56 protein-coding genes (1 of these 56 only partly in view) are annotated in these 56,175 nt (G+C 62.2%); 53 read left to right on the top strand and 3 right to left on the bottom strand.

Annotated features, from left to right (window positions below; genetic code table 11):
- From flgK to ACF8GB_RS01325, 43 genes are all read left to right on the top strand, one after another.
- A protein-coding gene (flgK, locus tag ACF8GB_RS01535) for a flagellar hook-associated protein FlgK (protein WP_392475224.1) crosses the window boundary here: on the top strand, positions 1-1,562 show its 3' portion. The gene continues 481 nt to the left of window position 1, outside the view; only the last 1,562 of its 2,043 coding nucleotides appear in the window; its start codon lies off the left edge, out of view; it ends in the stop codon at positions 1,560-1,562.
- 11 nt (positions 1,563-1,573) lie between these two features.
- Positions 1,574-3,139: a flagellar hook-associated protein 3 gene (locus ACF8GB_RS01530; protein ID WP_392515587.1), complete on the top strand. Its 1,566-nt coding sequence runs from the start codon at positions 1,574-1,576 to the stop codon at positions 3,137-3,139.
- A 424-nt stretch (positions 3,140-3,563) separates the two neighbouring features.
- A complete protein-coding gene (locus ACF8GB_RS01525) occupies positions 3,564-4,493 on the top strand; it encodes a ketoacyl-ACP synthase III (protein WP_058606129.1) in 930 nt (309 codons plus the stop codon).
- A gap of 521 nt (positions 4,494-5,014) precedes the next feature.
- Positions 5,015-6,724, top strand: a complete 1,710-nt coding sequence (locus tag ACF8GB_RS01520) for a flagellin (protein ID WP_392515095.1) — start codon at positions 5,015-5,017, stop codon at positions 6,722-6,724.
- A gap of 77 nt (positions 6,725-6,801) precedes the next feature.
- Positions 6,802-7,152, top strand: a complete 351-nt coding sequence (locus tag ACF8GB_RS01515; RefSeq protein WP_144964637.1) for a flagellar protein FlaG — start codon at positions 6,802-6,804, stop codon at positions 7,150-7,152.
- A gap of 78 nt (positions 7,153-7,230) precedes the next feature.
- Positions 7,231-8,586 carry a flagellar filament capping protein FliD gene (fliD, locus tag ACF8GB_RS01510; RefSeq protein WP_392515092.1) on the top strand — a complete coding sequence of 452 codons (1,356 nt, stop codon included), beginning with the start codon at positions 7,231-7,233 and terminating at the stop codon, positions 8,584-8,586.
- A 79-nt stretch (positions 8,587-8,665) separates the two neighbouring features.
- Entirely contained in the window at positions 8,666-9,058 is a 393-nt protein-coding gene (gene fliS / locus ACF8GB_RS01505) for a flagellar export chaperone FliS (protein WP_392515090.1), read from the top strand.
- A 24-nt stretch (positions 9,059-9,082) separates the two neighbouring features.
- Positions 9,083-9,376: a flagellar protein FliT gene (locus ACF8GB_RS01500; protein WP_196126975.1), complete on the top strand. Its 294-nt coding sequence runs from the start codon at positions 9,083-9,085 to the stop codon at positions 9,374-9,376.
- A gap of 179 nt (positions 9,377-9,555) precedes the next feature.
- Positions 9,556-11,031, top strand: a complete 1,476-nt coding sequence (gene fleQ, locus ACF8GB_RS01495) for a transcriptional regulator FleQ (RefSeq protein ID WP_392515088.1) — start codon at positions 9,556-9,558, stop codon at positions 11,029-11,031.
- Positions 11,032-11,172: 141 nt separating this feature from the next.
- Positions 11,173-12,390 carry a PAS domain-containing sensor histidine kinase gene (locus tag ACF8GB_RS01490; protein ID WP_145255425.1) on the top strand — a complete coding sequence of 406 codons (1,218 nt, stop codon included), beginning with the start codon at positions 11,173-11,175 and terminating at the stop codon, positions 12,388-12,390.
- Positions 12,390-13,748 carry a sigma-54-dependent transcriptional regulator gene (locus tag ACF8GB_RS01485; protein WP_392515086.1) on the top strand — a complete coding sequence of 453 codons (1,359 nt, stop codon included), beginning with the start codon at positions 12,390-12,392 and terminating at the stop codon, positions 13,746-13,748. Before ACF8GB_RS01490 ends, ACF8GB_RS01485 begins: the two co-directional genes overlap by 1 nt.
- 227 nt (positions 13,749-13,975) lie before the next feature.
- Positions 13,976-14,308 carry a flagellar hook-basal body complex protein FliE gene (gene fliE / locus ACF8GB_RS01480; protein WP_023533916.1) on the top strand — a complete coding sequence of 111 codons (333 nt, stop codon included), beginning with the start codon at positions 13,976-13,978 and terminating at the stop codon, positions 14,306-14,308.
- A gap of 15 nt (positions 14,309-14,323) precedes the next feature.
- Entirely contained in the window at positions 14,324-16,102 is a 1,779-nt protein-coding gene (fliF, locus tag ACF8GB_RS01475; RefSeq protein ID WP_100851995.1) for a flagellar basal-body MS-ring/collar protein FliF, read from the top strand.
- A complete protein-coding gene (fliG, locus tag ACF8GB_RS01470; RefSeq protein ID WP_023533955.1) occupies positions 16,095-17,114 on the top strand; it encodes a flagellar motor switch protein FliG in 1,020 nt (339 codons plus the stop codon). Before fliF ends, fliG begins: the two co-directional genes overlap by 8 nt.
- Before the next feature lie 116 nt (positions 17,115-17,230).
- Entirely contained in the window at positions 17,231-18,007 is a 777-nt protein-coding gene (gene fliH / locus ACF8GB_RS01465) for a flagellar assembly protein FliH (RefSeq protein ID WP_078478885.1), read from the top strand.
- Positions 17,997-19,352 carry a flagellar protein export ATPase FliI gene (gene fliI, locus ACF8GB_RS01460; protein ID WP_058606068.1) on the top strand — a complete coding sequence of 452 codons (1,356 nt, stop codon included), beginning with the start codon at positions 17,997-17,999 and terminating at the stop codon, positions 19,350-19,352. The genes fliH and fliI overlap by 11 nt, the downstream gene beginning before the upstream one ends.
- A 6-nt stretch (positions 19,353-19,358) precedes the next feature.
- Positions 19,359-19,811 (top strand): flagellar export protein FliJ, encoded by a 453-nt coding sequence (fliJ, locus tag ACF8GB_RS01455; RefSeq protein ID WP_058606069.1) that lies wholly within the window; start codon positions 19,359-19,361, stop codon positions 19,809-19,811.
- A 303-nt stretch (positions 19,812-20,114) separates the two neighbouring features.
- Positions 20,115-20,420 carry an STAS domain-containing protein gene (locus tag ACF8GB_RS01450; protein ID WP_058606070.1) on the top strand — a complete coding sequence of 102 codons (306 nt, stop codon included), beginning with the start codon at positions 20,115-20,117 and terminating at the stop codon, positions 20,418-20,420.
- Between the two features lie 8 nt (positions 20,421-20,428).
- Complete coding sequence (locus ACF8GB_RS01445) at positions 20,429-22,120, top strand: fused response regulator/phosphatase (RefSeq protein ID WP_058639125.1); 1,692 nt, start codon at positions 20,429-20,431, stop codon at positions 22,118-22,120.
- Positions 22,121-22,168: 48 nt separating this feature from the next.
- The gene (locus ACF8GB_RS01440) at positions 22,169-22,516 is read left to right on the top strand and encodes an Hpt domain-containing protein (RefSeq protein WP_058639124.1); all 348 of its coding nucleotides are present in this window, start codon (positions 22,169-22,171) and stop codon (positions 22,514-22,516) included.
- Positions 22,517-22,605: 89 nt separating this feature from the next.
- Positions 22,606-23,847, top strand: coding sequence for a flagellar hook-length control protein FliK (locus ACF8GB_RS01435; protein WP_078478883.1), 1,242 nt, complete (start codon positions 22,606-22,608; stop codon positions 23,845-23,847).
- Positions 23,848-24,007: 160 nt separating this feature from the next.
- Positions 24,008-24,505: a flagellar basal body-associated protein FliL gene (fliL, locus tag ACF8GB_RS01430; RefSeq protein ID WP_058606074.1), complete on the top strand. Its 498-nt coding sequence runs from the start codon at positions 24,008-24,010 to the stop codon at positions 24,503-24,505.
- Between the two features lie 9 nt (positions 24,506-24,514).
- Positions 24,515-25,483 carry a flagellar motor switch protein FliM gene (gene fliM, locus ACF8GB_RS01425; RefSeq protein WP_058639122.1) on the top strand — a complete coding sequence of 323 codons (969 nt, stop codon included), beginning with the start codon at positions 24,515-24,517 and terminating at the stop codon, positions 25,481-25,483.
- A 42-nt stretch (positions 25,484-25,525) separates the two neighbouring features.
- Complete coding sequence (fliN, locus tag ACF8GB_RS01420; RefSeq protein WP_023533974.1) at positions 25,526-25,990, top strand: flagellar motor switch protein FliN; 465 nt, start codon at positions 25,526-25,528, stop codon at positions 25,988-25,990.
- Positions 25,990-26,439, top strand: coding sequence for a flagellar biosynthetic protein FliO (gene fliO / locus ACF8GB_RS01415; RefSeq protein WP_058639121.1), 450 nt, complete (start codon positions 25,990-25,992; stop codon positions 26,437-26,439). Before fliN ends, fliO begins: the two co-directional genes overlap by 1 nt.
- Positions 26,436-27,191 (top strand): flagellar type III secretion system pore protein FliP, encoded by a 756-nt coding sequence (fliP, locus tag ACF8GB_RS01410; RefSeq protein WP_023533994.1) that lies wholly within the window; start codon positions 26,436-26,438, stop codon positions 27,189-27,191. Before fliO ends, fliP begins: the two co-directional genes overlap by 4 nt.
- Before the next feature lie 21 nt (positions 27,192-27,212).
- Entirely contained in the window at positions 27,213-27,482 is a 270-nt protein-coding gene (fliQ, locus tag ACF8GB_RS01405) for a flagellar biosynthesis protein FliQ (RefSeq protein ID WP_023533926.1), read from the top strand.
- Between the two features lie 7 nt (positions 27,483-27,489).
- Positions 27,490-28,266: a flagellar biosynthetic protein FliR gene (fliR, locus tag ACF8GB_RS01400; RefSeq protein ID WP_058606076.1), complete on the top strand. Its 777-nt coding sequence runs from the start codon at positions 27,490-27,492 to the stop codon at positions 28,264-28,266.
- A complete protein-coding gene (gene flhB, locus ACF8GB_RS01395; RefSeq protein ID WP_078478881.1) occupies positions 28,267-29,409 on the top strand; it encodes a flagellar biosynthesis protein FlhB in 1,143 nt (380 codons plus the stop codon).
- A 155-nt stretch (positions 29,410-29,564) separates the two neighbouring features.
- Complete coding sequence (gene flhA / locus ACF8GB_RS01390; protein ID WP_058606080.1) at positions 29,565-31,694, top strand: flagellar biosynthesis protein FlhA; 2,130 nt, start codon at positions 29,565-29,567, stop codon at positions 31,692-31,694.
- Positions 31,695-31,705: 11 nt separating this feature from the next.
- On the top strand, positions 31,706-33,016 hold the full coding sequence (flhF, locus tag ACF8GB_RS01385; protein ID WP_392526458.1) for a flagellar biosynthesis protein FlhF: 1,311 nt from the start codon (positions 31,706-31,708) through the stop codon (positions 33,014-33,016).
- A gap of 93 nt (positions 33,017-33,109) precedes the next feature.
- Entirely contained in the window at positions 33,110-33,943 is an 834-nt protein-coding gene (fleN, locus tag ACF8GB_RS01380; RefSeq protein ID WP_023533996.1) for a flagellar synthesis regulator FleN, read from the top strand.
- Entirely contained in the window at positions 33,940-34,680 is a 741-nt protein-coding gene (gene fliA / locus ACF8GB_RS01375) for an RNA polymerase sigma factor FliA (RefSeq protein ID WP_023533945.1), read from the top strand. The genes fleN and fliA overlap by 4 nt, the downstream gene beginning before the upstream one ends.
- A gap of 105 nt (positions 34,681-34,785) precedes the next feature.
- A complete protein-coding gene (locus ACF8GB_RS01370; RefSeq protein ID WP_167339335.1) occupies positions 34,786-35,160 on the top strand; it encodes a chemotaxis response regulator CheY in 375 nt (124 codons plus the stop codon).
- A 20-nt stretch (positions 35,161-35,180) separates the two neighbouring features.
- Positions 35,181-35,969, top strand: a complete 789-nt coding sequence (locus ACF8GB_RS01365; RefSeq protein WP_392526457.1) for a protein phosphatase CheZ — start codon at positions 35,181-35,183, stop codon at positions 35,967-35,969.
- Positions 35,970-35,981: 12 nt separating this feature from the next.
- Complete coding sequence (locus tag ACF8GB_RS01360) at positions 35,982-38,216, top strand: chemotaxis protein CheA (protein WP_392526456.1); 2,235 nt, start codon at positions 35,982-35,984, stop codon at positions 38,214-38,216.
- Between the two features lie 47 nt (positions 38,217-38,263).
- Positions 38,264-39,382 carry a chemotaxis response regulator protein-glutamate methylesterase gene (locus tag ACF8GB_RS01355; protein WP_058639117.1) on the top strand — a complete coding sequence of 373 codons (1,119 nt, stop codon included), beginning with the start codon at positions 38,264-38,266 and terminating at the stop codon, positions 39,380-39,382.
- Positions 39,382-40,122: a flagellar motor protein gene (locus ACF8GB_RS01350; protein ID WP_027915963.1), complete on the top strand. Its 741-nt coding sequence runs from the start codon at positions 39,382-39,384 to the stop codon at positions 40,120-40,122. The genes ACF8GB_RS01355 and ACF8GB_RS01350 overlap by 1 nt, the downstream gene beginning before the upstream one ends.
- Before the next feature lie 3 nt (positions 40,123-40,125).
- Positions 40,126-40,983, top strand: coding sequence for a flagellar motor protein MotD (gene motD / locus ACF8GB_RS01345; protein WP_196186553.1), 858 nt, complete (start codon positions 40,126-40,128; stop codon positions 40,981-40,983).
- 136 nt (positions 40,984-41,119) lie between these two features.
- Positions 41,120-41,908: a ParA family protein gene (locus tag ACF8GB_RS01340; RefSeq protein ID WP_392526455.1), complete on the top strand. Its 789-nt coding sequence runs from the start codon at positions 41,120-41,122 to the stop codon at positions 41,906-41,908.
- The gene (locus ACF8GB_RS01335) at positions 41,908-42,840 is read left to right on the top strand and encodes a CheW domain-containing protein (RefSeq protein WP_058606086.1); all 933 of its coding nucleotides are present in this window, start codon (positions 41,908-41,910) and stop codon (positions 42,838-42,840) included. The genes ACF8GB_RS01340 and ACF8GB_RS01335 overlap by 1 nt, the downstream gene beginning before the upstream one ends.
- A gap of 4 nt (positions 42,841-42,844) precedes the next feature.
- On the top strand, positions 42,845-43,324 hold the full coding sequence (locus ACF8GB_RS01330) for a chemotaxis protein CheW (RefSeq protein WP_003254393.1): 480 nt from the start codon (positions 42,845-42,847) through the stop codon (positions 43,322-43,324).
- A gap of 1 nt (position 43,325) precedes the next feature.
- The gene (locus ACF8GB_RS01325) at positions 43,326-43,721 is read left to right on the top strand and encodes a DUF2802 domain-containing protein (protein ID WP_058639114.1); all 396 of its coding nucleotides are present in this window, start codon (positions 43,326-43,328) and stop codon (positions 43,719-43,721) included.
- A gap of 32 nt (positions 43,722-43,753) precedes the next feature.
- On the opposite strand, the gene ACF8GB_RS01320 is transcribed toward ACF8GB_RS01325, so the two are convergent.
- The 3 genes from ACF8GB_RS01320 to ACF8GB_RS01310 all read right to left on the bottom strand — a co-directional run bounded on the left by ACF8GB_RS01320 (position 43,754) and on the right by ACF8GB_RS01310 (position 48,415).
- Positions 43,754-46,462 carry a dermonecrotic toxin domain-containing protein gene (locus ACF8GB_RS01320; protein ID WP_392526454.1) on the bottom strand — a complete coding sequence of 903 codons (2,709 nt, stop codon included), beginning with the start codon at positions 46,460-46,462 and terminating at the stop codon, positions 43,754-43,756.
- 73 nt (positions 46,463-46,535) lie between these two features.
- Positions 46,536-46,868: an EscU/YscU/HrcU family type III secretion system export apparatus switch protein gene (locus tag ACF8GB_RS01315; protein ID WP_078478879.1), complete on the bottom strand. Its 333-nt coding sequence runs from the start codon at positions 46,866-46,868 to the stop codon at positions 46,536-46,538.
- A complete protein-coding gene (locus tag ACF8GB_RS01310) occupies positions 46,865-48,415 on the bottom strand; it encodes a flagellar hook-length control protein FliK (protein ID WP_196126061.1) in 1,551 nt (516 codons plus the stop codon). Before ACF8GB_RS01310 ends, ACF8GB_RS01315 begins: the two co-directional genes overlap by 4 nt.
- Positions 48,416-48,576: 161 nt before the next feature.
- Between ACF8GB_RS01310 and ccmA the strand changes: the two genes are divergently transcribed.
- From ccmA to ACF8GB_RS01260, 10 genes are read left to right on the top strand one after another with little or no spacing between them, the layout of a single operon-like run.
- Complete coding sequence (gene ccmA / locus ACF8GB_RS01305; protein ID WP_058639111.1) at positions 48,577-49,209, top strand: cytochrome c biogenesis heme-transporting ATPase CcmA; 633 nt, start codon at positions 48,577-48,579, stop codon at positions 49,207-49,209.
- Positions 49,206-49,874: a heme exporter protein CcmB gene (gene ccmB / locus ACF8GB_RS01300; protein ID WP_058639110.1), complete on the top strand. Its 669-nt coding sequence runs from the start codon at positions 49,206-49,208 to the stop codon at positions 49,872-49,874. The genes ccmA and ccmB overlap by 4 nt, the downstream gene beginning before the upstream one ends.
- Positions 49,875-49,919: 45 nt before the next feature.
- Positions 49,920-50,687: a heme ABC transporter permease gene (locus tag ACF8GB_RS01295; RefSeq protein WP_058639109.1), complete on the top strand. Its 768-nt coding sequence runs from the start codon at positions 49,920-49,922 to the stop codon at positions 50,685-50,687.
- Complete coding sequence (ccmD, locus tag ACF8GB_RS01290) at positions 50,684-50,860, top strand: heme exporter protein CcmD (RefSeq protein WP_023533952.1); 177 nt, start codon at positions 50,684-50,686, stop codon at positions 50,858-50,860. The genes ACF8GB_RS01295 and ccmD overlap by 4 nt, the downstream gene beginning before the upstream one ends.
- Positions 50,857-51,312, top strand: a complete 456-nt coding sequence (gene ccmE / locus ACF8GB_RS01285) for a cytochrome c maturation protein CcmE (protein WP_058606094.1) — start codon at positions 50,857-50,859, stop codon at positions 51,310-51,312. Before ccmD ends, ccmE begins: the two co-directional genes overlap by 4 nt.
- Positions 51,313-51,323: 11 nt before the next feature.
- Positions 51,324-53,297 carry a heme lyase CcmF/NrfE family subunit gene (locus ACF8GB_RS01280; RefSeq protein WP_178091263.1) on the top strand — a complete coding sequence of 658 codons (1,974 nt, stop codon included), beginning with the start codon at positions 51,324-51,326 and terminating at the stop codon, positions 53,295-53,297.
- Positions 53,294-53,830, top strand: a complete 537-nt coding sequence (locus ACF8GB_RS01275) for a DsbE family thiol:disulfide interchange protein (RefSeq protein ID WP_023533963.1) — start codon at positions 53,294-53,296, stop codon at positions 53,828-53,830. Before ACF8GB_RS01280 ends, ACF8GB_RS01275 begins: the two co-directional genes overlap by 4 nt.
- Positions 53,827-54,303, top strand: a complete 477-nt coding sequence (locus ACF8GB_RS01270) for a cytochrome c-type biogenesis protein (protein WP_058606096.1) — start codon at positions 53,827-53,829, stop codon at positions 54,301-54,303. The genes ACF8GB_RS01275 and ACF8GB_RS01270 overlap by 4 nt, the downstream gene beginning before the upstream one ends.
- Complete coding sequence (ccmI, locus tag ACF8GB_RS01265; protein ID WP_392526453.1) at positions 54,296-55,486, top strand: c-type cytochrome biogenesis protein CcmI; 1,191 nt, start codon at positions 54,296-54,298, stop codon at positions 55,484-55,486. The genes ACF8GB_RS01270 and ccmI overlap by 8 nt, the downstream gene beginning before the upstream one ends.
- Before the next feature lie 11 nt (positions 55,487-55,497).
- Positions 55,498-55,920, top strand: a complete 423-nt coding sequence (locus tag ACF8GB_RS01260; RefSeq protein WP_078478874.1) for a hypothetical protein — start codon at positions 55,498-55,500, stop codon at positions 55,918-55,920.
- Positions 55,921-56,175: the final 255 nt, after the last annotated feature.

Here is a 56,175-nt window from a genome sequence, read left to right as displayed (position 1 = left end):
AGCTCGATACCTTGGCGGGGCAGGTCAACAAGCTCACCAGCAGCATCGCCGAATACAACAAGCAGATCGTGGCCGCCAGCGGCACCGGCAGCACGCCCAACAACCTGCTCGATGCCCGCAGCGAAGCCGTGCGCCAGCTGAACGAACTGGTGGGCGTGACCGTTCAGGAGCGTGAAGGCAACTACGATGTGATCCTGGGCAGCGGCCAGTCGCTGGTGACCGGGAGCAGGTCCAACCCGTTGTCGGTTCAGCCGGGGGTGGCCGACAAAAGCCAGGCGACCTTGCGCATCAATTACGAGTCGTTCAGCTCGGACGTGACCTCGGTAGCCACCGGCGGCACCATCGGTGGCCTGTTGCGCTACCGCCAGGACGTGCTGACGCCTTCGATGAACGAGTTGGGCCGCGTGGCGCTGGTCGTCGCCGACAGCATCAACAGCCAGCTGGGCCAGGGCCTGGACGCCAACGGGCAGTTCGGCAGCTCGCTGTTCTCCAGCATCAACAGCGCCAGTGCCATCGCCCAGCGCAGCCTGGCCTCGTCGAACAACAGCGCAGGCTCGGGCAACCTCGATGTCACCATTGCCAACAGCGGCGCCCTGAGCACCTACGACTACGAAGTGAAGTTCACCAGCGGCAATCAGTACAGTGTGCGCCGCTCCGACGGCACCGACATGGGCTCGTTCGACCTCAATGCCGACCCTGCGCCGGTCATCGATGGTTTTAGCCTGTCCCTCAAGGGTGGTGCGCTGGCCGCCGGCGACAGCTTCAAGGTGATTCCTACCCGCTCGGCCGCCACCGGTATTACCACAGTACTCACCGATGCCAACAAGCTGGCGTTCGCCGGCCCTGTGAGCGCTGCCGTTGGCAGCGGCAACAGCGGCACCGGCACTATCACCCAACCTAGCCTTGGACAAGCGCTGGATATCTATGGCGGTGCCGACACGGCCCTGACGCAGCAGGCGATCAAGGACGCCATGCCGGTGCGCGTGGTGTTCGACGCAGCCAGCGGTGGGTCCCAGGGCTACAAGCTGTTTGATGCCAAGGGCGCGCAGATCGGCACTGGGACCGTGGTGCCAGGCCAGGACAATAAGCTCTCGCTGTCGATACCGATGCGTGATGCATCGGGCAACCCGATTCTCGACCCCAGCGGCAATCCGCGCACTTTTGCGCTGGAAACCACCATCGGCGGCAGCCCAGCGACCAACGACAGCTTTACCTTGTCGTTCAATGTCGATGGCAAGGCGGATAACCGCAATGCCAATGCCCTGTTGAGCCTGCAGACCAAATCGACCGTGGGGACCAATTCCGGTGGCGGCACCAGTTTCACTTCCGCCTATGCCGCCTTGGTAGAGCGGGTGGGTGCCAAGGCCAGTCAAGCGTCTATCGATACCACTGCAACGGCCGCGGTGCTCAAGTCGGCAAGTGAAAGTCGCAGCGCCGTCTCTGGGGTGAACCTGGACGACGAAGCCGCCAACCTCGTCAAGTTCCAGCATTACTACACCGCGTCGTCGCAGATCATCAAGGCGGCGCAAGAAACGTTCTCGACCTTGATCAACGCGCTATAAGGAGGCTGATCGTGCGAATTTCAACTGCCCAGTTTTACGAAACCAGCTCCAACACCTACTCCAAGAACTATTCGGATTTGGCCAAGATCACGGCCCAGGTGACCTCCAAGTCGCGCATTCAGACCGCAGGCGACGACCCGGTGGGCGCTGCGCGCTTGCTGTTGTTGCAACAGCAAAGCGCGTTGCTCGATCAGTACAGTGGCAACATGACCACCGTCAAGAACGCCCTGCTGCAGCAAGAGAGCGTGCTGTCTACCATCAACGATGCGCTGCAGCGGGCAAGCGAGCTGTCGATTCAGGCGGGTAACGGTGGTCTGAGCGACGCTGACCGCACCTCCATCGCCAGCGAAATCAAGGAAATCGAGGCCAACGTGTTCGGCCTGCTCAATTCCCGTGACGCCAACGGGGACTACATGTTTGGAGGGTCCAAGAATTCGACCCCGCCCTATGTTCGCAATGCCGACGGCTCCTACAGCTATCAGGGCGATCAGACCCAGATGAGCCTGCAGGTATCCGATACCTTGCATTTGGCCATCAACGACAGTGGCTTCAGCGTTTTCGACCAGGCCACCAACAACAGCCGCACGCAGTCGACCTTGCAGGCGCCGACGCCCAACGATGGCAAGGTGCTGCTTTCGGGTGGGTTGCTGACATCGGCCAACACCTACAGCGACAAGTTCGCAGCGGGCCAGCCTTATACGGTTACCTTCACCAGCGCCACTGAATACAGCATCAAGGACGCCGCCGGTAACGACATCACCCACGAAACCGCTGGCAAGGGCAAGTTCGATGTCAATACCGAAGGCGGCAAGATGATCTCGCTGCGGGGTGTGGATTTCGAGGTCAACCTGAACCTTGCCGAGGGTGACGATCCTGATGCCGTGGTGGCAGGGCATGTCTTCACCCTCGAAGCCAAGCCAGATACCCTGACCGCTACTCGCAGTGCAGGTAACCCCTCGACCTCTCAGGTCGTGGGCTCAAGCGTTACCGACCCCGATGCCTATCGCAGTACCTTCCCCAGCAACGGCGCAGTGCTCAGGTTCACCAGCGACACCGAGTACCAGCTTTTTGCGCAGCCCTACGATGCCCAGAGCAAACCGATTGCCTCGGGCACCATGGGGGCGGGTAATGCCGTGACGGTAGCGGGTGTGACCTATCAGTTCAACGGGGCGCCGGCCCAGGGCGATCAGTTCTCCATCAATGCCAACACCCACCGCACGCAGAACCCGCTGGACACCTTGGGGCAATTGCGAAGCGTGTTGGAGAAACCCCTTGATACGCCTGAAGCGCAGGCTGCTCTGAAGGCCGCAACGGACTCGGCGATTTCCAACCTGGCCAGTGCGCGTGATCGCATCGACATTACCCGAGGCTCGATCGGTGCCCGGGCCAATTCGCTTGAGATACAGGCTCAGGAAAACGAAAGCCTAGGTCTTGCCAACAAGAGCACGCAAAGCGCAATTGGCGACACCGACATGGCGACCGCCACGATCCAGCTGACCCTGCAACAGGCGATGCTCGAAGCCTCTCAGCTGGCATTTGCGCGAATATCGCAGTTGAGCTTGTTCGATAAGCTCTAAGTGAACCAGGGGGCGCGGAGCCAGGCTTCGCGCTCTGCTTCGTTGCAACCGACCATGGCTGTGATTGAGTGGCCTTGCTGGGTTGGCGCGCTCAAATGATGGCGCTGGCAGCGACGGGCGCCTCACAAGCGAGCTTGTTTGAAACCTGCGGCTTTGTCCCTCAATGACGGGATATCCCCATGCACGGCGCGTGATGAATTCAACGTGCCACGCCCTCGATACCTGCCTTTCGTTGCATTTCAATGTGACCAATGAGTCAAAACGGTCATCTTCCCTGTATTCTATGCAGCAGCTGTTGCAGCATTTTGTTACCGGTGCGCAGGCAGGCTCTGCTCTATCCCCTCCCCAGGCGGTGACGCTCCGGTTTTTGGCGCCCTCAATCGATCGAGTGGTGGTCTTTGGCTGTTTTCATTGGGAAGCCAGAATGATTGGCATCAAGAGTATCGCGAGTTACGTGCCCACCGCTGGCCTGGACAACTACGTCCAGGGTGCGAAGTTCGGCAAGGACGAAGAGTTCATGTTCGGCAAGATCGGTGCGTCCTTCTTGCCACGCAAGGCCCCGGAGCAGGAAACCTCCGACCTGTGCGTGGAGGCCGCCCGGGCACTGTTCGCCAACAACCCCGACCTCGATCCGCAGTCGATCGACGCGTTGATCGTGGTGACCCAAAATGGCGATGAAGAAGGCCTGCCGCACACGGCCGCCATCGTCCAGAGCAAGCTCGGGCTGTCTACCCGCGTGGCAGCGTTCGACATCTCCCTGGGCTGCTCGGGGTATGTGTATGGGCTGTATGCGATCAAGGGCTTCATGGAGGCGGCGGGTCTGAAGAACGGGCTGCTGATCACCGCCGACCCGTATTCGAAGATCGTCGACCCGGAAGACCGCAATACCACCATGCTGTTCGGCGACGCGGCCACGGCCACCTGGATGGCCGATGGCGCGGTCTGGAAGCTGGGCGAAGCACGCTTTGGCACTGACGGTTCGGGTGCCGAGCACCTGAAGGTGTCCGATGGTACGTTCTTCATGAATGGCCGGCAGGTGTTCAATTTTGCTCTGGTCAAGGTGCCGGCGCATTTGCACGAGCTGCTTGATGCCAGCGGCCTGCAGTCTTCGGACATCGATGCGTTCTGCATCCACCAGGGCAGTGCGGCGATCGTCGATGCGGTGGCTCGGCGGTTCGAGGAGCATCATCCGGAGAAATTCGTGAAAGACATGCTCGAGACGGGCAATACCGTGTCGTCCAGCGTGCCGTTGCTGCTGCAAAAGCACATGCTCGACGGTAGCTGGAAGCGGGTGGCTGTGAGCGGGTTCGGGGTGGGGTTGTCCTGGGCTTCGGCGATTCTTTATCGGGATTGATGGATTTAGACCAAATTCCAGGATCGCCCTGCGGACCAACGCGGCCGGTGCCAACATAAGCGGCGAAGCTGGAATCTTTGGGGCTGCTGCGCAGCCCATCGCGGCGCAAGGCCGCTCCCACACGACTTGTGTGACGCCTGAGTTGAGACTATCGCAGACCCTGGTGGGAGCGGCCTTGCGCCGCGATGGGCCGCGCAGCGGCCCCAACAATTCCTGACGCGAAGCTGCACGCCTGAAACCTCCGCCCCATTCCCGTTCGGCCTCTCGTTCGCCACGTCATTCATCAACGCCCTCCAAGACAGCCCCATCTCCCCATCACCCACCTGATCCGCTTTTTGACGCCAAAATTTCGCGCTTAACCCCTTGATTTTCCAGGGCTGGCCGCATGCCAGCATTTTTTTTTGCAAAAACCCCTCAAGCAACCGGGCTATCCGACGATAACCATTACGAAGGTTCTCTAGGCCACACCCGGCTGTCGCCAGGGCCGGAAGCCGCAGTATCCATACCACGAGGAATTCGTCATGGCTTTGACCGTCAACACCAACATCACCTCCTTGGGCGTTCAGAAGAACCTGAACCGCGCTTCCGAAGCGCTGGGTACTTCGATGTCCCGCCTGTCCTCTGGCCTGAAAATCAACAGCGCCAAAGACGACGCCGCTGGCCTGCAAATTTCCAATCGCCTAACCAGCCAAATCAAAGGCCTGAGCGTTGCCGTAAAAAACGCCAACGACGGCATCTCCATTGCCCAGACCGCTGAAGGCGCAATGCAGGAATCGACCAGCATTCTTCAGCGTATGCGCGAACTGGCCCTGCAGTCGGCTAACGGCTCGAACAGCGATGACGACCGTACTTCCTTGCAGCAGGAATTCACTGCTCTGTCCGGCGAACTGAATCGTATTGCTAGCACCACCACCTTCGGTGGTCGCAACCTGCTGGATGGCTCCTTCGGTAGTACTGCTTTCCAAGTGGGTGCAAGCGCTAACGAAACTATTTCGTTCAGCATGAAAGACGTAAGTGCGACCGGTTTGAAGGGTAGCTACAGCGAAGCGAATGTTGCCGGTAGTGTTACCAATCTCTCTGCTTCTGTAGTAGGTAAAGTTTTCACTCCGCCTCCTGCTAATTTTACAACTACCGTTGATCTTTCCTCGTTCTCTGCTTTGGGGGACAATGAAGTAGCGACGTTGACTGTCGGCTCAAAAACTATTGATATCAAAGGGGCAGTTCCCGGCAGCCCTGGAGCGCCCGCGGAGAATAACGACAAAGCAACGCTTTCTAACGCATTTGAAGCGGCGCTTGCCGCGGAAAAAATCACCTTCACTAAAGACGGTGATAAATACAGCCTCTCCAGCCCAACAACCTTCACCGCAACTACTGGTGGTACAGATGCTGGAAAGCTCGGTTTCACTGTTCCAGCAGTAGCAGCAGCATCTGATACCAAAATTAGTATCAATGATAAAGAGATCAGCATCCCCGCAGGCAAAACTGCTGCTGAAATAGCAGGTATCATCAATACTGATACCAAGGACACTGGTGTGAAAGCGGCGGTTGATTCCGCAACCGGCCGACTGCTGCTGAGCTCTGAAGGTGGTAAGGCGATCAAGCTGGAGAACGGTACTGCTGGTGCTTTGTCCTCTTTAGGTCTGTCTTCTGGCTCGACTCAAGCTAAACTGGTCGCAGATACTTCCATCACTCTTAACAACGTTGAAGTGAAGTTCAAAAAGGGCGATGACATGGATGCTGTGGTAGCTGCTATCAACAGCGCTAGCACCGGCGTCACTGCCAGCAAAAACGAAGACAATACTCTGAGCCTTTTCTCTGACGGCAACATCTCTATCGCAGATGGTAGCGCTGGCACTGGTTTGAAGGCTTTGGGTCTTGAGGCCAAAGTAGGTACTACCACTGCTACTACTGTGGAAACCACTGTTTCTGACCTGAATATCCTGAATGCAGCCGATTCTCAGGTTGCTATCCAGGCTCTGGACGCGGCCATCGCCCAGGTTGACAGCCAGCGCGCTCAGCTCGGTGCCGTTCAAAACCGCTTCGACAGCACCGTTGCCAATCTGAACAGCATCTCGGAAAACTCCACCGCTGCCCGCAGCCGTGTACAGGACGCCGACTTCGCTTCGGAAACCGCCGAGCTGACCAAGCAGCAAACCCTGCAGCAGGCATCCACCGCGATCCTGTCCCAGGCCAACCAGCTGCCGTCTTCGGTACTGAAACTGCTGGGCTAATTGCCAAAGCAGGCTAAGTTTGACGAAGGGTACGTTCGCGTACCCTTTCGTCTTTTCGTCACTTGAGGGTGTAAGTCGTGGATATAAGCATGAAGCTGGGCCTGTCCCATCCCGCTGCCATCACGCCGGACGCGCCACCCAGCGCACGGCCACCCAGCGAGCCGGTCAAGGCCGAGCCCGCCGACAAGGTTTCCAAGCCCGTAGCCCGGCCTGACCTGGAAAGCGCCGTCAGTGCCATCCAGGATTTCGTCAAGGCTTCGGAGCGACAACTGGATTTTTCGATCGACGACTCCACCGGCCAGGTGGTGGTCAAGGTCATCGCCCGCCAAAGCGGTGAAGTCATCCGCCAGCTGCCTTCTGAAGCTGCGCTTAAGCTTGCGGAAAACCTAAAAGATGCCAACAGCCTGTTGTTCAGCACCCAGGTTTGAGTTGGCACGGCATTTGTTTACCAGCGCACGGATGCTTTTTCGTCGGAATACCGGCGGTTACGATAAAGGAGATGTGATATGGCAAGCTCGACCATAAGTGGGCTTGGCTCTGGCCTGGACATCAGCGGCATTGTGAAGGCCCTGGCGAGTGCCGAGAAGGCGCCCAAGCAGACCCAGATCAACAATCAGACCACCACCGCCACCACCTCGCTTTCGGCCATCGGCTCTGTCAAGAGCGCGCTCGAAACGTTCCGTGCCGCAGTCGCCAAGCTCAACACCGCTTCGAGTTTCTCTGGCCTGGCTTCTTCGTCCTCGGACGAAGCCATCGCCAAGATCAAGCTGGGCGACGGCGCTTCCTCGGGCAACTACGCGCTCGAAGTCACCCAGCTGGCGACCGCGTCGAAAATTTCCACCCAGATTTATGAAAAGACCTCGACAATCGTCAACGACTCGGGTGAAACCCAGACCCTGACCATCAACCAGGGCAATGCGACCCACAGCGTGAACATTGCCGCGGGCGCCACACTTCAGCAGGCGCGTGACACGATCAACGACCAGCTGCAGTCCAAGGGCATCACGGCCAACATCGTCACCGATGCCAGTGGGTCGCGGCTCATCTTCTCGTCGACCAAGATGGGCGAGGGTACCGAGTTGACGCTGGGGGGCGACGCGAGCATGGCGCAGGGTGTGTCTACCATTGCCAAGCCGCAGAACGCCAAGTACACCCTCGATGGGCTGGCGCTGGAGTCTGCGTCCAACACCGTGACCGGCGCGATCAGTGGTGTGGATATCACTCTGGTCAAGGAAGGCAAGTCCAACCTGGCAGTCACCAGCAACAGCGACACGCTCAAGACGTCGGTCAAGTCTTTCGTCACGGCGTACAACGCGCTAATGACCACCATCAATACCCAAACCAAGGTCACCACCGGGGCCGATGGCGCCGCTACAGGTTCGGCCGCATTGACCGGCGATGCCACCATGCGCTCGCTGGTCAATTCCGTGCGCAATGAAATCAGCCACAGCGTGGGTGCGACGGGCCTGCGAACGTTGTCGCAGCTCGGCATCAACACGGTGCAGAAAACCGGCCTGCTGGAGTTCAACGACACCAAGTGGGACGCGGCGGTCAAAACCTATGGTGCCGACATCAACCACCTGTTCACCGGCAAGGATGGGCTGTTGACGCGCATGACCAACGTCACCGAGGAGTACACCAAGGCCGGTGGCATCCTCGCCTCGCGCCAGACCAGCCTTACCAATCAGCTCAAGGAGCTCGAGGAATCGCAGCAGGCGTTGGATCGGCGCATCGAGTCACTCACCGACACCTTGACCAAGAAGTACAACGCGATGGACACCATGGTTGCGCAGCTCAAGGCGACCAGCGACAGCGTCATGACCACGCTCAACGCGTTGAATAAAGCCAAGAGCGACAGCTGACAGCGCTAAAGAAACCCCGCGGGGCGCCGATAAACAGGTTATACGGCCCCCGTCCAGCCTTGTTCACTGAGGATCCACCATGCACCCGATGAGAGCCCTTCGCCAATACCAGAAGGTCAATTCCCACGCCCAGATCTCCGAAGCCACGCCCCATCGCCTGGTGCAGTTGCTCATGGAGGGCGCGCTGGATCGCATGGCTCAAGCCAAGGGCGCTATCTCTCGCGGTGACGTGGCACAAAAAGGTCTCATGTTGGGCAAGGCTGTCGATATCATCGGCGGCCTGCGCGAGGGTCTGGACAAAGACAAGGCCGTCGACCCCGATGAACTTGATCGCCTGGACAGTTTGTATGAGTACATGGCACTTCGGCTGACCCAGGCCAACATACACAGTGATCCCGAAGTGATCGATGAAGTCGCACGGCTCATGATCACCGTCAAGAGCGGCTGGGATGCTATCGCGACTGCCGAGTAACAACCCCTCTGCAAGGAGTCCCCTATGAGCGCATTGCATCAGATTGCCAATACCTGCCACGCCTTGAACGAAGCGCTGGAAGCTCGCGACTGGGTAACCATTGGTCAATTGGACTTGGGTTGCCGGGCGCTCGTCGACGAGGCGCTGCTAGCCGACCAGGAAGATGCGACCGCGCTCAAGGCCAACCTAGAGGCCCTCATGGCCGTTTATCGTCAGCTAATCGACGTTGCAAGTGATGAGCGTCAATCTCTGGTCGCGGAAATGTCGAATATCAACCAAGCCAAACAGGCGACAAAGGTATACCATCTGTTCAGCTGAGTTTGCGTGAGGCCGTATGCAGCCCGCAGTTCTGCGGCGCCATAAATTTGACTGCTCGGTAGTTTTTGACTTTACTAGTGCCTGTTCTCGTATTCCAGACGTCGAAACACTGACCATTCAGTCGGAATGATGTCGAGCACGCCCTCGGGCGCCGATATGACTAGGGAAGTTGCTATTGCATGTGGCGTGAAACCAAGATTCTCCTGATCGATGACGACAGCACCCGCCGCCGCGATCTGGCGGTGGTGCTCAACTTCCTGGGCGAAGAGAACCTGTCCTGTGCCAGCCATGAGTGGCAGCAGGTGGTAGAGCCCCTGTCTTCAAGTCGCGAGGTGCTGTGCGTGCTGGTGGGCGCTGTCAATACGCCCGGCACACTGCTCGGGCTGCTTAAGACAGTGCTTTCATGGGATGAGTTCCTTCCTGTTCTGTTTTTAGGTGATATTTCTTCAAGCGAGCTGCCTGAAGAGCTGCGCCGCCGCGTGCTGTCGAACCTGGAAATGCCACCCAGCTACAGCCAATTACTCGATTCGCTGCACCGCGCACAGGTCTATCGAGAAATGTACGACCAGGCGCGTGAGCGCGGTCGTCAGCGCGAGCCGAACCTGTTCCGCAGCCTGGTAGGCACCAGCCGCGCCATTCAGCACGTACGCCAGATGATGCAACAGGTGGCCGATACCGACGCCAGCGTGCTGATTCTTGGCGAGTCAGGCACCGGCAAGGAGGTGGTGGCGCGCAACCTGCACTATCATTCCAAGCGCCGCGAAGCGCCGTTCGTGCCGGTCAACTGTGGCGCGATCCCGGCCGAGCTGCTGGAAAGTGAACTGTTTGGCCATGAAAAAGGCGCGTTCACCGGCGCCATCACCAGCCGCGCTGGCCGCTTCGAGCTGGCCAATGGCGGCACGCTGTTCCTCGATGAAATCGGCGACATGCCGCTGCCCATGCAGGTCAAATTGTTGCGCGTTCTGCAAGAGCGTACGTTCGAGCGCGTGGGCAGCAACAAGACCCAGAGCATCGATGTGCGCATCATTGCCGCGACCCACAAGAACCTCGAGCACATGATCGAGGCCGGCACTTTCCGCGAAGACCTGTATTACCGGCTTAACGTCTTCCCCATCGAGATGGCGCCGCTGCGCGAGCGCGTCGAAGACATCCCGCTGCTGATGAACGAGCTGATCTCGCGTATGGAGCACGAAAAGCGCGGCTCCATTCGCTTCAACTCGGCGTCGATCATGTCCCTGTGCCGCCATGGCTGGCCGGGCAATGTGCGCGAGCTGGCCAACTTGGTCGAGCGCATGGCCATCATGCACCCCTACGGCGTGATCGGTGTATCGGAGCTGCCGAAGAAATTCCGCTACATCGATGACGAAGACGAGCAGATGGTCGATACCCTGCGCAACGACCTGGAAGAGCGCATCGCCATCAACGGGCACGCGCCCAACTTCAACAACCCAGCCATGTTGCCGCCTGAAGGCCTGGACCTGAAGGATTACCTGGGCAGCCTGGAACAGGGTCTGATCCAGCAAGCCCTGGACGACGCCAACGGCATCGTTGCACGTGCTGCCGAGCGCTTGCGAATTCGCCGCACCACGCTGGTCGAGAAAATGCGCAAGTATGGGATGAGCCGGCAGGGTGGTGAAGACCAGGCAGAGGAGTGATCGTCGTCGGTAGGCGGTAGATTCTCTGCCTGGAGTGCGAAGCCTCCGGCAAATGTTGTAAGCCCTTATCTTCGGCACGGGTATTGCTACGCACTGGCCACCACACCGTTTTTATGACGGTCAGCCACGCGAGAGAGCACGATGCCCCAGGCCGCCCATGTATCCCGAGCCCTTTCCCCCCAGGCGCATTCACTGGTCGAGCAGGAAAGCCGCCAGGGTGTCGAGCAGGCGTTCGCTTTGTTCGACCAGGTCTCCAGCCAGCTTAGCCAGTCCTACAGCCTGCTCGAAGCCCGGGTCAGTGAGCTCAAGGGTGAGCTGGCGGTGGTCAGCGCCCAGCGCATCGAGGAGCTGAACGAGAAAGAGCGTCTGGCCAACCGCTTGCAGCATTTGCTGGATTTGCTGCCCGGCGGGGTGATTGTCATCGACGGGCAGGGTAGCGTTCGCGAGGCCAACCCAGCCGCCTGTGAGCTGCTGGGCGAGCCATTGATCGGGCAGCTGTGGCGTGAAGTCATCGCCCGCAGTTTTGCCCCGCGCCTGGACGACGGCCATGAAGTGTCCCTGCGCGACGGCCGTCGCCTCTCCATCGCCACCCGCTCGCTCGATGCCGAGCCGGGGCAGTTGGTGCTGCTCAACGACTTGACGGAAACCCGTCGCCTTCAAGACCAACTGGCACGCCACGAGCGATTGTCCTCACTCGGGCGCATGGTCGCCTCGCTGGCGCATCAGATCCGCACGCCGCTCTCTGCCGCCATGCTCTACGCCAGCCACCTGGCCGACCCTGAACAGGCGTTGACCACCCAGACCCGGCAGCGTTTCGCTGGCAGCCTCAAGGAGCGCCTGCACGAGCTGGAACAACAGGTCCGCGACATGCTGGTGTTCGCCCGTGGCGAGTTGCCCCTCACGGACCGGATTTCTCCTAAAGCCTTGTTCCAGGCGTTGCAGCAGGCCGCGCAGACGCATGTTCAGGGGCACGCGGTGCGCTGGCAGTGTGACAGTCGCCTGGGTGAGCTGCTGTGCAACCGCGACACGCTGGTGGGTGCACTGCTGAACCTGATTGAAAACGCCACCCAGGCCAGCCAGGGCGCTGCGCGGCTCAAGGTGCACCTATGGCGGCGCCAGCAGACCTTGCACCTGTGCATCAGTGACGCTGGAACTGGCATTGCACCTGATCTGCTCGCCCGTATTGGCGAGCCATTCCTGACGACCAAGTCGACCGGCACGGGGCTCGGGCTGGCGGTGGTCAAGGCGGTGGTCAAGGCCCACCACGGCAGCGTGCAGATGCGCTCGAAGGTAGGGCGCGGCACCTGCGTACGAGTAGAGTTGCCCTTGATCGACGGGTCGTTGGCGGAGAGCCGGTGATGAGTGTGAACGTATTGCTGGTCGAGGATGACCGGGTGCTGCGCGAGGCATTGGCCGATACCCTCGACCTGGGTGGTTTCGCCTTCAGGGCGGTGGACAGCGCCGAACAGGCCTTGAAGGTGGTGCACGAAGAACCCTTCAATTTGGTCATCAGCGACGTGAACATGCCTGGCATGGACGGCCACCAATTGCTGGCCCAGCTGCGCCGCCAGCAGCCGCACTTGCCGGTGTTGCTGATGACCGCTCACGCGGCCGTGGAACGGGCGGTGGAGGCCATTCGCCAAGGCGCGGTGGATTACCTGGTCAAGCCCTTCGAGCCCAAGGCGCTGCTCAACCTTGTGCAGCGGCATGCCGCCGGGCGTGTGACGGACGAGGAGGGCCCGGTTGCGTGCGAGCCCTCCAGCCGGCAGTTGCTGGAGCTGGCCGCACGCGTGGCGCGCAGCAATTCGACGGTGCTGATTTCTGGTGAGTCGGGTACGGGCAAGGAAGTGCTGGCGCGCTACATCCACCAGCAGTCGCCCCGTGCCAGCCAGCCGTTCGTTGCGATCAACTGTGCCGCCATACCGGACAACATGCTCGAAGCCACGCTGTTCGGCCACGAGAAGGGGGCCTTCACCGGGGCGGTCGCTGCGCAGCCTGGCAAGTTCGAGCAGGCCAACGGTGGCACCTTGCTGCTGGACGAGATCTCTGAAATGCCATTGGCCTTGCAGGCCAAGTTGCTGCGGGTGCTGCAGGAGCGTGAGGTCGAGCGGGTAGGGGGGCGCAAGCCCATCGCGCTGGATATCCGCGTGGTGGCCACCACCAACCGGGACCTGGCGGGCGAGGTGGCTGCCGGTCGTTTTCGCGAGGACCTGTTCTACCGGCTGTCCGTGTTTCCGCTGGCCTGGCGACCCCTGCGCGAGCGGCCGGGCGACATCGTTCAATTGGCCGAGCGCTTGCTGGCACGTCACGTTGCCAAGATGCAGCATGCGCCGGTGCGCCTGTCCGCCGACGCGCAGGCCTGCCTGCAAGCCTGGACCTGGCCTGGCAACGTACGTGAGCTGGACAACGCATTGCAGCGCGCTCTGATTCTGCAGCAAGGCGGCGTGATCGAGGCGGCGGATTTTTGTCTTGATGGCGCCATTCCCTTGTCAGGTGGCACTGTGCCATTATCTGGGCAGCGTGAACAGTCCGTCGAGCAGGGCGACGACAAGCGACGTCACGAGTACCAGCAGATCATCGACACCTTGCGGGCCGAGCGGGGCCGGCGCAAGGAAGCGGCCGAGCGTCTGGGCATCAGCCCGCGCACGCTGCGCTATAAGCTTGCCCAGATGCGCGACGCCGGTTTCGACGTCGAAGCCAGCCTGTTTGGCGAGTGAGACGGTCCCGTTTTAGCCTGCGGACGTCCTCTCGAGCCTGTGCAATGCAGCCCGCTTTTAGCCAGTGCTCGCCAGGCGGGACTGATCTTCACGGTGCCTCGTAGCCTGATATCCGCGGTTTTTCCCCGATGCATCCACCCTTTTTCAAGGCTGGCACCTTTGTTGCTTTACGAAGGCTATCCGCCGCATGACTGTCAAAAATATGCGGCCGCCGGAGAGAGAAGCCCATGACCCAAGGTGTTGAATTCAATCGTCTGATGCTGGACATGCGCGCCATGCAGGCCGATGCCATGTCGCTGCCGAAAGTATCAGCCGCCCCTGAGCTGGCCCCAGGGCAAAGTACCTTTGCCGATATGCTGGGCCAGGCCATCGGCAAGGTGAATGACACCCAGCAGGCCTCTTCGCAGCTGGCGAACGCCTTCGAAATCGGCAAGACCGGGGTCGATCTCACCGACGTGATGATTGCTTCGCAGAAAGCCAGCGTTTCGATGCAGGCCTTGACCCAGGTACGCAACAAGCTCGTTCAGGCGTACCAGGACATCATGCAAATGCCGGTTTGAGGGCAGACGTAGACCATGGCTGAAGCAGTCGTCGACAACGCGCCCGCCAAGGGCGGCGCGCCAGCGCCCAAGGCCCCCCTGGTGCGCCTGGCGTTCCTGGAAAACATTGCGCAGATGCCCATGCTGCGTCAGATCGGCCTGATGGTCGGCCTGGCGGCCAGCGTGGCGATCGGCTTTGCCGTGGTGCTGTGGTCGCAGCAGCCGGACTACCGTCCGCTGTACCCGAGCCTGTCGGGCATGGACACCAAGCAGGTCATGGACACCCTGGCGGCGGCCGACATTGCCTACAACGTGGAACCCAATTCCGGGGCCCTGCTGGTCAAGGCTGACGATATCTCCCGCGCGCGCCTGAAGCTGGCGGCAGCGGGCGTGGCGCCTACCGACGGCAACGTCGGTTTCGAGCTGCTCGACAAGGAGCAGGGCCTGGGCACCAGTCAGTTCATGGAAGCCACGCGCTACCGTCGCAGCCTGGAAGGTGAACTGGCGCGCACCGTGTCGAGCCTGAACAACGTCAAGGGTGCCCGCGTGCACCTGGCCATTCCCAAAAGCTCGGTGTTCGTGCGCGACGAGCGTCGGCCCAGCGCGTCGGTATTGGTCGAGCTTTATCCAGGTCGTGCGCTTGAGCCTGGTCAGGTGATGGCCATCGTCAACCTGGTTGCCACCAGTGTGCCGGAGCTGGACAAGTCCCAGGTCACCGTGGTCGACCAGAAAGGCAACCTGCTGTCCGAACAGATCCAGGATTCTGCCCTGACCCAGGCCGGCAAGCAGTTCGACTACAGTCGCCGGATGGAAAGCATGCTGACCCAGCGCGTGCACAACATCCTGCAACCGGTGCTGGGCAACGACCGTTACAAGGCCGAAGTGTCCGCCGACCTGGACTTCAGTGCGGTCGAGTCCACCTCCGAGCAGTTCAACCCGGACCAACCGGCGCTGCGCAGTGAGCAGTCGGTCGACGAGCAGCGCGCCAGCAGCCAGGGCCCGCAAGGTGTGCCGGGCGCGCTGAGCAACCAGCCGCCGGGTGCTGCTTCGGCACCACAGACCACGGGTGGCACCGCGGGTGCAGCAGGCGCCATTCAGCCTGGCCAGCCCTTGGTCGATGCCAATGGCCAGCAGATCATGGACCCGGCCACTGGCCAGCCGATGCTCGCGCCGTATCCGTCGGATAAACGCCAGCAGAGCACCAAGAACTTCGAGCTTGACCGCTCCATCAGCCACACTCGCCAGCAGCAGGGGCGCATGACACGCCTGTCCGTGGCGGTCGTGGTGGACGATCAGGTCAAGGTGGACGCCGCCACCGGGGAGACCACCCATGTGCCGTGGGCTGCCGAAGACCTCACGCGCTTCACCCGGCTGGTCCAGGACGCCGTTGGCTTCGATGCCAGCCGGGGCGACAGCGTGACCGTGATCAACGTGCCGTTTGCGCCAGACCGTGGCGAAGAGATTGCCGATATCGCGTTCTACCAGCAGCCCTGGTTCTGGGATATCGTCAAGCAAGTGCTGGGTGTGCTGTTCATCCTGGTGCTGGTGTTCGGTGTATTGCGTCCTGTGCTCAACAACCTGACAGGGGGTGGCAAGCAGCCTGCCCTGGAAAACGACATGGAGCTGGGCGGCATGATCGGTCTGGATGGCGAACTGGCCAACGACCGCGTCAGCCTGGGTGGCCCGACAAGCATTCTGCTGCCTAGCCCGACCGAGGGTTACGAGGCACAGCTCAACGCAATCAAAGGCCTTGTGGCCGAAGACCCGGGCCGTGTGGCCCAGGTCGTGAAAGACTGGATCAACGCCGATGAGTGATAACCGAGCCGTTACCGCCAAGCTGAGCCGCGTCGACAAGGCAGCCATCCTGCTGCTCTCGCTGGGTGAAACCGATGCCGCGCAGGTACTGCGCCACATGGGGCCCAAGGAAGTGCAGCGCGTGGGCGTGGCCATGGCGCAGATGGGCAACGTGCACCGTGACCAGGTCGAACAGGTGATGAGCGAGTTCGTCGAGGTGGTTGGCGATCAGACCAGCCTGGGCGTGGGCTCCGATGCGTACATTCGCAAGATGCTCAACCAGGCACTGGGCGAGGACAAGGCCAACGGCTTGGTCGACCGCATCCTGCTCGGTGGCAACACCAGTGGCCTGGACAGCCTCAAGTGGATGGAACCACGCGCCGTGGCCGACGTGATCCGCTACGAGCACCCGCAGATCCAGGCCATTGTCGTGGCTTACCTGGACCCTGATCAGGCCGGTGAGGTGCTGAGCAACTTCGACCACAAGGTTCGGCTGGACATCGTATTGCGCGTCTCATCGCTCAATACCGTGCAACCTGCTGCCCTCAAGGAGCTGAACCAGATTCTGGAGAAGCAGTTCTCCGGCAATTCCAACGCCGCGCGCACCACCCTGGGTGGCATCAAGCGTGCCGCTGACATCATGAACTTCCTCGACAGCTCGGTGGAAGGCGCCCTGATGGATTCGATCCGTGAAATCGACAGCGACCTGTCCGAGCAGATCGAAGATCTGATGTTCGTCTTCAACAACCTGGCCGATGTGGATGACCGGGGTATCCAGGCGTTGCTGCGCGAAGTGTCCTCCGACGTGCTGGTGGTGTCGCTCAAGGGCGCGGACGAGCGGGTCAAGGACAAGGTCTTCAAGAACATGTCCAAGCGGGCCTCGGAACTGCTGCGCGACGACCTCGAGGCCAAGGGGCCGGTCCGTGTCAGCGATGTCGAGACGGCCCAGAAGGAAATCCTCACCATCGCCCGTCGCATGGCCGAAGCCGGCGAAATCGTGCTCGGTGGCAAAGGTGCCGAGGAAATGATCTAAGCGGCGAGCCGCCAATGGGTCCGCGCAAGGCGATTGCGTCGTGCACGCAATCTGCCTTAGCGTGCAGTCTTCGACAGGCGGCATGGCGCCTGGCACCCTGACAGACAGGTTTTTGAATGTCGACCAAAGAACACCACCCCAGTGACCTGATCCGGGCCCGCGACCTTGAGGGCGTGGATGTCTGGACATTGCCCAGCTTCGACCCCCAGCCCGCGCCCGAGCCTGAGCCCGAACCGGTCGAGGTGGAGGAAGAAGTCGAGGAAGTGCCACTGGAGGAAGTCCATCCGCTGACCCTCGAAGAGCTGGAAGCCATTCGCCAGGAAGCCTATAACGAAGGCTTCGCCACAGGTGAGCGTGATGGTTTTCACAGCACCCAGCTCAAAGTGCGCCAAGAGGCCGACGAGGCCCTGAAGGCCAAGCTGGCCAGCCTGGAAAAGCTGATGACCCATTTGATGGAGCCTATCGCCGAGCAGGACACCCAGATCGAGAGAACCCTGGTGCACCTGGTGTCGCACATGGCGCGCCAGGTGATCGGCCGGGAACTCACGAGCGATTCCAGCCAGATCACCCAGGTGCTGCGCGAAGCCCTCAAGCGCCTGCCCATGGGTGCCGACAACATCCGTATCCACTTGAACCCGCAGGATTTCGAACTGGCCAAGGCCTTGCGCGAGCGCCACGAAGAACAATGGCGCCTGCTCGAAGACAGCACCCTGCTTCCCGGTGGCTGCCGTATCGAGACCGCCCATAGCCGTATCGATGCGACCATGGAAACCCGCATCGAGAAGACCGTCGCGCAGTTGTTCGACCAGATGCATGATCATGCGCTGCACCCGGCAGCGCCGGATGTGAGTGTTGACCTGGACGCGCCGGTGGAGAACCCCGATGCGCCTTGACCGTACCAGCTTCGCCAAGCGCCTGGGCAGCTATGCCGAGGCCATTGAGGTGCCGGCGCAACCGGTGGTCGAGGGGCGACTGCTGCGCATGGTGGGCCTGACCCTGGAAGCCGAGGGGCTCAGGGCGGCTGTGGGTAGCCGCTGCCTGGTGGTCAACGACGACAGCTACCACCCGGTACAGGTCGAGGCGGAGGTGATGGGGTTCTCCGGGTCGAAGGTGTTCCTCATGCCGGTTGGCAGCATTGTCGGCATCGCCCCCGGTGCCCGCGTGGTGCCGCTCGACGACGGTGGTCGGCTGCCCATGGGCATGAGCATGCTGGGGCGGGTGCTGGACGGCGCGGGCCGCGCGCTGGACGGCAAGGGCGGCATGAAGGCCGAGGACTGGGTGCCGATGGACGGGCCGGTAATCAACCCGCTCAACCGCGACCCGATCAGCAAGCCGCTGGACGTGGGCATTCGCAGTATCAACGGCCTGCTCACCGTCGGACGCGGCCAGCGCCTGGGCCTGTTCGCCGGTACCGGTGTGGGCAAGTCGGTGCTGCTAGGCATGATGACCCGCTTCACCGAAGCCGAAATCATCGTGGTCGGCCTGATTGGCGAACGGGGCCGCGAAGTGAAGGAATTCATCGAGCACATTCTCGGCGAGGAGGGGCTCAAGCGTTCTGTGGTGGTGGCTTCACCCGCGGACGATGCGCCCCTGATGCGCTTGCGGGCGGCCATGTACTGCACCCGTATTGCCGAATACTTTCGCGACAAGGGCAAGAACGTGCTGCTGTTGATGGATTCGCTGACCCGCTTTGCCCAGGCGCAGCGGGAAATTGCCCTGGCCATCGGTGAGCCGCCCGCCACGCGCGGCTATCCGCCTTCGGTGTTCGCCAAGCTGCCCAAGCTGGTGGAGCGAGCTGGCAATGGTGAGCCGGGTGGCGGCTCGATCACGGCGTTTTATACGGTACTGTCCGAGGGGGACGATCAGCAGGACCCGATCGCCGACTCGGCGCGGGGGGTGCTGGACGGCCACTTCGTGCTGTCGCGACGGCTGGCCGAGGAGGGCCATTACCCGGCAATCGACATCGAAGCGTCCATCAGCCGGGTGATGCCCCAGGTGGTCGATGCTGACCACCTTCGCCAGGCGCAGAAATTCAAGCAGCTCTGGTCTCGGCTGTCCCAGAGCCGCGACCTGATCAGCGTGGGTGCCTACGTGGCGGGCGGGGACCCCGAGACCGACCTTGCCATCGCGCTGCAGGCCAGGCTGGTGGAATTTCTGCGTCAAGGGCTGCGTGAAAACGTGAGCATGGCGCAAAGCCGCGACCAACTGGGGGCGATCTTCACGCCCCCGGCGGGCTGATAGGCCATGGCACTGCCCGGACGTGCGGCGCGCCTGGCTCCCGTGGTGGACATGGCCGAGGAAGCCGAGCGCAAGGCGGCCCAGCGTCTGGGCCATTTCCAGCAGCAGGTGGTCACGGCCCAGGCCAAGCTGACGGAACTGGAGCGCTTTCGCGAGGATTATCAACAGCAGTGGCTCAACCGGGGCGGCCAGGGTGTCGACGGGAACTGGCTGGTCAACTACCAGCGCTTTCTCGGCCAGTTGGAAACGGCCATGACCCAACAGCGCCAGAGCCTCACCTGGCACCAGAACAACCTCGCCAACGCCCGCGACACCTGGCAGCAGGCGTATGCGCGGGTAGAGGGCCTGCGCAAGCTGGTGCAACGCTATATGGACGAGGCTCGGCGCGCCGAGGACAAGCGCGAGCAGCGCCTGCTCGACGAATTGTCCCAGCGGCTGCCGCGGCAGGGGCCGCTGTAGCGGGTAAGCCTTTGGGCCGCTGTGCGGCCCATCGCGGGACTAGGCCGCTCTTACAAGGCCCTGTGAACCTACTGACCCAGGCGATACGCGGTCAGGGTAGGAGCGGCCTAGCGCCGCGATGGGCCGCACGGCGGCCCCAGCGATCTATGCTGAGCGCCTAAGATCCGCGGGGGCTAAGCACCCAACACGGCCCTGCGCCATGCCTGTCAATCTACACCACTTCCCTCACCCGCTTGCCCCCTCGCGCCATGACTGCTACACCTTCATGGAGCCGCATCCGCCATCATCGAAGGAATCGCTAGCATGGCAGTGGAAACCGATGTCTCGCAGGACGGTAAAAAGCTGACGATCAAGATCAAGGGACGTTTCGATTTCGGCAAGCACCAGGCCTTTCGCGAGGCCTACGAACGCCAGCCAAGCCGCCCTGACGCGGTCATCGTCGACTTGCAGGAGGTGACCTACCTCGACAGCTCGGCATTGGGCATGCTCCTGCTGTTGCGCGATCATGTCGGCGGGGACGCGGCGGATGTGCGGGTCGTCCATGCCAATTGCGATGTACGCAAGATCCTCGCCATCTCCAATTTCGACAAGCTCTTCGACATCAGTTGAGCGCGCCGATGGCTGATGAGCTTGGGTTGACCGTGCTGGTGGCTGAAGATGGCGCGGCCGATCGTCTGCTGTTGGCACAGATCGTCAGGCGCCAAGGGCATCAAGTGTTCACGGTGGAAAATGGCCAGCAAGCCGTGGACGTGTTCAAGGCACAACGCCCACAGCTGGTGCTGCTCGATGCGCTGATGCCGGTCATGGACGGCTTCGAGGCGGCGCGGCAGATCAAGGCCTTGGCTGGCGAAGCCCTGGTGCCCATCATTTTTCTCACGGCACTCAACGAAGAGCAGGCCCTGGTGCGGTGCTTGGAAGCCGGTGGTGATGATTTTCTGCCCAAGCCCTACAGCGCAGTCATTCTGGCAGCCAAGATTCGGGCCATGGACCGGCTGAGGCGGCTCCAGGCCACAGTGCTGGACCAGCGCGACCAGATAGCACGGCACCACCACCACTTGCTCAATGAACAGCGGGTGGCCAAAGCCGTGTTCGACAAGGTTGCCCATTCCGGCTGTCTGGATGCACCGAACATCCGCTTTTTACAATCGCCGTACGCGCTGTTCAACGGCGACCTGATGCTGGCCGCGCTCACGCCGTCCGGGGACATGCGCGTGCTGCTGGGGGATTTCACCGGGCACGGGCTGCCGGCTGCCGTGGGAGCCATGCCATTGGCTGAAGTGTTCTACGGCATGACGGCCAAGGGTTATGGCATGGCGCAAGTTTTGCGAGAGATGAATGCCAAGCTCAAGCGCATCCTGCCTGGCGACATGTTCTGCTGCGCACTGCTGGTCAACCTGAGCATGCAGCGCGGCGCAGTGGAGGTGTGGAATGGTGGCATGCCTGATGGCTTCGTGCTGGCTGCTGAGGGCCAGGTGTTGTCTGCGTTGAGTTCCCGGCACTTGCCGCTGGGGGTTCTGAGTGCCGAGCAATTCGACGACCAGACCGAAGTCTGGCCGCTGGCGCCGGGCGAGCGCCTGCTGTTGATGTCCGATGGGGTGCTGGAAACCGCCGACGATCAGGAGCGTTTGTTCGGGGAGCAACGCCTGCGGGCAGTACTGGCAGACAATCGCGATCCCGCGCTGTTGTTCGACGAGCTGCTCGACGCGCTGCAACGCTTCGGTGGGCCGGCGCGTGACGATGTCAGCTTGTGTGAGATACGCATGCTGGGTGCGCAGTTGCCGCAGCCCATGCCGGTGTTGCCTCCGGACCTGGGCCGCTGTAGCGCCATGGACTGGTCGCTCAGTTTCGATGTGAGGGGCGAAAGTCTGCGCCGTTTCAACCCGGTGCCCTACCTGGTGCAGTTGTTGCAGGAAATACACGACCTGCGTTCATCGGCCGGCACTCTCTACAGTGTGCTGAGCGAACTGTATTCCAATGCGCTTGAACATGGCGTGCTGGGGCTGGACGCTCGGCTCAAATGCGACGCGCCAGGCTTTGCCGATTACTATCAGGAGCGAGCCAGGCGCTTGCAGGTGATCGAGGAAGGTTACGTGCGCATCGATCTTGCAGTTGAACCGCTTGCCGCTGGTGGGCGTCTGAAAGTGGAGGTCAGGGACAGCGGCGATGGGTTCGACGTGCAGCAGGTGCTTGCGCAGCCGTTGCCAGAGCGAGGCCTCAGTGGCCGAGGACTGGCATTGGTCAGGCGCCTGTCTACGGTGGCGCGCTGGACAGAGGGCGGGCGCTGTGCGCACGTTGAGTTCATCTGGTGAGTCCGCGTCGGGCTCTGCCATAATCTGACTTGATCAAGGAGCGAACAAGTGGCTGACATGCATATCGACCACAAGGTACTCAGTGACCTGCGTGAAATCATGGAAGACGGCTATCTGCAGCTAGTGCAGACCTTCCTGGACGATTCTGAAAGGCGCCTTGGCCAACTTCACGCTGCCCGCAGCGCAGTTGAACTCGGCGCCGCCGCCCACAGTTTCAAAGGTAGCAGCAGCAACATGGGTGCCGTTGCGTTGGCAACCCTTTGCCAGGAACTCGAGGACAAGGCCCGCCATCCTCCGCTGCTGGGGATCGAAGACCTCATCAGCCGTATTGATGTGGAGTTTGCCGAAGTGCAGCGCTTCTACCGGGCCGAACATCGTCGTATATCGGCCGGTTAGCCCATGCGCTTACCGCCTCTGTATTAGTTGGCGCGAGTTTTGCTGAGTAATACCCGTGATCATTTTGTTTATGGCGCGGAGACTGCTCAATGCCTGTTGCATCCAACCCTTTGCTGCAAGCCAACATCAAGGCCGACGCATCCCGCTCTGCTAGCGCCACAGCCGGCAAACCCCAGCAGACACTGGGCGAGCAGGGCGATGGCTTCGGTCAGGTGATGGCCAAGCAGGGGCGTGACAAGGTTGCCGGTGCTGCAGACAAGCCTGCTGCGAGCAAGGCCGCTGACAAGGCTGAGGGGACCTCAAGCGGCAAAAGCAAGCCCGTTGACAAGCGCGCCGTTGCCGATGACGGCAATGGCTCGCCAACCGAGCAAGCTAGCCAGGCCGATACCGGCATGCGCGATGCCAGCCTGGTTGCCGGGCAGGTCACTGACGCGCAGCCTGGCGCCCAGTTGATCCAGGCCCAGGCCGAGGCAGTAGCGCCTGTCTTGCAGGCTGCCAATGACCAGCCGCCTTCCGAAAAAGCGCCTGACTTCGACCCTGCTGCCGATGCCCTGGCGAACCTGCCTACCCTGCGCCTGGCGCTGGAGCACAGTGCCCAGGCCAAGGGGGCCACCTCGGCCCATGCCGTAGACCCTGGCCAGCAGCAGGCTCAAGCTGCATCCGTCAATACCTTGGCGCAGGCGGGTCAGGTGGCCGAGGAAGCCTCCACCGACACCGGTGAAAAGGCCTTCGGCGCATTGCTCGAAGAAGGGTTGAAAGACACCAAGGGCGCCAGCAGCGATACCCGTATCGATGACTTCGCCAGCCGCCTGGCCAACCTCACCCAGGCCGCAACGGCCAAGACGGCCAACGCGGTGCCGGTGAACCCCAACCCGTTGCAGCAGCCGTTGTCGATGAACCAGAACGCGTGGACCGAGGGGCTGGTGAACCGGGTCATGTACCTGTCCAGCCAGAACCTCAAGTCGGCCGATATACAGCTCGAGCCTGCCGAGCTGGGGCGCTTGAACATCCGCGTCAACGTCGCCGCCGACCAGGCCACCCAGGTGACCTTCATCAGCGGCCACGTCGGTGTGCGCGATACGCTGGACAGCCAGGTGCACCGGCTGCGCGAACTCTTTGCCCAGCAGGGCCTGGCCCAGCCGGATGTCAATGTGGCCGACCAGTCGCGTGGTCAGCAGCAACACGGGCAGGCGGCGCAGGGGCAGGGGGGTAGTAGCCTGTCCGGCGTTGCTGCGCGGGCGGGTGAGGGTTCGGTCGACGCTGCCGAGCGGGAACGGCCTGCGGAGCAGCAGGTGGTGATCGGGGACAGCGCTGTGGATTATTACGCCTGAGGCGCATGTAGGGGCAGGGGCTACTAAACGGCCCCCCTGTTTTTGTTCGTACGGCACTGCTGTAAGTCGCGGTATGCCTTGACGCTCGCGTATTTGGCATAACACTTGCTCACCCCAAGCCATCTTCCCAGTTACTCCCGATGGATGACGGAATATTGGCATGGCGAATACCGAAGCAGTCAAAGACCCTGCCCCAAAAGGCAAACTCAAACTGATCCTCCTGGCCGTGGGTGGCCTGCTGGTGGCCGTGGGCATTTCCGTGGGCGCCACGTGGTTCATCATGCACAAGAGCGAGCCCGCCCCTGCTGAACAGGAAGGCGCCAGCACCACCAAGCCAGCGGCCATCTACGAAGCGCTTACGCCCGCGTTCGTGGTGAACTTCAACCAGAATGGTCGCCAGCGCTACATGCAGGTCAGCATCACCTTGCAGGGGCGCAATCAGGCTGACCTCGATGCCCTTAAAGTGCACATGCCGGTCATACGTAACAACCTGGTGATGATGTTCTCCGGGGTCGGCTTCGAGACCCTGGCCAGCAGCTCGGTCGGCCAGGAAATGCTGCGCCAGAAAGCGACCGTCGTGGTGCAGGAAGTTGCCCAGAAAGAAGTCGGCAAGCCTGTGATTGACCAGTTGCTGTTCACCAATTTCGTATTGCAGTAGGAGCACGCAATGGCCGTACAGGACCTGCTGTCCCAGGATGAGATCGATGCCCTGCTGCATGGCGTCGACGATGGCCTGGTGCAGACTGAAAGTGTATCCGAGCCCGGCAGTATCAAAAGCTATGACCTGACCAGTCAGGACCGTATTGTCCGGGGCCGCATGCCGACCTTGGAGATGATCAACGAGCGATTTGCCCGTTACACCCGCATCAGCATGTTCAACTTGCTGCGCCGCTCGGCCGATGTGGCCGTGGGCGGCGTGCAGGTGATGAAGTTCGGTGAGTACGTGCATTCGCTGTACGTGCCCACCAGCCTCAACCTGGTCAAGATCAAGCCGCTGCGCGGCACCTCGCTGTTCATCCTCGACGCCAAGCTGGTGTTCAAGCTGGTGGACAACTTTTTCGGCGGGGACGGCCGGCACGCCAAGATCGAAGGCCGCGAGTTCACCCCGACCGAGTTGCGCGTAGTGCGCATGGTGCTGGATCAGTGCTTCATCGACCTGAAGGAAGCCTGGCAGGCGATTATGGAGGTGAACTTCGAGTACATGAACTCCGAGGTCAACCCGGCCATGGCCAACATCGTCGGCCCCAGCGAGGCGGTGGTGGTGTCCACGTTCCATATCGAGCTCGACGGCGGCGGGGGCGACCTGCACGTGACCATGCCGTACTCGATGATCGAGCCGGTACGTGAAATGCTCGACGCCGGCTTCCAGTCCGACCTGGACGACCAGGACGAACGCTGGGTCAAGGCGCTGCGTGAGGACGTGCTTGATGTTGCCGTGCCGGTAACGGCCACGGTAGCCAGGCGTCAGCTCAAACTGCGGGATATCCTGCACATGCAGCCCGGGGACGTCATCCCGGTCGAGCTGCCCGAGCACCTTGTGCTGCGCGCCAACGGCGTGCCGGCATTCAAGGCGCGCCTGGGCTCGCACAAGGGCAACCTGGCGCTGCAGATCATCGACCCGGTCGAACGCCGCTGATGGCGGCCGCTCCCAACGAATTGAATGCCTGTCGAGGAAATCATGGCTAACGAAAACGAGATCACCTCTCCAGAGGACCAGGCGCTCGCCGATGAGTGGGCTGCTGCGCTGGAAGAAACCGGTGCGGCCGGCCAGGCCGACATCGATGCGCTGCTGGGCGATACCAGCCAGAATCAGGGGCCCGGTCGCTTGCCGATGGAAGAGTTCGCCAGCTCGCCCAAGCCCAATGCCAATGTCAGCCTCGAAGGCCCGAACCTGGATGTGATTCTCGACATCCCGGTGAGCATCTCGATGGAAGTGGGCAGCACCGAAATCAACATCCGCAACCTGCTGCAGCTCAACCAGGGTTCGGTGATCGAGCTGGACCGCCTGGCAGGCGAGCCCCTGGATGTGCTGGTCAATGGCACGCTGATCGCCCATGGCGAAGTGGTGGTGGTCAACGAGAAGTTCGGCATCCGCCTGACGGACGTGATCAGCCCCAGCGAACGCATCAAGAAGCTGCGTTGATGAAGGCCAGGGTGCGCGTCATCGCAGCGGCGGCCGCGGCACTGGCCAGCCAGGTATGCCTGGCCGCCGCCACGCCTGCCGCGACACCGGCCAACCCGCCAGGAAGCCTGGGCGGGCAACTGGCCCAGATGGTCTTCGGCCTGCTGCTGGTGGTCGGGCTGATCTTCCTGCTCGCCTGGCTGCTGCGCCGGATGCAAGGCTCGGCGGTCAAGGGCAGTCAGGTGATCGACATCATCGGCAGCCGCGCCATCGGGCCGCGTGATCGGCTGCTATTGGTGCAGGTGGGCAAGGAACAGATCCTCATTGGTCATACACCCGGGAGCATCGAAGCGTTGCACGTGCTGGCCGAGCCTGTGGATGTACCTCAGGGGGCTCGCCAGGCGACGCCTGAGTTCGCCCAGCGGCTAATGGAACTGATGGGCAAGGACCCTAAGGACAAGACCCGATGAGCGCAGCGCTGCGACTGTTGTTCACCCTGGCGCTGCTGTTGGCGGCGCCGTTGGCACTGGCTGCCGACCCGCTGTCGATTCCAGCCATCACCCTGTCCAACGGTACCGATGGGCAGCAGGAGTATTCGGTCAGCCTGCAGATCCTGTTGATCATGACGGCGCTGAGCTTCATTCCAGCGTTCGTCATCCTGATGACCAGCTTCACCCGGATCATCATCGTATTTTCCATCCTGCGCCAGGCGCTGGGGCTGCAGCAGACGCCGTCGAACCAGATTCTGACCGGCATGGCGCTGTTCCTGACCCTGTTCATCATGGCGCCGGTGTTCGACCGCATCAACCAGACGGCCTTGCAGCCTTACCTGAACGAGCAGTTGACCGCCCAGCAGGCCATCGACCGTGCGCAGGGCCCGCTCAAGGACTTCATGCTGGCCCAGACTCGGCAGAGCGATCTGGACCTGTTCATGCGCCTGTCCAAGCGCACCGACATCGCCAGCCCCGACCAGGTGCCGCTGAGTATCCTGGTGCCGTCCTTCGTCACCTCGGAGCTCAAGACGGCCTTTCAGATCGGCTTCATGATCTTCATTCCGTTTCTGATCATCGACATGGTGGTGGCCAGCGTGCTCATGGCCATGGGCATGATGATGCTGTCGCCGCTGATCATCTCGTTGCCGTTCAAGATCATGCTGTTCGTGCTGGTCGATGGCTGGGCCTTGATCATGGGCACGCTGGCCAGCAGTTTCGGTGGTGTGTGACTTTGCCTGGGAGGGCCGTGCATGACGCCTGAAGTAGCCGTCGACCTGTTCCGCGACGCCCTGTGGCTGACCACGCTGATGGTCGCCGTGCTGGTGGTCCCCAGCCTGCTGGTGGGCCTGATCGTGGCCATGTTCCAGGCCGCCACCCAGATCAACGAGCAGACCCTGAGCTTTCTGCCGCGCCTGCTGGTGATGCTGATCACGCTGATCGTGGCCGGGCCGTGGCTGGTGCAGAAGTTCATGGAGTACATCACTACCCTGTACACCAACATCCCCCAGCTCATCGGTTGATGCGCCGATGCTTGAGCTGACCGACACGCAAATCGGCACCTGGGTGGCCACCTTCATCCTGCCGCTGTTCAGGGTGACGGCGGTGCTGATGACCATGCCCATCTTCGGCACGCGCATGTTGCCGGCGCGGGTGCGCCTGTACGTTGCCGTGGCGATCACGGTGGTCATTGTGCCGGCGCTCCCGCCACTGCCGCCGTTCGATCCGTTGAGCCTCAAAGGGGCGCTGCTGTGTGCCGAGCAGATCATCGTCGGCACTATGTTCGGTCTGGCGTTGCAGTTGCTGTTCCAGGCCTTCGTGATCGCCGGGCAGATCGTGGCGGTACAGATGGGGATGGCATTCGCCTCGATGGTCGACCCTGGCAACGGGGTTAACGTCACGGTGATCAGTCAGTTCATGACCATGCTGGTGAGCGTGCTGTTTCTGCTGATGAACGGCCATCTGGTGGTGTTCGAAGTGTTGACCGAGAGCTTTACCACGCTCCCGGTGGGCAATGCCCTGGTGGTCACTCATTTTTGGGAGTTGGTGGGGCGCATGGCTTGGGTGTTCGGCGCCGGGCTGATATTGATCCTGCCGGTGATCGCAGCCTTGTTGGTCGTCAATATTGCCTTTGGCGTGATGACCCGTGCAGCGCCGCAGTTGAATATTTTTTCCATTGGTTTCCCGCTGACCTTGGTCATGGGCATGCTCATTTTCTGGATCGGCCTTGCCGATGTGTTGTCCCATTACCAGGCGTTGGCCAGCGAAACGCTGCTGTGGCTACGCGATTTGGCGAGGGCCGGTTGAATGGCGGAAAGCGAAAGCGGTCAGGACAAGACAGAGGAACCCACCGAGAAGCGCAAGCGCGATGCGCGGGAAAAAGGGGAGATCGCGCGCTCCAAGGAGCTGAACACTGTGTCGGTAACCCTGGCCGGTGCCGGTGGCGTGCTAGCCTTCGGCGGGTATCTGGCCGAGACCCTGCTGGAAATGATGCGCATGAACTTCAGCCTGACCCGCGAGATCATCGTCGATGAGCGTTCCATGGGGGCGTTCTTGCTCACCTCCGGTAAAATGGCCATCTGGGCCGTACAGCCGATTCTGATCCTTCTTTTCGTGATGTCTTTCGTTGCGCCGATCGTACTGGGCGGTTTCGTCTTCTCCGGCAGCTTGCTGCAACCTAAATTCAGCCGAATGAACCCGCTTTCTGGCATCAAGCGCATGTTCTCGATGCATGCCCTGACCGAGTTGCTCAAGGCGCTGGCCAAGTTCTTCGTGATCCTGGTGGTGGCCGTGGCGGTGCTCGCCAGCGACCGTCAAGCCCTGCTGTCAATCGCCAACGAACCGCTGGAGCAGGCGATCATCCACAGCTTGCAAGTGGTGGGGTGGAGCGCCCTGTGGATGTCGGCCGGGCTGTTGCTGATCGCCGCCGCCGACGCCCCGTTCCAGCTGTGGCAAACGCACAAGAAAATGAAGATGACCAAGCAGGAAGTGCGCGACGAGTACAAGGACAGCGAGGGCAAGCCCGAGGTCAAGCAGCGTATCCGCCAGTTGCAACGCGAGGTGTCGCAGCGGCGAATGATGGCGGCTGTGCCCCAGGCCGATGTGATCATCACCAACCCGACCCACTACGCCGTCGCCCTGCAGTACGATCCGGAGAACGGGAATTCGGCCCCCTTGCTGCTGGCCAAGGGCAGCGACTTCATGGCCTTGAAGATTCGCGAGATTGGCGCTGAGCACAACATCCAGATTCTTGAATCCGCCGCCCTGGCTCGGGCAATTTACTACTCCACCGAGGTGGAGCATGAAATTCCTGCCGGGCTGTACCTGGCGGTGGCCCAGGTGTTGGCGTACGTCTTTCAGATACGTCAGTACCACGCAGGGAAGGGCAAGCGGCCAGATCCGCTGAAGCCTGACTTGCCAATTCCACCCGATCTGCGCCGTGACAGCTGACATTGCGTAGCATGGTGAGTCCTTTTGCTGATACGCCTGCAAAAGGGGCGATACAAGCAATATAAATCCCCCACCAGACAAAGTTGGAAAGCTTCTTGCAATGGCAGCGCCAGTCGCCTGACAGGCGTCAAAGTTTTGCAAGAAGAGGACTCGCGGTGGATCGCACTCAGTTAATCAGCAACGCTCGCCATAACCTGGCCGGTCTCGGACGGGGCAACCTCGGCGTGCCGCTGTTGCTGCTGGTGATGCTGGCAATGATGATGTTGCCAATACCACCGTTCCTGCTCGATGTGTTCTTCACCTTCAACATCGCCTTGTCCATCGTGGTGCTGCTGGTCAGCGTGTATGCGCTGCGCCCGCTGGACTTCGCCGCATTCCCCACCATTTTGCTGGTGGCGACCTTGCTGCGGCTGGCGCTGAACGTGGCGTCCACCCGTGTGGTCATGCTGCATGGCCAGGAAGGCCACGGCGCCGCGGGCATGGTGATCCAGGCCTTCGGCGATGTGGTCATCGGTGGCAACTACGTGGTCGGTGCGGTGGTCTTCGCCATCCTCATGATCATCAACTTCGTGGTGGTGACCAAGGGTGCGGGGCGTATCTCCGAGGTCAGCGCACGCTTCACCCTCGATGCAATGCCGGGCAAGCAGATGGCCATCGACGCCGACCTGAACGCCGGCCTGATCGACCAGGCGCAAGCCAAGGCGCGCCGCAGCGAAGTCGCCCAGGAGGCTGAGTTCTACGGTTCGATGGACGGTGCCAGCAAGTTCGTGCGCGGTGACGCCATCGCTGGCCTGCTGATCCTGTTCATCAACCTGATCGGTGGCATGCTGATCGGTATGTTGCAGCATGGCATGAGCTTCGGCGACGCCGGCAAGGTGTATGCCCTGTTGACCATTGGTGACGGTCTGGTGGCGCAGCTGCCCTCGCTGCTGCTCTCCACCGCCGCAGCCATCATGGTCACCCGTGCCTCGGGCTCGGAGGACATGGGCAAGCTGATCAACCGTCAGATGTTCGACTCGCCCCGGGCCCTGGCCGTGTCCGGCGCCATCATGATCGTCATGGGGCTGGTGCCGGGCATGCCGCACCTGGCGTTCCTGAGCCTGGGCCTGATGGCGGGCGGCGGCGCCTACCTGGTATGGAAGAAACAGCAAAAGACCAAGGTACAGGCCCAGCAGGAAGCGCAGCGCCAGCAAGAGCTGCTGCCGTCCCCGCAGCGGGCGGCCGAAACCAAGGAGCTGGGCTGGGACGATGTCACCCCGATCGACATGATCGGCCTGGAGGTCGGTTATCGCTTGATCCCATTGGTCGATCGCAACCAGGGCGGGCAGCTACTGGCGCGGATCAAGGGCGTGCGCAAGAAGCTGTCCCAGGACTTGGGCTTTCTCATGCCCACCGTGCACATCCGCGACAATCTTGACCTGCAGCCCAGTGCCTATCGCCTGACGTTGATGGGGGTAATCCTGGCTGAAGCAGAGATCTATCCGGACCGCGAGCTTGCCATCAACCCCGGGCAGGTGTTCGGCAGCCTCAACGGCATCGCGGCCCGCGACCCGGCCTTTGGCCTGGAGGCTGTGTGGATCGACGTCGGTCAACGCTCGCAGGCGCAGTCGCTGGGCTATACGGTCGTAGACGCCAGTACGGTGGTAGCCACTCACCTCAACCAGATCCTGCAGAAGCATTGCCACGAGCTGATCGGTCACGAAGAAGTGCAGCAACTGTTGCAAGTCTTGTCCAAGGCGTCGCCTAAGCTGGCAGAAGAGTTGGTGCCGGGTGTCATTTCGCTGTCAGGCCTTCTCAAAGTCCTACAGGCTTTGTTGTCAGAACAGGTGCCAGTGCGCGATATTCGTAGCATTGCCGAATCCATCGCCAACAACGCGGCAAAGAGTCAAGATACCGCCGCTCTGGTCGCGGCTGTGCGCGTCGGATTGTGTCGCGCCATCGTGCAAAGCATTGTTGGCGTTGAGTCCGAGCTGCCTGTGATCACCTTGGAGCCCAGGTTGGAACAGATCTTGCTAAATAGTCTGCAGAGGGCCGGGCAAGGTCAGGAAGACGGAGTGCTTCTTGAACCAAGCATGGCCGAAAAGCTGCAGCGTTCACTGATCGAAGCCGCACAGCGCCAGGAGATGCAAGGCCAGCCGGCCATCCTCCTGGTGGCCGGCCCGATCCGCGCCATGCTGTCGCGTTTCGGTCGGCTGGCCGTACCGAATTTGCATGTGCTGGCGTATCAGGAAATACCGGACAACAAGCAAGTCACCATCGTTGCCACCGTGGGCCCTAATGGCTGAGGTAGTGGATAATGCAAGTTAAGCGATTCTTCGCCGCTGATATGCGTCAGGCCATGAAGCTGGTCCGCGATGAGCTGGGCGCTGATGCGGCCATCATCGGCAATCGCCGTATCGCAGGCGGCGTTGAACTGACCGCCGCGCTGGACTACAAGCTGTCCGCCCTGGCGCCTCGGGTACCGAACGTCGAACTCGAAGAAGAGCTGCGCAAGACCCACACGCGCATCGCCACGGCCAAGGCCGAGCTCGAACAGCGCCCGGACAGCAGTGACAGCAATCGCCAACTGTTCGCCGGTCAGTCGCTCACGGCGGCCGAGCCTTTGGTCGAGCCGCACGTTGACGCCCCGCAGCCGGCCACCACCGTAAGCAGCCAGGCCTCGGTGGACCCGCGCCTGTTCGATGCCATGCGCTCTGAGCTGTCCGGCTTGCGCGAGCTGCTGGAAGTGCAACTGGGGTCGCTGGCCTGGACCCAGTTGCAAGGTAGCAAGCCGCAGCAGGCCACGTTGTGGCGCCGGCTGCAGCGCATTGGCCTGTCTGGCCCCATCGCCCGTGAGTTGCTCGAGCTGACCAAGGACATCGAGGAGCCTCGCCACGCCTGGCGTATGCTGCTGGCGCACCTGGCGCGCATGATCCGTACGCCCGACGTGGAACCGATCGAGGACGGCGGTGTGATTGCCGTCGTCGGCCCGGCCGGCATGGGCAAGACCACCACCCTGGCCAAGCTCGCGGCGCGCTATGTGCTCAAGTACGGCGCCCACAACCTGGCGCTGGTGAGCATGGACAGTTTCCGTATCGGGGCGCAGGAGCAGCTCAAGACCCTGGGCCGAATCCTGAATGTGCCGGTGACCTATGTCGACCCCGGCCAGTCGTTGGCGGCGGCGCTCGAGCCTCTGCTGCGCAAGCGCGTGGTGCTGATCGATACGGCGGGCCTGCAAGCCAGCGACCCGGCGTTACGCATGCAGCTCGATACCCTGGCCGGTCGCGGCATCGCGGCGAAGAATTACCTGGTCCTGGCCACCACCAGCCAGAAGCAGGTGCTGACCGCGGCCTACCACAGCTACAAGCGCTGCGGGCTGGCCGGCTGCATCCTGACCAAACTCGACGAGTCGGCAAGCCTGGGCGATGTCCTGAGCCTTGCCATCAGTTTCCGACTGCCCGTGGCCTACCTTACCGATGGGCCGCGTATCCCGGACGATCTGCACCTGCCCCGTGGGCACCAGCTGGTCACCCGCGCGGTCAATGTGCAGCAGCAGGACGAGCCCAGCGAGGAGGCCATGGCCGACATGTTCGCTGATCTCTACCACAACCCACGGCGAGCGGGTTGAAAATGAAATGTGTGCAAGGTAGCTATGCCGAGGGAGACGCAGCATTGCCCTTCGTGTGGCCTGAGTCCCAGCGAGACAAGGTAAAGAACAGACATGGGTAGCATGCATCCCGTACAGGTAATCGCCGTGACCGGTGGCAAAGGTGGCGTCGGCAAGACAAATGTTTCAGTGAACCTGTCTCTTGCGCTGGCCGAGCTGGGCCGCAGGGTCATGCTGCTCGACGCCGACCTTGGGCTGGCCAATGTCGATGTGTTGCTGGGCCTTGCGCCCAAGCGCACGCTGGCAGATGTCATCGAAGGGCGTTGCGAACTGCGCGATGTGATGCTGCAGGGCCCAGGCGGTGTGCGCATCGTCCCGGCCGCTTCGGGCACCCAGAGCATGGTGCACCTTGCGCCTGCCCAGCATGCGGGCTTGATCCAGGCGTTCAGCGAAGTCGGTGACAACCTCGACGTGCTGGTGATCGATACCGCTGCCGGCATCGGTGATTCGGTGGTCAGCTTCGTGCGCGCGGCCCAGGAAGTGCTGCTGGTGGTCTGCGATGAGCCGACCTCGATCACCGACGCCTATGCGCTGATCAAGCTGCTTAACCGTGATTACGGCATGAACCGTTTCAGGGTGCTGGCCAATATGGCCCAGAGCCCTCAGGAAGGGCGCAATCTGTTCGCCAAGCTGACCAAGGTCACCGACCGCTTCCTGGATGTGGCGCTTCAGTACGTGGGCGCCGTGCCTTACGACGAGTGCGTGCGCAAGGCGGTCCAGAAGCAACGCGCCGTGTACGAAGCGTTCCCGCGCTCCAAATGCGCCCTGGCCTTCAAGGCCATCGCGCAGAAGGTCGACAGCTGGCCGCTGCCCGCCAACCCCCGTGGCCATCTGGAGTTCTTCGTCGAACGCCTGGTGCAGCCGACCAGTGCAGGTTCGATGTCATGAGCGCCAGCGGCTTCAAGATGTACAGCCGCGCCTCGAAAGACGCGCAGTATGAGCTGATCGAGCGTTATGCGCCGCTGGTCAAGCGCATTGCCTACCACCTGTTGGCGCGACTGCCGGCCAACGTGCAGGTCGAGGACCTGATCCAGGCGGGCATGATCGGTCTGCTCGAAGTCGCCAACAAGTATGACGCCAGCAAGGGCGCCAGTTTCGAGACCTATGCCGGCATCCGCATTCGCGGGGCCATGCTCGACGAGGTGCGCAAAGGCGATTGGGCGCCGCGCTCGGTGCACCGCAATACCCGCATGGTCAGCGATGCCATGCGTGCGGTCGAAGCCAAAACTGGCCGCGACGCTAAAGATCATGAAGTTGCTGCCGAACTCAAGTTGAGCCTCGATGATTATTACGGGATTCTCAATGACACACTGGGCAGCCGCCTGTTCAGCTTCGACGACCTGTTGCAGGACGGCGAGCACGAAGGCTTGCATGAGGATGGCGTCAGCGGCCAGGCCGAACCTGCCCGTGGGTTGGAGGAAGAGCGGTTCCAGGTCGCGTTGACCGAGGCCATCGCCAACCTGCCGGAGCGCGAGCGCCTGGTGCTGGCGCTGTATTACGACGAGGAACTGAACCTCAAGGAGATCGGTGAGGTCTTGGGGGTCAGCGAGTCGCGGGTCAGCCAGTTGCACAGCCAATGCGCCGCGCGCCTGCGCAGCCGCCTGGGGGAATGGCGGGCCCGTTGAGCCCGCCGTCGTCGTTGCCGTTTTCCACGTTGTACCGAATCGATTGAGTGCGCGCTCGGGGCCGAGCGCGTTTGAGACTGCTTGGAGGTCTAATTGGACAAGAACATGAAAATCCTCATCGTCGACGACTTTTCGACGATGAGGCGCATCATCAAGAACCTGCTGCGTGACCTGGGCTTCGCCAACACCGACGAAGCCGATGACGGCACGACGGCGCTGCCGATGCTCGAAAGTGGCCATTACGATTTCCTGGTAACCGACTGGAACATGCCAGGCATGTCCGGTATCGACCTGCTGCGCAAAGTCCGCGCCAGCGACAAGCTCAAGACCTTGCCGGTGTTGATGGTGACCGCTGAAGCCAAGCGCGACCAGATCATCGAGGCCGCCCAGGCAGGCGTGAATGGCTATGTGGTCAAGCCGTTCACCGCCCAGGTGCTCAAAGAAAAGATCGAGAAGATCTTCGAACGCGTCAACGGCTGAGTCACGTCAGGGGGCGCGCCATGAGTTCATCACACACGTCATTGGGCGAGTTCGAATCGACCCTCAAGAAGCATGCCCAGGAGTTGGTCGAAAGCCTGGAGCGCGGACGGTTCGGCGAGGCGGTGCAACTCATTCACGAGTTGAACCAGACCCGCGATCGGGGGCTGTACCAGGAAGTGGGCAAGCTGACCCGCGAACTGCACAGCGCCATCGTCAGTTTTCAGATCGACCCGACCATACCCCAGGCCGAGGAGGTGTCGCAGATTACCGACGCCACCGAACGCCTGTCCTATGTGGTCAAGCTCACCGAAGGGGCGGCGAACCGCACCATGGACCTGGTCGAGGAAAGCACGCCTGTGCTCAACGATCTGGCCAGCGAGGCCAAAGCGCTGAGTGCCGATTGGCAGCGCTTCATGCGCCGCGAAGTGAATGCCGCGGAGTTTCGCGACCTGGCCAAGCGCGTCGACGGTTTCCTGGCACACAGCGCTGAGGGTAACCGCAAGGTGGCCGGCCATCTCAACGACATCCTGCTGGCCCAGGATTACCAGGACCTGACCGGGCAGGTGATCAAGCGCGTCACGGCGTTGGTGACCGAGGTGGAAAGCAACCTGCTGAAATTGGTGATGATGGCCAGCCAGGTCGACCGCTTTGCGGGCATCCAGCATGACCAGGATCAATTGCGCGCAGAAAAAGATCGAGAAAAACATCCGACTCGGGGTGAAGGTCCGCAGATTCATGCCGATAAGCGTGAAGACGTCGTGTCCGGTCAGGACGATGTCGACGATCTGCTATCCAGCCTGGGTTTTTAAGGAGCACCTTTGATGAGCTTCGGCGCCGATGAAGAAATCCTTCAGGATTTCCTGGTAGAAGCCGGTGAAATACTTGAGCAATTGTCCGAGCAGCTGGTCGAGCTTGAAAGCCGCCCTGACGATGCCGACTTGCTCAATGCGATTTTTCGCGGTTTCCACACTGTAAAAGGGGGCGCCGGCTTCCTCCAGCTCAATGAGCTGGTGGAGTGCTGCCATATCGCCGAGAACGTGTTCGACGTGCTGCGCAAAGGTGAGCGCCGGGTCGATGCAGAGCTGATGGATGTGGTTCTCGAAGCACTGGATGCCGTCAACGGCATGTTTGCCCAAGTGCGTGAGCGCAGCGAAGTGACCCCGGCCACGCCAGAGCTGCTGGCAGCCCTGGCGCGTCTGGCAGAGCCTGGCAGCGCCGACGAGGCCCCAGCCCCGGCGGCGCCCGTGCCGGTTGAGCCCGCGGCTGTGCAGCAGGCACCGCAAGCGACCGAGGCGGACATCACTGACAGCGAATTCGAGCAGCTGCTCGATTCGCTCGACGCGGTCAAGGCCCAGGCCGCAGCGGCCGAGCAGATGCCTGCCGAGCCCGTCAGCGGCCAGGGTGACGACATCACCGATGCCGAATTCGAGTCGTTGCTCGACCAGTTGCATGGCAAAGGCCAGTTCAGTGCCGAAGTGACCGCCCAGCCGGTGGCTGCCGCGGCCGAGCCGGTCAGTGACGAAATCACCGACGCCGAGTTCGAGTCGCTGCTGGACCAGTTGCATGGCAAAGGCACGTTCCAGGCTGATGCCTTGCCCGCAGCCAAGGCTGCGACGCCTGTCGAGCCAGCGCCTGCCACCACGGGCGACGACATCAGCGAACAGGAGTTCGAAGCGTTGCTGGACCAGCTGCATGGCAAGGGCAAGTTCAATGGCGACGTGGCTGGCGTCGAAGCACCTGCCAGTGTTCAGGCTGCAGCCCCAGCCAAGGTCGAGGCGCCGGCAGTCAGCCGTCCTGCTGGCGCGGCGCCACCTGCTGCAGCGCCCAAGCCTGCTGCTGCCCCACGGGCGCCGGCGGCGAGCGCCGACAAGCACGCGGTCAGCGAAGCGGAAACGACCGTCAGGGTCGACACCGCGCGCCTGGACGAGATCATGAACATGGTCGGCGAACTGGTGCTGGTGCGTAACCGTCTGGTACGCCTGGGCCTGAACAGCGGCGATGAAGCCATGTCCAAGGCCGTGTCGAACCTCGATGTGGTCACCGCCGACTTGCAGACAGCGGTGATGAAAACGCGCATGCAGCCGATCAAGAAAGTGTTCGGCCGCTTCCCACGCCTGGTGCGTGACCTGGCGCGGCAGTTGAAGAAAGAGATCAACCTTGAACTGGTGGGCGAAGAAACCGACCTGGACAAGAACCTGGTCGAGGCGCTGGCCGACCCGCTGGTGCACTTGGTGCGCAATGCCGTGGACCATGGGGTGGAAACGCCCGATGAGCGCGAGGCTGCGGGCAAGGCGCGCACAGGGCGCGTCGTATTGTCTGCCGAGCAGGAGGGTGACCATATCCTGCTGTCGATTTCCGACGACGGCAAAGGTATGGACCCGAACGTGCTGCGTGTCAAGGCCGTGGAAAAGGGCCTGATGGACAAGGACGCCGCCGACCGTTTGAGCGAGTCGGACTGCTACAACCTGATCTTCGCCCCAGGCTTTTCCACCAAGACCGAGATTTCCGACGTCTCTGGGCGGGGCGTGGGCATGGACGTGGTCAAGACCAAGATTTCCCAGCTCAACGGCTCGATCAACATCTACTCGGCCAAGGGGCAGGGCTCGAAGATCGTCATCAAGGTCCCGCTGACCCTGGCGATCATGCCGACCTTGATGGTGATGCTGGGCAACCAGGCGTTCGCCTTCCCGCTGGTCAACGTCAACGAGATCTTCCACCTGGACTTGTCGCGCACCAACGTGGTCGATGGTCAGGAAGTGGTGATCGTACGGGACAAGGCGTTACCGCTGTTCTACCTCAAGCGCTGGCTGGTCCAGGGCCAGGTGCATGAAGAACAGCACGAAGGTCACGTGGTGATCTTGTCGGTCGGCACCCAGCGCATCGGCTTTGTCGTCGATCAACTGGTGGGCCAGGAAGAAGTGGTAATCAAGCCACTGGGCAAGATGTTGCAAGGCACCCCGGGCATGTCCGGGGCCACCATCACCGGCGACGGTCGCATTGCGCTGATTCTCGACGTCCCGAGCATGCTCAAGCGTTACGCCGCGCGGCGTATTTGATCTCGGTGGCGTCCCCCTGGCCGGGGGCGTCACCTAACGGAGTGTTTATGGCAGTCAAGGTCCTGGTGGTGGATGATTCCGGTTTCTTCCGCCGCCGCGTCTCGGAAATCCTCTCGGGGGACTCGACGATCCAGGTGGTGGGCACTGCAACCAACGGCAAGGAAGCGATCGACCAGGCGCTTGCGCTCAAGCCCGATGTGATCACCATGGACTACGAGATGCCCATGATGGATGGCATCACGGCGGTGCGGCACATCATGCAACGGTGCCCGACGCCTGTGCTGATGTTCTCGTCGCTCACCCATGAAGGTGCTCGGGTCACGCTCGATGCGCTCGATGCCGGGGCGGTAGACTACCTGCCGAAGAATTTCGAAGATATTTCGCGCAACCCCGAGAAGGTCAAGCAGATGCTGTGCGAGAAGGTGCATACCCTGTCGCGTAGCAACCGCCGCATGACCAGTTACGCCCGCCCGGCGCCCGCGCCCGCTGCGGCCTCCGCGCCGACGCCCACAACGGCCACGAGCGCTGCAGGGCCGGCCCCGGTACGAAGCGCCGCCGCGCCCGTCAGGCCAGCCGCTGCGCATTCACCAGCGCCCAAGCGCAAGCCGTACAAGTTGGTGGCCATCGGCACCTCGACTGGGGGGCCGGTGGCCTTGCAGCGGGTGCTGACGCAGTTGCCAGGCAATTTCCCGGCGCCGATCGTGCTCGTTCAGCACATGCCGGCAGCCTTCACCAAAGCCTTTGCAGAACGCCTGGACAAGCTGTGCCGCATCAGCGTCAAGGAAGCCGAAGATGGCGACATCCTGCGTCCCGGGCTTGCGCTGTTGGCGCCCGGCGGCAAGCAGATGATGATCGATGGCCGTGGCACCGTGAAGATTCTGCCCGGTGACGAGCGGCTCAACTACAAGCCCTGCGTGGATATCACCTTCGGCTCGGCAGCCAAGTCCTATGGCGACAAGGTCCTGTCCGTGGTGCTGACCGGCATGGGCGCGGACGGCCGGGAAGGGGCGCGCTTGCTCAAGCAGGCGGGCAGCACGGTGTGGGCACAGGATGAAGCCAGCTGCGTGATCTATGGCATGCCCATGGCGATCGTCAAGGCCAACCTGGCCGATGCGGTGTACAGCCTGGACGATATCGGCCGGCACCTGGTGGAGGCGTGCGTCTGATGGACGTGCTCAGCCTGATCGGCCTGATCCTGGCTTTTGTCGCTATCGTGGGCGGCAATTTCCTCGAAGGCGGCCACGTGGGCGCCCTGATCAACGGGCCGGCAGCGCTGATTGTATTGGGCGGTACCCTGGCGGCCGCCTTGCTGCAATCGCCGCTCTCCTCGTTCAAGCGCGCCTTGCAGATCCTGCGCTGGATCCTGTTTCCACCGCGGGTCGATCTGCCGGGTGGGGTCGATCGGGTCGTGAACTGGAGCCTGACGGCGCGCAAGGAAGGCCTGCTCGGGCTGGAAGGGGTGGCCGATGGCGAGCCCGATCCCTACGCGCGCAAGGGCTTGCAGTTGCTGGTAGACGGTGCCGAGCCCGAAGCCATTCGCAGTATTCTCGAAGTGGATTTCCTGACCCAGGAGGGCCGTGACCTGCAGGCCGCCAAAGTCTTCGAGAGCATGGGCGGCTACGCGCCGACTATCGGGATCATCGGCGCGGTGATGGGCCTGATCCACGTCATGGGCAACCTGGCCGACCCGGCGCAGCTGGGCAACGGCATTGCCGTTGCGTTCGTGGCGACCATCTACGGCGTTGCCAGTGCCAACCTGATCCTGTTGCCCATTGCCAACAAGCTCAAGGCGCTGGTACTGCGCCAGTCGCGCTACCGGGAAATGCTCCTCGAAGGCCTCTTGTCCATTGCCGAAGGCGAGAACCCGCGCTCAATCGAGCTGAAGCTGCAAGGCTTCATGGAGTAGCCCATGCGTCGCCGCCGTCATGCCGAGGAGCCGGAAAACCACGAGCGCTGGCTTGTGTCCTACGCGGACTTCATCACCTTGCTGTTCGCCTTTTTCGTGGTGATGTATTCGATTTCCTCGGTCAACGAGGGTAAGTACAAGGTGGTGTCCCAAGCCCTGCTGGGGGTGTTCAATGACCCTGAGCGCAGCATGAGGCCCATTCCCATCGGGGATGAGCGCCCGTTGGCCGTGCGACCTGCGCAGCCCTTGGTCAAGGACAGCGAGCAGCCTGATGCTGGCGTGTCGACCGCCAGCAACGACCCGCTCAAGACCATCGCCGATGAGGTGCGCGACGCTTTTGGCGACCTTATCAGGGGTGATCAGATGACGATCCGGGGTAACGAGCTGTGGATCGAGATCGAGCTCAATTCCTCGTTGCTGTTCGGCAGTGGCGATGCCATGCCCAGTGACAATGCGTTTGCCATCATCGACAAGGTGGCGGCCATACTCAAGCCGTTCGCCAACCCGGTGCACGTCGAAGGCTTCACTGATAACCAGCCTATCCGTACCGCGCAGTACCCGACCAACTGGGAGCTATCCTCGGCCCGCGCCGCCAGTATCGTCCGGCTGTTGGCCATGGGCGGCGTGAACCCCGGGCGCATGGCATCGGTGGGCTATGGCGAGTATCAGCCTGTGACGGGCAACGATACCCCCGAAGGGCGGGCCCGCAACCGGCGCGTGGTCCTGGTGATATCCCGCAACCTCGAGGTGCGCCGCAGCCTGACCAGCACCGGTGCTGCCAATGCCACGCCCGATGCTGCACTGCGCCGGGCTGGCACACAAAGTGCACCGGCAAGCTCAGCAGCGGTGGCAGGGCAGTGACTCGTCAATTCTCTGTCGCCCCATTGGCGGATGTCCACGCGCGGCGCTTGACCGACAGCCATCCAAGCCTTTCATTTTCCAGCAAGGCAGCGGGCACACCATGCTCCCTGCCTCACCCACGGATAGAGTTTGCCTGATGAGAGTCTGGGCAGTAGCCAATCAAAAAGGTGGCGTCGGCAAGACCACCACCACCATCGCCCTGGCTGGCCTGCTGGCCGACGCCGGCAAGCGCGTGATCGTCGTCGATCTTGATCCACATGGGTCGATGACCAGCTATTTCGGGCATAACCCCGATGCGCTGGAACATAGCTGCTACGACCTGTTCCTGCACAAGGGCAGCGTTCCGGATGGGCTGCCGGGGCAGTTGCTGTTGCCCACCAGTGACGAGCGCATATCATTGCTCCCCTCCAGCACCGCCCTTGCCGTACTGGAGCGGCAATCGCCCGGCCAGAACGGTTTGGGGCTGGTCATCGCCAAGAGTCTGGCGCAGCTGTGGCAGGACTTCGACTTCGCACTGATCGACAGTCCCCCTTTGCTGGGGGTGTTGATGGTCAATGCGCTGGCGGCCAGCCAGCAACTGGTCATCCCGGTGCAGACAGAGTTTTTGGCCGTCAAGGGCCTTGAACGCATGGTCGGCACCCTGGCCATGATCAACCGCTCCCGGCGCCAGGCGCTGCCGTACCAGATCGTGCCGACGTTGTTCGACCGGCGTACCCAGGCCTCCCTGGGAACGCTCAAGTCGCTGCGCGATGCCTACGGCGAACAGGTATGGCAGGGCTATATTCCCGTGGACACGCGGCTGCGCGATGCGAGCCGCCAGGGCGTCACGCCGTCGCAATTCGACAACAAGAGCCGCGGGCTGGTGGCCTACCGGGCGCTGCTCAAGCACTTGTTGACCTACACGCCCGCGGCGCAGGTGGCCTGATGACACAAACACGGCAAGTGAGCAGCAAGCCTCAGTTGGCGCTGCAGTCGTATCTCGACGGTCTGCTCCAGGAAGCCACCGAGCCCCTGGAGGCGCTGCCAGCGTCAGACACGGCAGATGACTTCGCCCAGGCGGTGCGCCAGGAGCAGGCCCGCGATGGGCGCGAGCCAGGCCAGGCCACCCAGGCAAAACCGGCACCTGCCGCACCTGAACGGCCGTTCGCCGAGCCCAGGCTTGCGGTATTGCCTAGCGTGATACCGGTGCAGCCGCCGGTGGTGGCGGTAGTAGAACAGGCAGTGGTGGCAGAGGCCAGCATCCCGGTCCTGATCGATACGCCGACTGTAGCGCCGGCAATGCCTCTGGTGGACGTCCACCTGCCCGCACCGGACGTGCCCGTACCGCCGGCCACCGTCGATGGGCGTCCGGCCTGGGCTGCCGAGCCGTTCGAGTGCCTGCTGTTCGATGTGGCCGGCCTGACCCTGGCCGTGCCGCTGGTGTGCCTGGGCTCGATCTATACCTTGGCCGATCGCGAGCTGACGCCGCTGTTCGGGCAGCCCGAGTGGTTCCTGGGCATCCTCACGTGCCAGGCTGGCAACCTCAAGGTGCTCGACACCGCGCGCTGGGTCATGCCCGACCGCTACCGCGACGATTTCCGGCAGGGCCTGCAATACGTCATTTCTGTCCAGGGCTATGAATGGGGGCTGGCTGTGCATCAGGTCAGCCGCTCGCTGCGCCTGGACCCGTCCGAGATCAAGTGGCGTAGCCAGCGGGGCCAGCGGCCGTGGCTGGCCGGCACGGTCATTGAACACATGTGTGCACTGCTGGACGTGGCGGAGCTGGCCGAGTTGATCGCCAGCGGCGCCGTCAAGCAGCTGCACGCCAAACCGCACATCACACCGAACACACCGCCAAAGGCGGATTTCAAGGGGTAGGGGAATGAAAAAGTCGTCCGCACAAGGTTCTGAAGATCCGATCCTGCAGTGGGTTACCTTCCGTCTGGACAACGAGTCCTACGGCATCAACGTGATGCAGGTGCAGGAAGTGCTGCGCTACACGGAAATCGCCCCGGTGCCGGGTGCGCCCAGCTATGTGCTGGGTATCATCAACCTGCGCGGCAACGTGGTGACCGTGATCGACACGCGCCAGCGCTTCGGGCTGATGCCAACCGAGGTCACCGACAACACCCGCATCGTCATCATCGAGGCAGACAAGCAAGTGGTCGGCATTCTGGTCGATAGCGTTGCCGAGGTGGTGTACCTGCGCCAGTCCGAGATTGAAACCGCGCCCAACGTGGGCAACGAAGAATCGGCCAAGTTTATCCAGGGTGTGTGCAACAAGAATGGCGAACTGCTGATTCTGGTCGAACTGGACAAGATGATGACCGAGGAAGAGTGGTCGGAACTGGAGAACATCTGACTTGATTTTCGAGGTCGGCGTCATTTTACTGGCCCTGCTGTGGGCCTTGAGCCTGTGGTTCTTCCTGAACTACACCAAGCGTCAGCGCGAGCTGGCTGCTCAGCAGGCCATTGGCGATGCCCTGCGCGACCAGCGTATCAAGGACCTCGGCAAGCGGCTCGATGATTACCAGAACGTCACCGTGCGCATGGGCGAGGCCATCCATGAGCTGCGCGGTGCAGTGGCCACGCTGCCCGACCGGTTGGAGCGGCTTGAGCAGCGTGACCCGAGCAGCGTCACCTTCACCCAGGCTGCACGGCTGGTCGGCATGGGTGCCAGCGTGTCGGAGCTTACCGAAACCTGCGGTCTAACCCAGGCCGAGGCTGAGCTGATGAGCAAACTGCACCGCAACAACTGAATATCAGGGCGACGCAAGTCGCCCTGTGCATTTCAGGGTTTGCTCCAGGAATGGTAGTTGCCTACGCGGGCAACACGGTTCAAGGCCAGGTCGTGTTCTACGGCTGATTTGATTTGCGCTTCTTTGCCTGCAAGCAAAAACAATGGCTTGCTCTGCGGCAAGCTCTGCAGATTGCAGAGCTGGCGCAAGCGTTGAAGCTTGGGGAGGTGTTGATCGATCACGTCGTTGAGCACTCCTGGGCCTGTGAGGTGGTTCAGGCGTCTGGCGTAGGCCTTGAAACCTGGCATGTCGGTCGTTGGCCGATGCTGATAGAAGTCCCCATTGGCCTGGTAGCGTGCATGCATGGCCTCGCTGATCGCTTGCAGGTTGGGGTTGCCTGGATGGCTGGCAATCATGTTGCTGTTGTAGTGGCAATGCATGCCGAGGGTGTCGTTGTTTGCCGGGTCCCCCAGAATGAAACCGTCCGGGGTCGTGGCCAGGTCCACAGCCTCTATGGCTGCACGCGCGGGATCCTCCGGCGCCTCGGGATGGGCAAGCAACGTATCGTCCACATCCATGTAGATCCCGCCCTGCGCGTGTAGCATCGGGTAGCGCAAAATGTCCGATGCCGAGGAGAAATTGGCCCCGGGGGCGTTTACGGCATCCCGGTATTGCTCGAAATGGGGGCTTTCACTGAAACGGGCATAGAAGGGCTGGTCCTCTAATGGCAGCACCTGCAGATTGGGCGCGCGCTGACCGAGTAACTGGCGGTTGGTCTCGAACGCCTCGGGGTCTGCCTTGGACAGGTACAAGCGGTAACTGAACGAGCTGTTGCTCAGGCGCTCGGCGTTGGCCGCCAGGTTATCCACCAGCTCAGGCGCTATAACTTTGTTGCCAACCCAAAGGCTGGAGATGGTTTTAGGAATCGGGTGCACTGTATCCTGCGCGACGGGGGGCATTTCAATCGGTAGCGGCAGATCGACACCAAGCCCCTTGAGGGTCGCCGAGCGCATCTGATCGGTCACTGGGCGTGTCGTGACATCGATTCGGATCAAACTGCGTCGCCCGGGCATGGCCTGGTAGTAGGGCGGGTTGAGATCATTCGAGGCCTGTTCGGTGATGAAAGCGTCATGCTCACTGTCGTAAAGCACCGTTATGTTGTAGCCGCCCACTTCGGTCTGCAGCTCCGCAGGCCCTTCCTCGCTGACCGGTATTCGTATGACTGAACGCGCCACAGGGCTGTCATCAGCCTGTACTGGCTCGATGGCGTTGTCGAAGAAAGCGCCTATCTCGGGTTCTGCAAAATGGGGTGGGTTGATCGGGCTCAGTGGGTAACCCAGCTGATCGTTCAAACGGACAGGCGTAAAGAATCGCACGCGCTTGAGGGAAAATAGCTCGGTGGCGCGCGTCGCCGCTTCGCTAGCCAGAGGCAGGGCGTTCAGCAGACCGAAGACCGTGTTGGAAACGCCTTCAGCCTGGTCTTCGAGCGTTTTGCCATCAATTGCCTGGTCCAGGCCAAGCCCGAATTGCGCCACGCCTGCCAGGGCGAGCATGGGCGCCAGTGCCGGCATAACGATAGCCAAGGGCGCCAGCAAATTGATTGAGGTAGCCAGATACCCGCGCCATTTCGCCTTGGTTACGGCCTGGTCACTGGTGATGATGAAGTCGGCATCGGCATAGCTGCGCTTGCGTTGGCGCTCGGTAAGCGCCGTGAATAGGTCGCCCTCGATCAACGGGCTGTATTTTTTTAGTTTGTAGTACACGTATTTCTTCGGCGGCCAGGGGCCGTCGGTAGTGAAACCCGGTCGGTTGGGTGATCGGTAATGGATCGCAGGATAGGCGCCCAACCCCTCAAGCGCAGTGTCCAAGCCGCTGAAGTCGAGCCCATCCGGCGTGTCGGCCAGCCGAAAATAGCGGCGCAGGGCCTGACGCTTTTCCGGATCGCGGCACTGTTCACCGACCCAGTCCTTCATGGCGCCCAGGCTGCCGAACTCATGGAAGGGTGAGGCATTGCCTGGCAGGTAGAGCAGGACCTTGCGCCGCTTCTGGTCGGCAATGCCAATCAGGTCGGTAGCCGCGTAGCCATACACATTCAGCGCTCTGATCCTCAGGCTGTCAGCGCGCGGCGCCAGGCCTGCGGCTTCCCAGAGCATCTGTCGGCCTGCCTCGCTCAGCGAACCTTCCTGGACTTGCTTGTTACAGGCTGCCACGAAGCCGATCTGCAGCGCTTGTCGGTGGCTGTCGCTGGCCTCGTGCCAATACGCGTCGAGCATGGCGACGAAACGGGCATGGAAGTCCAGCTCCCAGACGAAGCGCTGCATGGCCTCGACGTCGATGGGTAAATGGGTGGTGATGTCATAGCGTCTAGGTTCGGTGCGGCGAAACAGCCCGTTGAACACAGAATAGGCGCCACCCTGCGCCCATGGCCCCAGGTCGGGCAAGCGCTCGACAATGCGTAGTGGGTGGGCAGGGAGATGGCCGGCCCAGCCGCCAGGGAAAAGCTGGCCGACCAGATCCTTGCTGTTTTCCCCTTGCCAGTTGGACAGCACCGCTTCGGTCAGGGACAGGCGCTGAACCACGACGGCTTGATCGCCCCTGTAGTGCAGGGTGACCACGTCGGTCTGATCCGGGTCCAGGTCATGGCCTTGGCGGCAGGCCCAATCGCGTATGTCGCTGGCGGCCTGGCGGTCGGGGCGGGGGATGTGTTGCAGGTGGCCGCGCACGTAGCGCAGGCCAACCGAATTGACACGTGTATCAGCCATGGTCATCGACTCATGCAGTAAAAGGAGCCGATACAGTGTCGGCCCCATCGTCGCATGGGGCCTTAGCCGATTACTACCCTTCGGGCAGGCGCAAGTGCCTGGGCGTAACGTCGCGTGGTTGGGCCGGAGCATCGTCGAAGCCCGCTGGCACTTTGCCGCGTAACTGCCAGGCGAACGCGATGATTTCGGCGATGGTCAGGTACAGCGCTTCGGGAATCTGCTCGCCCAGCTCAAGGCGTGCCAGCAGGCGCACCAGCTCCGGGTTTTCGTAGATGGGTACTTCATGTTCGCGCGCCAGGGCCAGGATGGCTTCGGCCAGTTCATCGTCGCCTTTGGCGCTGAGTGTGGGCGCCTGTTGTCCATCGTAGCTCAGTGCTACGGCCTGGCGGGGGGTAGGGGTACTCATGCGTTTTCGTCCACCCAGCGTTGTTCGACCCGTGTCCGGGGGCCCTGCGCAGGTGCGCCGGGGTAGCAGTGCAGCTCATCGACCTCCAGGCCACGCGCCAGCAGGCGTTCACGCAGTGCACCAAGCTGGCGCTCGATCAGGCGAGCGGTCGGTTCGCGCTCGGCCCACAGCTGGCCGTTGAGACGGCCTTGGGCCAATTGGGCCTGGACCTGCAGCGGGCCGAGCGGCGCCAGATCGAAAGCCAGTTCGATCCGCCACAACGGTTGCAACGCATCAGGGGCCTGATGCTCGCGGTCGGCCTGCTGTTGAGGGGTTTCTTCGCGCTGAAGCTTGACCTGCAGGGGCACGAATTCCTGCCCGTGGCGAATGGGCACTTCGGTCTGCCAAGTGGTCTGCAGGTTGCCGTTTTCCAGTGTGCCGCTTTGCTGCAGGCTGCTCATGGCGTGGCTCTGCAGGCGCGAAACGGCAGCTGCGGCCAAGCGCAGCAATTGCTCCAGATCACCTTCGTCCTCCAAGGCCTGCAACAGTCTTGAGGGCAGCGGGAATGCGCCCGGCTGGGGCTTGGGACTTACCCGTTCGAGCGTGCCCAGCGCGTTTCGAACCAGCGCCGGCACGGCCGCTGCCAGGCTGGCCGGTGGTGGGCCAAGGGCGGCGTTAGTGCTGATCTGGGTAATGAGTTGAAGCATGTTGGCCTTGAGATCGGCGCCCAGCCCCGCCGTGGCCCCGGTCATCAGTTTTGCCTCCAGAAAGGCGCCGCTGTTGAGCAGCGCCTGCGCAACGGCTTTTGCATCACCCAGTTGCTGGGCCGTCGGCAGCGCGCCAAGCAGGCGCTCGATCGTCGTGCGCAGCGGGCTGTCAGCCTCCGGGTCGCGCGCCAACTGTTGCAGGCCGGCCAACAGGCTCGGGAGCGAGGCCTGGCGATTTTGCTGGCTGCCCAGATGCTGGGCGATACCCAGTTGGTCCTGCCTGCCGGCCAAGGGGACGAACTGCAAGGACTGGTCACCCTGCACGCGCGCACTGAGCAGGCTGCCGATCGCCAACGGCCTGGGGCTGTCCACGGCCAGCACGGCACCGGCCTGGGCGGTATTCAGAAGGCTCACCAGCGCCCGGTAGCTGGCAGGCTGGCCAGGGGTTTCGGGCAGCACCTGATTGGTCAACACCTTGCCCTGCAACAGGCTACCGACCGGTACCCGGGCGGTGTCCAGGCGCGTCAGGGTCGAGACCTGGCTGGTACTTGCCTGCTGCAGCAAAATGGCCAGCCGGCCGGCTTCGGGCTGGCTCACGGTCACCTGACTGCCCTGGGGCAAAGGCTGGCTGGCGCTGGCTTGCAGTTGGGTCTGCAGGCCGTTGGCTTGCAGCAGACGCAAAACCAGCTGAAACTCCTGGCCGGTCTGGCGCATGGCAACCACTTCAGCCTGCGCGGTCTCGCCAGGGCCGAGCAACCCGGGCTGGGCCTGGGTAAGGCGCAGCAGTTCACCGGTCATCGCCGCCTTGATTGCCTGGGCGCCGTTCAGGGTTTGCAGGCCGAGACTATTGATTTCAGTCATGATTGTATACAACCTTAGGTACCCAGCCTCTTGGCAGCCTGGCTGTGCATGTAATAATGCCGCCCGCCCGTGATTGCCAGTATAACGGCAGCGCACCGGGTGACTTGAGTGGTAGGGGTCCGGGTAGCGTCATCCGAACCCTAGAACGATAAGGCAGAACTGTGACCCTTCATCTTCAAGCCGTGGGCCTGGCCTGCGAGCGCGACTGGCGCCTGCTGTTCGAGCACCTTGCCTTCGAACTGCGGCCAGGCGACATGCTACAGATCAGCGGCCCCAACGGCAGCGGCAAGACCAGCCTGTTGCGCCTGCTGGCTGGCCTGATGCAGCCGACCGCCGGTCAGATCCTGCTCGGTGGACGTCCGTTGGACGAACAGCGGCATGCGTTGGCCAGCATCCTGGTGTGGATTGGCCATGCCGCGGGCATCAAGGAACTGCTCACAGCCGAAGAGAACCTGACCTGGCTGTGCGCACTGCACCGTCCAGCCAGCCGCGAACAGATCTGGCAGGCCCTGGCTGCCGTCGGGCTGCGCGGTTTCGAGGACGTGCCTTGCCATACCTTGTCGGCCGGGCAGCAACGCCGCGTGGCCCTGGCGCGCCTGCATCTGGCAGCCGCACCGTTGTGGATTCTGGACGAGCCGTTCACTGCCCTGGACAAACAGGGCGTCGCGGACCTGGAGGCCCATCTGGCCGCCCATTGCGAGCACGGTGGCACCGTGGTGCTGACCACCCACCACACCCTGTCCCACACGCCTGCGGGCTACCGAGAACTCAACCTGGGGCAGTGGGCAGCATGAGCGTCTTTACCCTGTTGTTGCGACGCGAAGCGCGGTTGCTGTTTCGCCGGCCTGCGGAGCTTGCCAACCCGCTGGTGTTCTTCGCCATCGTGGTGGCCTTGTTCCCCTTGGCCGTCGGGGCGCAGACCCAGATGCTGCAGAACCTGTCCCCGGGGCTTATGTGGGTGGCTGCACTGCTGGCGGTGCTGTTGTCCCTGGACGGGCTGTTTCGCAGCGACTTCGAAGATGGCTCGCTGGAGCAGTGGGTGCTCTCGCCGCATCCGCTGGCACTGATGGTGTTGGCCAAAGTACTGGCGCATTGGCTGTTCTCCGGGCTTGCGCTGGTGTTGCTGGCACCATTGCTGGCGCTGATGCTCGGCCTGCCAGGGCACTGTCTGCCGGTGCTGCTGGGCTCGCTGCTGCTGGGCACGCCGGTGTTGAGCCTGTTGGGCGCGGTGGGCGCTGCGCTGACGGTCGGCCTCAAGCGCGGCGGTTTGTTGCTGGCATTGCTGATTCTGCCGTTGTATATCCCTGTATTGATCCTGGGCAGTGGTGCATTGCAGGCGGCGTTGCAGAATATGCCCGCCACCGGCCACCTGCTCTGGCTCGCCAGCCTGACGGCCCTGGCCGTGACCCTGGCACCCTTTGCGATCGCCGCCGGCCTGAAAATCAGCGTCGGCGAATAACGAGCCTGGGCTTTGAAGCCTGGCCAATACCCTGGATGCACCCTGATGAAAATGAGCTGGACGTGGTTTCACAAGCTGGGCTCTCCGAAATGGTTCTATGCCATTAGCGGGCGCATGTTGCCGTGGCTGTCCATCGCTGCCGGGCTCTTGTTGGTGGTCGGCGTGGTCTGGGGGCTGGTCTTCGCGCCCCAGGACTACCAGCAGGGCAACAGCTTTCGCATCATCTACATCCATGTCCCGGCCGCGATGTTGGCCCAGTCCTGTTACGTTCTGCTGGCGGTGGCCGGTGTGGTGGGACTTGTGTGGAAGATGAAGCTGGCCGATGTCGCCCTGCAATGCGCTGCCCCCATCGGCGCCTGGATGACCGCCGTGGCGCTGGTGACCGGAGCCATCTGGGGTAAGCCAACCTGGGGCAGCTGGTGGGTGTGGGATGCGCGCCTCACCTCGATGCTCATCCTGTTGTTCCTGTACTTCGGCATCATTGCGCTGGGCCAGGCAATCAGTAATCGTGACAGCTCGGCAAAAGCCTGCGCCGTGCTGGCCATCGTTGGCGTGGTGAACATTCCCATCATCAAGTATTCGGTCCAGTGGTGGAACACGCTGCATCAGGGCGCCACCTTTACCCTGACCGAAAAGCCTGCGATGCCCGCCGATATGTGGTTGCCGCTGTTGTGCACGGCGCTGGGCTTCTACTGCTTCTTTGGCGCGGTGCTCTTGATGCGCATGCGCCTTGAGGTACTCAAGCGCGAGGCACGCGCCAGTTGGGTGAAGGAAGAAATATCGAGCAGCCTGGCTGGGAGGGTCGTGCCATGAGTTTCGCCAGTTTCGGTGATTTCATCGCCATGGGTCACCACGGCCTTTATGTGTGGTCGGCCTACGGCATCTGCGCCGCGGTGCTGGCGCTTAACGTCGCCGTGCCGGTGTTGGCCCGGCGCCGCTACCTGCAAGAAGAGGCGCGCCGCTTGCGCCGGGAGAAAACGCAGTGAATCCGCAGCGCAAGAAACGCCTGTTGCTCATCGTCGGTCTGCTGGTCGGCGTCGGGGTTGCCGTGGGCTTTGCCCTCACTGCCTTGCAACAGAACATCAACCTGTTCTACACCCCCACCCAGATCGCCAATGGCGAGGCACCGCTGGACACGCGCATCCGCGCCGGCGGCATGGTCGAACAGGGCTCGGTGCAACGCTCCTCCGACTCGCTGGACGTGCGCTTCGTGGTCACCGATTTCAACAAGTCCGTACCCATCACTTACCGCGGCATCCTGCCGGACCTGTTCCGTGAAGGGCAGGGCATCGTGGCCTTGGGCAAGCTCAACGGCGACGGCGTGGTGGTGGCCGACGAAGTGCTGGCCAAGCATGACGAAAAGTACATGCCCCCTGAAGTCAGCAAGGCGCTGAAAGAAAGCGGCCAGGCGGCAACCCAGACGGGAGCGCGGCCATGAACGCAGCCTTGGTGATACCCGAACTCGGCCAACTGTCGATGATTCTGGCCATCTGCTTCGCGGCTGTGCAGGCCAGCCTGCCGCTGATTGGGGCGTGGCGTGGTGACAGCTTGTGGATGAGCCTGGCGCGGCCCGCAGCCTGGGGGCAGTTCGCCTTTCTGACGTTCGCGTTCGCGTGCCTGACCCATGCCTTCATGACCGACAACTTTTCGGTTGCCTACGTGGCCAGCAACTCGAACAGTGCACTCCCGTGGTACTACAAGTTCAGCGCGGTCTGGGGGGCGCATGAGGGCTCACTGCTGCTCTGGGCGCTGATTCTGGGGGGCTGGACCTTCGCCGTGTCGGTGTTCTCGCGGCAATTGCCCCAGGTGATGCTCGCCCGCGTGCTGGCGGTCATGGGCATGATCAGCGTGGGCTTTCTGAGCTTTTTGATCATCACCTCCAACCCGTTTCAGCGCCTGCTGCCACAGGTGCCTGTCGATGGCCGGGACCTCAACCCGCTGCTGCAGGACATTGGCCTGATCGTGCATCCGCCAATGCTGTACATGGGCTACGTCGGTTTTTCGGTCGCCTTCGCCTTCGCCATCGCCGCCCTGCTCGGCGGGCGTCTAGACGCCGCCTGGGCCCGGTGGTCGCGGCCCTGGACCCTGGTGGCCTGGGCGTTCTTGGGCGTGGGCATCACCCTGGGTTCCTGGTGGGCGTATTACGAACTGGGCTGGGGTGGCTGGTGGTTCTGGGACCCGGTGGAAAACGCATCGTTCATGCCCTGGCTGGTAGGCACGGCGCTGATCCATTCCCTGGCAGTGACGGAGAAGCGCGGGGTGTTCAAGAGCTGGACCGTCCTGTTGGCCATCGCTGCGTTCTCACTGAGCCTGCTGGGGACGTTCCTGGTGCGTTCCGGGGTGCTCACCTCCGTGCATGCCTTTGCCGCCGACCCGTCGCGCGGCATTTTCATCCTGTTCTTCCTGCTGTTCGTGGTCGGCGGCTCACTGACCCTGTTCGCCTTGCGTGCGCCAGTGGTCAAGAGCCAGGTGGGGTTTGCCCTGTGGTCGCGCGAAACCCTGCTGCTGGCGAACAATCTGGTGTTGGTGGTCGCGGCATCGATGATTTTACTGGGCACCTTGTACCCGCTGGTGCTCGATGCCCTGACCGGCGCCAAGCTCTCGGTAGGCCCGCCCTATTTCGATGCCCTGTTCCTGCCGCTTATGGCACTGCTGATGCTGGTGCTGGGAGTAGGGGTGGTGGTGCGGTGGAAAGATACGCCTGGCAAGTGGCTACTTGGCATGATGACGCCGGTTCTGGTCGGTAGCGCGGTGCTGGCGCCGGTGGCGGGCCTGATCGTCGACGATTTCGACTGGCAGGTGCTGGCCACGTTCGCCCTGGCCGCCTGGGTAGTGCTCGGGGGGCTGCGCGATGTGCTCGACAAGACGCGCCACAAGGGGCTGCTCAGGGGGCTGCTCGGTCTTGGGCGCAGCTATTGGGGCATGCAGGTCGCTCACCTGGGGCTTGCGGTGTGTGCCCTTGGGGTGGTGCTGTCGAGCAACAATAGCGCCGAGCGTGATCTGCGCATGGCCCCCGGCGAAAGCGTGGAGCTGGGCGGATATCATTTCCTGTTCCAGGGCGCCAGGCACTTCGAAGGGCCCAACTTCATTTCCGACAAGGGCACGGTGGTGGTCAGCCGCGAGGGTCGCCTTGTGGCCACCCTGCACCCGGAGAAGCGCCTGTACACCGTGCAGCAGTCGATGATGACCGAGGCCGGGATAGACGCAGGGTTTACCCGCGACCTGTACGTGGCCCTTGGGGAGCCCTTGGAAAACGGTGCCTGGGCGGTGCGTGTGCACATCAAGCCCTTTGTCCGCTGGATCTGGCTGGGCGGTCTGTTGACTGGCCTGGGCGGGTTGCTGGCGGCTCTCGACCGGCGCTACCGCGTCAAGGTCAAGTCCCGGGTGCGTGAGGCCCTGGGTGTGTCTGGAGCAGTTGCATGAAACGTTGGTTGATGGTCGTGCCCCTGGCGGTGTTCCTGCTGGTGGCGGTGTTCCTGTACAAAGGTTTGTTTCTCAAGCCCGATGAATTGCCCTCGGCCATGATCGGCAAACCGTTCCCGGTCTTTTCGCTGGCTTCCACCCAAGGCGACCGTACGCTTACACAGGCAGACCTGCAGGGCCGGCCTGCGCTGGTCAACGTCTGGGCCACCTGGTGCGCGTCGTGCAAGGTCGAGCATCCTTATCTCAACCAGCTGGCTTCCCAGGGTGTGGTCATCTATGGGGTGAACTACAAGGACGACAACGCCGCAGCGCAGAAGTGGTTGACCGAGTTCCACAACCCCTACCTGCTGGATATCAGTGACGAGCAGGGCAGCCTGGGGCTGGACCTGGGTGTCTACGGTGCGCCGGAGACGTTCCTGATCGATGGCGATGGCGTGATTCGCTACAAGCATGTGGGCGTGGTCGACGCGAGTGTCTGGCGCGAGCAGTTGGCGCCACGCTACCAGGCGCTGCTCGACGAGGCGACGCCATGAAGCGCTGGTTCGCAGCCCTGACCTTGAGCCTGTGCGTCGGTGGGGTGGCCAAGGCCGCCATCGATACCTATCAGTTTCGTGACCAGGCCGAGCGTGAGCGCTATCAGCAACTGACCAAGGAATTGCGCTGCCCCAAGTGTCAGAACCAGGATATCGCCGACTCCAATGCACCCATTGCGGCTGACCTGCGCCGGGAAATATTCCGCATGCTGGGTGAGGGCAAGAGCAACCAGCAGATCGTCGACTTCATGGTCGACCGTTACGGTGATTTCGTGCGCTATAAGCCTGCGCTGAGCGGCCGGACCTGGTTGCTCTGGTTTGGGCCGGGCATTCTGCTGGTCGGCGGGTTCGCCGTATTGGCAGTGATTGTACGGCGTCGTCGCCTGGCGGCCGTGCAAGGCACTGATGAATTGTCAGCCGAGGAGCGCGCACGGCTGGCCAACCTGCTGGAAAAAGAACGCACCCATGACTGAATTCTGGCTTAGCGCGGGCTTGTTGCTGCTCGCGGCCCTCAGCTTTCTGCTGATCCCGATCCTGCGTGGCCGTCGTCACCAGCAGGAGCAAGACCGCACGGCGCTCAACGTGGTGCTCTATCAGGAACGCATCGCCGCGCTGGCCGCGCAGCAAGCGTCGGGTGTGCTCGATGACCTGCAATTGAGTCAGGGCCGTGACGAAGCCGCCCGTGAACTGCTGGCCGACACCGAGGGCGCCGAACCCGCCAGGCAGCGTCAATTGGGCAGGGCCTTGCCGTTGCTGGCAGCGGTTCTGGTGCCGCTGCTGACGTTGGGGCTGTACCTGCACTTCGGTGCGGCGGACAAAGTGGCCCTTACCCAGGAATTTGCCCAGGCACCTAAGTCGATGGAAGAAATGACGGCACGCCTGGAGCGAGTGGTTCAGGCACAACCTGATTCGGCCGAGGCGGTGTACTTCCTGGGCCGTGCCTACATGGCCGAACAACGCCCTGCCGAGGCGGCCCGCACGTTCGAGCGCGCAGTAGCCCTGGCCGGTCGCCAGCCCGAGTTGCTGGGCCAGTGGGCCCAGGCCCTGTATTTCGCGGCCGACAAGCGCTGGAGTGGGCAACTGCAGGCATTGACTGACGAGGCGCTGAAAGCCGATCCCAATGAGGTCACCAGCTTGGGGCTGCGTGGCATTGCGGCATTTGAAGGTGAGCGCTATCAGGAGGCTATCGAGTACTGGAAACGGCTGTTGGCGCAGTTGCCGCAAGGGGATGCGTCGCGCGCGGCATTGCAGGGTGGCATTGACCGTGCAGCTGAACGGTTGGGCACTCAGTCTGCTCAGGCGCCGGCACCTGCTGCGGTGCGTTTGAAGGTGCGGGTGGAATTGGCGCCGGCTTTGCGGGACAAGGTCAAGGCACAGGACACCGTCTTCATTTTCGCCCGCGCCAGCAGCGGCCCGCCCATGCCTCTTGCCGCCAAGCGGGTGACGGTGGCGCAGTTGCCCATCGAGGTCGAGCTTTCAGATGCGGATGCGATGATGGCGCAGATGAAACTGTCCGATTTCGCCGAAGTCCAACTGGTTGCGCGCGTTTCCAAGGATGGGCAGCCGACCCGCGGCGAGTGGGTTGGCCAGAGCGCGCCTTTGCCCAACACGACCCAGGCCCAGCAGCGCCTGATCATCGACAGCCCTGATTCGTAAGAGAGTTCCCTATGCACGCGACGGTACGCCTTAGCCTGATCACCCTGGCACTGGGTTTGTCGGCCTGTACGGTGCATGGCCCTGCTTCGCAGCCTGAGCCCGAACCGCCGATCGAACGGCTCCCGCCCAAAGGGCCGGTGGTCAAGCCGCTGCCAGGTGGACAGCCTGCTGGACCTGGGAGCAAGCCTGCACCCCCAGCCAAACCAGTGCCGCGCACCTCGGCAAGCTTTGCCCCGCCGCCGGGCGGGGCGAGCCACTGGGACCCCAAGTTGGGCGTGTATGTGCTGGACAAAAAACCCAACACGTTCTACCGCCAGCGGACGTATTACCGGTTCGACAACGGCTGGAGCTGGTCGGTGAGCCCGGATGGGCCTTGGCAGCAGACCGATAGCAGTGGTGTGCCTGGAGGGCTGGGGCGGGCGTTTGGGCAGTAGATTTTTCGGCACCGCACCGGCCGCGATGGGCCGCACAACGGCGTTAATTGTGTAAGTGGTACAGCCAAACAACCGGGGCCGCTGCGCGGCCCATCGCGGTACAAGACCGCTCCTGCACGAAATGGGGTAGCCCTGTAATGTTGTACAAGGCAGCTGCACCGCAAAGAGCAAGATGAATTCTTAGTACTTAAGACACTTCATACAAAAGAGCCTCAGTGCCATCGAGACCGTCAATCTTGATCTTGATCTTGATCT

Source organism: Pseudomonas sp. xss_4, from assembly GCF_043104125.1.
Taxonomy (GTDB): domain Bacteria; phylum Pseudomonadota; class Gammaproteobacteria; order Pseudomonadales; family Pseudomonadaceae; genus Aquipseudomonas; species Aquipseudomonas parafulva_B.
Note: the sequence above shows the minus strand (reverse complement) of the source record. Positions and strands in the feature narration are given on the sequence as shown.

What these genes read in the sequence shown, in the direction of transcription:
- fliR (WP_058606076.1), top strand. Translation starts at nt 27,490, where the DNA reads ATGCTTGAGCTGACCGACACGCAAATCGGCACCTGGGTGGCCACCTTC.
- fliA (WP_023533945.1), top strand. Translation starts at nt 33,940, where the DNA reads ATGAGCGCCAGCGGCTTCAAGATGTACAGCCGCGCCTCGAAAGACGCG.
- ACF8GB_RS01490 (WP_145255425.1), top strand. Translation starts at nt 11,173, where the DNA reads ATGCCCCAGGCCGCCCATGTATCCCGAGCCCTTTCCCCCCAGGCGCAT.
- ACF8GB_RS01370 (WP_167339335.1), top strand. Translation starts at nt 34,786, where the DNA reads ATGAAAATCCTCATCGTCGACGACTTTTCGACGATGAGGCGCATCATC.
- ACF8GB_RS01260 (WP_078478874.1), top strand. Translation starts at nt 55,498, where the DNA reads ATGCACGCGACGGTACGCCTTAGCCTGATCACCCTGGCACTGGGTTTG.
- ACF8GB_RS01340 (WP_392526455.1), top strand. Translation starts at nt 41,120, where the DNA reads ATGAGAGTCTGGGCAGTAGCCAATCAAAAAGGTGGCGTCGGCAAGACC.
- fleQ (WP_392515088.1), top strand. Translation starts at nt 9,556, where the DNA reads ATGTGGCGTGAAACCAAGATTCTCCTGATCGATGACGACAGCACCCGC.
- ccmB (WP_058639110.1), top strand. Translation starts at nt 49,206, where the DNA reads ATGAGCGTCTTTACCCTGTTGTTGCGACGCGAAGCGCGGTTGCTGTTT.
- fliJ (WP_058606069.1), top strand. Translation starts at nt 19,359, where the DNA reads ATGGCACTGCCCGGACGTGCGGCGCGCCTGGCTCCCGTGGTGGACATG.
- fliQ (WP_023533926.1), top strand. Translation starts at nt 27,213, where the DNA reads ATGACGCCTGAAGTAGCCGTCGACCTGTTCCGCGACGCCCTGTGGCTG.
- ACF8GB_RS01275 (WP_023533963.1), top strand. Translation starts at nt 53,294, where the DNA reads ATGAAACGTTGGTTGATGGTCGTGCCCCTGGCGGTGTTCCTGCTGGTG.
- ACF8GB_RS01525 (WP_058606129.1), top strand. Translation starts at nt 3,564, where the DNA reads ATGATTGGCATCAAGAGTATCGCGAGTTACGTGCCCACCGCTGGCCTG.
- ACF8GB_RS01350 (WP_027915963.1), top strand. Translation starts at nt 39,382, where the DNA reads ATGGACGTGCTCAGCCTGATCGGCCTGATCCTGGCTTTTGTCGCTATC.
- ACF8GB_RS01335 (WP_058606086.1), top strand. Translation starts at nt 41,908, where the DNA reads ATGACACAAACACGGCAAGTGAGCAGCAAGCCTCAGTTGGCGCTGCAG.
- ACF8GB_RS01355 (WP_058639117.1), top strand. Translation starts at nt 38,264, where the DNA reads ATGGCAGTCAAGGTCCTGGTGGTGGATGATTCCGGTTTCTTCCGCCGC.
- ACF8GB_RS01485 (WP_392515086.1), top strand. Translation starts at nt 12,390, where the DNA reads ATGAGTGTGAACGTATTGCTGGTCGAGGATGACCGGGTGCTGCGCGAG.
- ACF8GB_RS01295 (WP_058639109.1), top strand. Translation starts at nt 49,920, where the DNA reads ATGAAAATGAGCTGGACGTGGTTTCACAAGCTGGGCTCTCCGAAATGG.
- ACF8GB_RS01450 (WP_058606070.1), top strand. Translation starts at nt 20,115, where the DNA reads ATGGCAGTGGAAACCGATGTCTCGCAGGACGGTAAAAAGCTGACGATC.
- fliD (WP_392515092.1), top strand. Translation starts at nt 7,231, where the DNA reads ATGGCAAGCTCGACCATAAGTGGGCTTGGCTCTGGCCTGGACATCAGC.
- fliE (WP_023533916.1), top strand. Translation starts at nt 13,976, where the DNA reads ATGACCCAAGGTGTTGAATTCAATCGTCTGATGCTGGACATGCGCGCC.
- fliI (WP_058606068.1), top strand. Translation starts at nt 17,997, where the DNA reads ATGCGCCTTGACCGTACCAGCTTCGCCAAGCGCCTGGGCAGCTATGCC.
- ACF8GB_RS01435 (WP_078478883.1), top strand. Translation starts at nt 22,606, where the DNA reads ATGCCTGTTGCATCCAACCCTTTGCTGCAAGCCAACATCAAGGCCGAC.
- fliH (WP_078478885.1), top strand. Translation starts at nt 17,231, where the DNA reads ATGTCGACCAAAGAACACCACCCCAGTGACCTGATCCGGGCCCGCGAC.
- fliN (WP_023533974.1), top strand. Translation starts at nt 25,526, where the DNA reads ATGGCTAACGAAAACGAGATCACCTCTCCAGAGGACCAGGCGCTCGCC.
- fliG (WP_023533955.1), top strand. Translation starts at nt 16,095, where the DNA reads ATGAGTGATAACCGAGCCGTTACCGCCAAGCTGAGCCGCGTCGACAAG.
- ACF8GB_RS01320 (WP_392526454.1), bottom strand. Translation starts at nt 46,462, where the DNA reads ATGGCTGATACACGTGTCAATTCGGTTGGCCTGCGCTACGTGCGCGGC.
- fliP (WP_023533994.1), top strand. Translation starts at nt 26,436, where the DNA reads ATGAGCGCAGCGCTGCGACTGTTGTTCACCCTGGCGCTGCTGTTGGCG.
- motD (WP_196186553.1), top strand. Translation starts at nt 40,126, where the DNA reads ATGCGTCGCCGCCGTCATGCCGAGGAGCCGGAAAACCACGAGCGCTGG.
- ACF8GB_RS01310 (WP_196126061.1), bottom strand. Translation starts at nt 48,415, where the DNA reads ATGACTGAAATCAATAGTCTCGGCCTGCAAACCCTGAACGGCGCCCAG.
- ACF8GB_RS01445 (WP_058639125.1), top strand. Translation starts at nt 20,429, where the DNA reads ATGGCTGATGAGCTTGGGTTGACCGTGCTGGTGGCTGAAGATGGCGCG.
- ACF8GB_RS01270 (WP_058606096.1), top strand. Translation starts at nt 53,827, where the DNA reads ATGAAGCGCTGGTTCGCAGCCCTGACCTTGAGCCTGTGCGTCGGTGGG.
- fliL (WP_058606074.1), top strand. Translation starts at nt 24,008, where the DNA reads ATGGCGAATACCGAAGCAGTCAAAGACCCTGCCCCAAAAGGCAAACTC.
- ACF8GB_RS01520 (WP_392515095.1), top strand. Translation starts at nt 5,015, where the DNA reads ATGGCTTTGACCGTCAACACCAACATCACCTCCTTGGGCGTTCAGAAG.
- flhB (WP_078478881.1), top strand. Translation starts at nt 28,267, where the DNA reads ATGGCGGAAAGCGAAAGCGGTCAGGACAAGACAGAGGAACCCACCGAG.
- fleN (WP_023533996.1), top strand. Translation starts at nt 33,110, where the DNA reads ATGGGTAGCATGCATCCCGTACAGGTAATCGCCGTGACCGGTGGCAAA.
- ACF8GB_RS01330 (WP_003254393.1), top strand. Translation starts at nt 42,845, where the DNA reads ATGAAAAAGTCGTCCGCACAAGGTTCTGAAGATCCGATCCTGCAGTGG.
- ACF8GB_RS01365 (WP_392526457.1), top strand. Translation starts at nt 35,181, where the DNA reads ATGAGTTCATCACACACGTCATTGGGCGAGTTCGAATCGACCCTCAAG.
- ACF8GB_RS01360 (WP_392526456.1), top strand. Translation starts at nt 35,982, where the DNA reads ATGAGCTTCGGCGCCGATGAAGAAATCCTTCAGGATTTCCTGGTAGAA.
- ccmI (WP_392526453.1), top strand. Translation starts at nt 54,296, where the DNA reads ATGACTGAATTCTGGCTTAGCGCGGGCTTGTTGCTGCTCGCGGCCCTC.
- fliM (WP_058639122.1), top strand. Translation starts at nt 24,515, where the DNA reads ATGGCCGTACAGGACCTGCTGTCCCAGGATGAGATCGATGCCCTGCTG.
- ccmD (WP_023533952.1), top strand. Translation starts at nt 50,684, where the DNA reads ATGAGTTTCGCCAGTTTCGGTGATTTCATCGCCATGGGTCACCACGGC.
- ACF8GB_RS01315 (WP_078478879.1), bottom strand. Translation starts at nt 46,868, where the DNA reads ATGAGTACCCCTACCCCCCGCCAGGCCGTAGCACTGAGCTACGATGGA.
- fliF (WP_100851995.1), top strand. Translation starts at nt 14,324, where the DNA reads ATGGCTGAAGCAGTCGTCGACAACGCGCCCGCCAAGGGCGGCGCGCCA.
- flhF (WP_392526458.1), top strand. Translation starts at nt 31,706, where the DNA reads ATGCAAGTTAAGCGATTCTTCGCCGCTGATATGCGTCAGGCCATGAAG.
- ACF8GB_RS01500 (WP_196126975.1), top strand. Translation starts at nt 9,083, where the DNA reads ATGAGCGCATTGCATCAGATTGCCAATACCTGCCACGCCTTGAACGAA.
- fliS (WP_392515090.1), top strand. Translation starts at nt 8,666, where the DNA reads ATGCACCCGATGAGAGCCCTTCGCCAATACCAGAAGGTCAATTCCCAC.
- fliO (WP_058639121.1), top strand. Translation starts at nt 25,990, where the DNA reads ATGAAGGCCAGGGTGCGCGTCATCGCAGCGGCGGCCGCGGCACTGGCC.